The 57,671-nt window shown below is 41.2% G+C and carries 59 protein-coding genes and 3 pseudogenes (2 of these 62 cut by a window edge); 11 read left to right on the forward strand and 51 right to left on the reverse strand.

Going from position 1 to position 57,671, the window contains the following annotated elements; translation table 11 throughout:
* The 5 genes in view from PP182_RS09135 to PP182_RS09155 are tightly spaced (at most 10 nt apart) and all read left to right on the forward strand, a layout consistent with a single transcriptional unit that may run on beyond the window.
* On the forward strand, positions 1-26 hold the end of the coding sequence (locus tag PP182_RS09135) for a hypothetical protein (RefSeq protein ID WP_272650952.1). Its footprint begins 601 nt before the window's first position; only the last 26 of its 627 coding nucleotides appear in the window; the start codon falls outside the window, past its left edge; the stop codon is at positions 24-26.
* A gap of 1 nt (position 27) precedes the next feature.
* Positions 28-1,056 carry a conjugative transposon protein TraM gene (gene traM, locus PP182_RS09140; RefSeq protein ID WP_272650953.1) on the forward strand — a complete coding sequence of 343 codons (1,029 nt, stop codon included), beginning with the start codon at positions 28-30 and terminating at the stop codon, positions 1,054-1,056.
* Positions 1,053-2,036 (forward strand): DUF4138 domain-containing protein, encoded by a 984-nt coding sequence (locus PP182_RS09145; RefSeq protein WP_272650954.1) that lies wholly within the window; start codon positions 1,053-1,055, stop codon positions 2,034-2,036. The genes traM and PP182_RS09145 overlap by 4 nt, the downstream gene beginning before the upstream one ends.
* On the forward strand, positions 2,033-2,584 hold the full coding sequence (locus PP182_RS09150) for a conjugal transfer protein TraO (RefSeq protein ID WP_272650955.1): 552 nt from the start codon (positions 2,033-2,035) through the stop codon (positions 2,582-2,584). Before PP182_RS09145 ends, PP182_RS09150 begins: the two co-directional genes overlap by 4 nt.
* 10 nt (positions 2,585-2,594) lie before the next feature.
* On the forward strand, positions 2,595-5,951 hold the full coding sequence (locus PP182_RS09155) for a TraQ conjugal transfer family protein (RefSeq protein WP_272650956.1): 3,357 nt from the start codon (positions 2,595-2,597) through the stop codon (positions 5,949-5,951).
* Positions 5,952-5,975: 24 nt separating this feature from the next.
* Here the strand turns inward: PP182_RS09155 and PP182_RS09160 are convergent, their stop codons facing one another.
* Complete coding sequence (locus PP182_RS09160) at positions 5,976-6,425, reverse strand: hypothetical protein (protein ID WP_272650957.1); 450 nt, start codon at positions 6,423-6,425, stop codon at positions 5,976-5,978.
* Positions 6,426-6,909: 484 nt separating this feature from the next.
* Here PP182_RS09160 and PP182_RS09165 point away from each other — a divergent pair, with 484 nt between their 5' ends.
* The 5 genes from PP182_RS09165 to arsB all read left to right on the forward strand — a co-directional run bounded on the left by PP182_RS09165 (position 6,910) and on the right by arsB (position 11,169).
* On the forward strand, positions 6,910-8,361 hold the full coding sequence (locus tag PP182_RS09165) for an outer membrane protein assembly factor BamB family protein (RefSeq protein ID WP_272650958.1): 1,452 nt from the start codon (positions 6,910-6,912) through the stop codon (positions 8,359-8,361).
* A 236-nt stretch (positions 8,362-8,597) separates the two neighbouring features.
* Positions 8,598-8,930, forward strand: coding sequence for an ArsR/SmtB family transcription factor (locus PP182_RS09170; RefSeq protein ID WP_272650959.1), 333 nt, complete (start codon positions 8,598-8,600; stop codon positions 8,928-8,930).
* A 58-nt stretch (positions 8,931-8,988) separates the two neighbouring features.
* Positions 8,989-9,456 (forward strand): DUF6428 family protein, encoded by a 468-nt coding sequence (locus PP182_RS09175; protein WP_272650960.1) that lies wholly within the window; start codon positions 8,989-8,991, stop codon positions 9,454-9,456.
* 24 nt (positions 9,457-9,480) lie between these two features.
* Positions 9,481-10,113, forward strand: coding sequence for a protein-tyrosine-phosphatase (locus PP182_RS09180; RefSeq protein ID WP_272650961.1), 633 nt, complete (start codon positions 9,481-9,483; stop codon positions 10,111-10,113).
* Positions 10,114-10,116: 3 nt separating this feature from the next.
* A complete protein-coding gene (gene arsB, locus PP182_RS09185; RefSeq protein ID WP_272650962.1) occupies positions 10,117-11,169 on the forward strand; it encodes an ACR3 family arsenite efflux transporter in 1,053 nt (350 codons plus the stop codon).
* 98 nt (positions 11,170-11,267) lie between these two features.
* Here arsB and PP182_RS09190 read toward each other — a convergent pair whose 3' ends face one another.
* The 12 genes and pseudogenes from PP182_RS09190 to PP182_RS09250 all read right to left on the reverse strand — a co-directional run.
* Entirely contained in the window at positions 11,268-13,232 is a 1,965-nt protein-coding gene (locus tag PP182_RS09190) for a heavy metal translocating P-type ATPase (RefSeq protein WP_272650963.1), read from the reverse strand.
* A complete protein-coding gene (locus PP182_RS09195) occupies positions 13,233-13,589 on the reverse strand; it encodes an STAS/SEC14 domain-containing protein (RefSeq protein ID WP_272650964.1) in 357 nt (118 codons plus the stop codon).
* Between the two features lie 62 nt (positions 13,590-13,651).
* Entirely contained in the window at positions 13,652-14,068 is a 417-nt protein-coding gene (locus tag PP182_RS09200; RefSeq protein ID WP_272650965.1) for a Fur family transcriptional regulator, read from the reverse strand.
* The gene (locus PP182_RS09205) at positions 14,065-14,703 is read right to left on the reverse strand and encodes a cation diffusion facilitator family transporter (RefSeq protein ID WP_272650966.1); all 639 of its coding nucleotides are present in this window, start codon (positions 14,701-14,703) and stop codon (positions 14,065-14,067) included. Before PP182_RS09205 ends, PP182_RS09200 begins: the two co-directional genes overlap by 4 nt.
* Positions 14,704-14,706: 3 nt before the next feature.
* The gene (locus PP182_RS09210) at positions 14,707-15,903 is read right to left on the reverse strand and encodes an efflux RND transporter periplasmic adaptor subunit (RefSeq protein WP_272650967.1); all 1,197 of its coding nucleotides are present in this window, start codon (positions 15,901-15,903) and stop codon (positions 14,707-14,709) included.
* A gap of 3 nt (positions 15,904-15,906) precedes the next feature.
* On the reverse strand, positions 15,907-20,268 hold the full coding sequence (locus tag PP182_RS09215) for a CusA/CzcA family heavy metal efflux RND transporter (RefSeq protein WP_272650968.1): 4,362 nt from the start codon (positions 20,266-20,268) through the stop codon (positions 15,907-15,909).
* 123 nt (positions 20,269-20,391) lie between these two features.
* Entirely contained in the window at positions 20,392-20,700 is a 309-nt protein-coding gene (locus PP182_RS21035) for a DUF6660 family protein (protein WP_330097985.1), read from the reverse strand.
* Between the two features lie 114 nt (positions 20,701-20,814).
* Positions 20,815-22,086 carry a PQQ-dependent sugar dehydrogenase gene (locus PP182_RS09230; RefSeq protein WP_272650971.1) on the reverse strand — a complete coding sequence of 424 codons (1,272 nt, stop codon included), beginning with the start codon at positions 22,084-22,086 and terminating at the stop codon, positions 20,815-20,817.
* Positions 22,087-22,154: 68 nt separating this feature from the next.
* Entirely contained in the window at positions 22,155-22,718 is a 564-nt protein-coding gene (locus tag PP182_RS09235; RefSeq protein WP_272650972.1) for a DUF305 domain-containing protein, read from the reverse strand.
* A 174-nt stretch (positions 22,719-22,892) separates the two neighbouring features.
* Positions 22,893-23,108 (reverse strand): heavy-metal-associated domain-containing protein, encoded by a 216-nt coding sequence (locus PP182_RS09240; protein ID WP_272650973.1) that lies wholly within the window; start codon positions 23,106-23,108, stop codon positions 22,893-22,895.
* A 169-nt stretch (positions 23,109-23,277) separates the two neighbouring features.
* Positions 23,278-23,544 carry a four-helix bundle copper-binding protein gene (locus tag PP182_RS09245; RefSeq protein WP_330097986.1) on the reverse strand — a complete coding sequence of 89 codons (267 nt, stop codon included), beginning with the start codon at positions 23,542-23,544 and terminating at the stop codon, positions 23,278-23,280.
* 622 nt (positions 23,545-24,166) lie between these two features.
* Positions 24,167-24,493: pseudogene (locus PP182_RS09250) on the reverse strand (heavy metal translocating P-type ATPase); the annotation flags it as partial.
* 119 nt (positions 24,494-24,612) lie between these two features.
* On the opposite strand from PP182_RS09250, the gene PP182_RS09255 reads away from it, so the two are divergent.
* Positions 24,613-25,929 (forward strand): PQQ-dependent sugar dehydrogenase, encoded by a 1,317-nt coding sequence (locus PP182_RS09255; RefSeq protein ID WP_272650975.1) that lies wholly within the window; start codon positions 24,613-24,615, stop codon positions 25,927-25,929.
* Positions 25,930-26,082: 153 nt separating this feature from the next.
* On the opposite strand, the gene PP182_RS09260 is transcribed toward PP182_RS09255, so the two are convergent.
* From PP182_RS09260 to PP182_RS09445, 38 genes and pseudogenes are all read right to left on the reverse strand, one after another.
* On the reverse strand, positions 26,083-26,757 hold the full coding sequence (locus PP182_RS09260) for a flavodoxin reductase (protein ID WP_272650976.1): 675 nt from the start codon (positions 26,755-26,757) through the stop codon (positions 26,083-26,085).
* Between the two features lie 266 nt (positions 26,758-27,023).
* Positions 27,024-27,185, reverse strand: a pseudogene (locus tag PP182_RS09265) (zinc-dependent peptidase); the annotation flags it as partial.
* 106 nt (positions 27,186-27,291) lie between these two features.
* Complete coding sequence (locus PP182_RS09270; protein WP_272650977.1) at positions 27,292-29,583, reverse strand: multicopper oxidase family protein; 2,292 nt, start codon at positions 29,581-29,583, stop codon at positions 27,292-27,294.
* A gap of 30 nt (positions 29,584-29,613) precedes the next feature.
* Positions 29,614-29,784 (reverse strand): hypothetical protein, encoded by a 171-nt coding sequence (locus PP182_RS09275; protein ID WP_272651290.1) that lies wholly within the window; start codon positions 29,782-29,784, stop codon positions 29,614-29,616.
* 27 nt (positions 29,785-29,811) lie between these two features.
* Positions 29,812-29,946 (reverse strand): annotated as a pseudogene (locus PP182_RS09280) (hypothetical protein); the annotation flags it as partial.
* 656 nt (positions 29,947-30,602) lie between these two features.
* On the reverse strand, positions 30,603-30,977 hold the full coding sequence (locus tag PP182_RS09285; protein ID WP_272650978.1) for a hypothetical protein: 375 nt from the start codon (positions 30,975-30,977) through the stop codon (positions 30,603-30,605).
* 209 nt (positions 30,978-31,186) lie between these two features.
* On the reverse strand, positions 31,187-31,942 hold the full coding sequence (locus tag PP182_RS09290; protein ID WP_419197727.1) for a zinc-dependent peptidase: 756 nt from the start codon (positions 31,940-31,942) through the stop codon (positions 31,187-31,189).
* Between the two features lie 74 nt (positions 31,943-32,016).
* Entirely contained in the window at positions 32,017-32,229 is a 213-nt protein-coding gene (locus PP182_RS09295) for a heavy-metal-associated domain-containing protein (protein ID WP_272650980.1), read from the reverse strand.
* Between the two features lie 20 nt (positions 32,230-32,249).
* On the reverse strand, positions 32,250-34,508 hold the full coding sequence (locus tag PP182_RS09300) for a heavy metal translocating P-type ATPase (RefSeq protein WP_272650981.1): 2,259 nt from the start codon (positions 34,506-34,508) through the stop codon (positions 32,250-32,252).
* A 165-nt stretch (positions 34,509-34,673) separates the two neighbouring features.
* A complete protein-coding gene (gene merTP / locus PP182_RS09305) occupies positions 34,674-35,270 on the reverse strand; it encodes a mercuric transport protein MerTP (protein ID WP_272650982.1) in 597 nt (198 codons plus the stop codon).
* Positions 35,271-35,287: 17 nt separating this feature from the next.
* On the reverse strand, positions 35,288-35,557 hold the full coding sequence (locus PP182_RS09310) for a thioredoxin family protein (RefSeq protein ID WP_272650983.1): 270 nt from the start codon (positions 35,555-35,557) through the stop codon (positions 35,288-35,290).
* A 69-nt stretch (positions 35,558-35,626) separates the two neighbouring features.
* Entirely contained in the window at positions 35,627-36,013 is a 387-nt protein-coding gene (locus tag PP182_RS09315) for a metal-sensing transcriptional repressor (protein WP_272650984.1), read from the reverse strand.
* Positions 36,014-36,031: 18 nt separating this feature from the next.
* Positions 36,032-36,253 (reverse strand): GDCCVxC domain-containing (seleno)protein, encoded by a 222-nt coding sequence (locus PP182_RS09320; protein WP_272650985.1) that lies wholly within the window; start codon positions 36,251-36,253, stop codon positions 36,032-36,034.
* Positions 36,250-36,852 carry a mercuric transport protein MerTP gene (gene merTP / locus PP182_RS09325; protein WP_027066245.1) on the reverse strand — a complete coding sequence of 201 codons (603 nt, stop codon included), beginning with the start codon at positions 36,850-36,852 and terminating at the stop codon, positions 36,250-36,252. Before merTP (PP182_RS09325) ends, PP182_RS09320 begins: the two co-directional genes overlap by 4 nt.
* The gene (locus tag PP182_RS09330) at positions 36,849-37,223 is read right to left on the reverse strand and encodes an ArsR/SmtB family transcription factor (protein ID WP_027066244.1); all 375 of its coding nucleotides are present in this window, start codon (positions 37,221-37,223) and stop codon (positions 36,849-36,851) included. Before PP182_RS09330 ends, merTP (PP182_RS09325) begins: the two co-directional genes overlap by 4 nt.
* Before the next feature lie 144 nt (positions 37,224-37,367).
* Entirely contained in the window at positions 37,368-38,015 is a 648-nt protein-coding gene (locus tag PP182_RS09335) for a class I SAM-dependent methyltransferase (protein WP_272650986.1), read from the reverse strand.
* A gap of 82 nt (positions 38,016-38,097) precedes the next feature.
* Positions 38,098-38,664 carry a helix-turn-helix domain-containing protein gene (locus PP182_RS09340; RefSeq protein WP_272650987.1) on the reverse strand — a complete coding sequence of 189 codons (567 nt, stop codon included), beginning with the start codon at positions 38,662-38,664 and terminating at the stop codon, positions 38,098-38,100.
* A gap of 245 nt (positions 38,665-38,909) precedes the next feature.
* A complete protein-coding gene (locus PP182_RS09345) occupies positions 38,910-40,721 on the reverse strand; it encodes an efflux RND transporter periplasmic adaptor subunit (RefSeq protein ID WP_272650988.1) in 1,812 nt (603 codons plus the stop codon).
* 57 nt (positions 40,722-40,778) lie between these two features.
* Positions 40,779-41,504 (reverse strand): PepSY domain-containing protein, encoded by a 726-nt coding sequence (locus PP182_RS09350; protein ID WP_272650989.1) that lies wholly within the window; start codon positions 41,502-41,504, stop codon positions 40,779-40,781.
* Position 41,505: 1 nt separating this feature from the next.
* Positions 41,506-42,090, reverse strand: coding sequence for a DUF2911 domain-containing protein (locus tag PP182_RS09355; protein ID WP_272650990.1), 585 nt, complete (start codon positions 42,088-42,090; stop codon positions 41,506-41,508).
* A 23-nt stretch (positions 42,091-42,113) separates the two neighbouring features.
* Positions 42,114-42,872 (reverse strand): heavy metal translocating P-type ATPase, encoded by a 759-nt coding sequence (locus tag PP182_RS09360; RefSeq protein ID WP_027066237.1) that lies wholly within the window; start codon positions 42,870-42,872, stop codon positions 42,114-42,116.
* A gap of 2 nt (positions 42,873-42,874) precedes the next feature.
* Positions 42,875-44,101 carry a permease gene (locus PP182_RS09365; RefSeq protein WP_027066236.1) on the reverse strand — a complete coding sequence of 409 codons (1,227 nt, stop codon included), beginning with the start codon at positions 44,099-44,101 and terminating at the stop codon, positions 42,875-42,877.
* A gap of 10 nt (positions 44,102-44,111) precedes the next feature.
* On the reverse strand, positions 44,112-44,588 hold the full coding sequence (locus PP182_RS09370; RefSeq protein WP_047418847.1) for a YybH family protein: 477 nt from the start codon (positions 44,586-44,588) through the stop codon (positions 44,112-44,114).
* Positions 44,589-44,606: 18 nt separating this feature from the next.
* Positions 44,607-45,155 carry an ion channel gene (locus tag PP182_RS09375; protein ID WP_272650991.1) on the reverse strand — a complete coding sequence of 183 codons (549 nt, stop codon included), beginning with the start codon at positions 45,153-45,155 and terminating at the stop codon, positions 44,607-44,609.
* Positions 45,152-46,657: an FMN-binding glutamate synthase family protein gene (locus PP182_RS09380; RefSeq protein WP_272650992.1), complete on the reverse strand. Its 1,506-nt coding sequence runs from the start codon at positions 46,655-46,657 to the stop codon at positions 45,152-45,154. The genes PP182_RS09375 and PP182_RS09380 overlap by 4 nt, the downstream gene beginning before the upstream one ends.
* Before the next feature lie 22 nt (positions 46,658-46,679).
* A complete protein-coding gene (locus PP182_RS09385; RefSeq protein WP_272650993.1) occupies positions 46,680-47,327 on the reverse strand; it encodes a DUF2231 domain-containing protein in 648 nt (215 codons plus the stop codon).
* A 311-nt stretch (positions 47,328-47,638) separates the two neighbouring features.
* Positions 47,639-48,178, reverse strand: coding sequence for a hypothetical protein (locus PP182_RS09390; protein WP_272650994.1), 540 nt, complete (start codon positions 48,176-48,178; stop codon positions 47,639-47,641).
* 145 nt (positions 48,179-48,323) lie between these two features.
* Positions 48,324-48,842, reverse strand: coding sequence for a DUF3347 domain-containing protein (locus PP182_RS09395; protein WP_272650995.1), 519 nt, complete (start codon positions 48,840-48,842; stop codon positions 48,324-48,326).
* A gap of 22 nt (positions 48,843-48,864) precedes the next feature.
* Positions 48,865-49,317 carry a heme-binding domain-containing protein gene (locus PP182_RS09400; RefSeq protein ID WP_272650996.1) on the reverse strand — a complete coding sequence of 151 codons (453 nt, stop codon included), beginning with the start codon at positions 49,315-49,317 and terminating at the stop codon, positions 48,865-48,867.
* Positions 49,318-49,947 (reverse strand): DUF3347 domain-containing protein, encoded by a 630-nt coding sequence (locus PP182_RS09405; protein WP_272650997.1) that lies wholly within the window; start codon positions 49,945-49,947, stop codon positions 49,318-49,320.
* Between the two features lie 22 nt (positions 49,948-49,969).
* Entirely contained in the window at positions 49,970-50,440 is a 471-nt protein-coding gene (locus PP182_RS09410; protein ID WP_192462312.1) for a DUF302 domain-containing protein, read from the reverse strand.
* Between the two features lie 10 nt (positions 50,441-50,450).
* Complete coding sequence (locus PP182_RS09415; RefSeq protein WP_192462479.1) at positions 50,451-50,837, reverse strand: DUF302 domain-containing protein; 387 nt, start codon at positions 50,835-50,837, stop codon at positions 50,451-50,453.
* A 4-nt stretch (positions 50,838-50,841) separates the two neighbouring features.
* Entirely contained in the window at positions 50,842-51,033 is a 192-nt protein-coding gene (locus PP182_RS09420) for an SHOCT domain-containing protein (RefSeq protein WP_192462313.1), read from the reverse strand.
* Between the two features lie 67 nt (positions 51,034-51,100).
* On the reverse strand, positions 51,101-51,652 hold the full coding sequence (locus tag PP182_RS09425) for a hypothetical protein (protein WP_272650998.1): 552 nt from the start codon (positions 51,650-51,652) through the stop codon (positions 51,101-51,103).
* Positions 51,653-51,685: 33 nt separating this feature from the next.
* Complete coding sequence (locus PP182_RS09430) at positions 51,686-52,993, reverse strand: APC family permease (RefSeq protein ID WP_272650999.1); 1,308 nt, start codon at positions 52,991-52,993, stop codon at positions 51,686-51,688.
* Positions 52,994-52,996: 3 nt separating this feature from the next.
* Positions 52,997-55,420: a multicopper oxidase domain-containing protein gene (locus PP182_RS09435; protein WP_272651000.1), complete on the reverse strand. Its 2,424-nt coding sequence runs from the start codon at positions 55,418-55,420 to the stop codon at positions 52,997-52,999.
* A 76-nt stretch (positions 55,421-55,496) separates the two neighbouring features.
* On the reverse strand, positions 55,497-56,714 hold the full coding sequence (locus tag PP182_RS09440) for a TolC family protein (RefSeq protein ID WP_272651001.1): 1,218 nt from the start codon (positions 56,712-56,714) through the stop codon (positions 55,497-55,499).
* Positions 56,711-57,671: the end of an efflux RND transporter permease subunit gene (locus PP182_RS09445; protein WP_272651002.1), read on the reverse strand. Its footprint extends 2,807 nt past the window's final position; only the last 961 of its 3,768 coding nucleotides appear in the window; its start codon lies off the right edge, out of view — the gene reads right to left on this strand; the stop codon is at positions 56,711-56,713. Before PP182_RS09445 ends, PP182_RS09440 begins: the two co-directional genes overlap by 4 nt.

Here is a 57,671-nt window from a genome sequence, read left to right on the forward strand (position 1 = left end):
ACAATTCCGACTTGGAGCGCATGTAGTATGAAATTAAAAGAACAAATACAAGTTGTGAAGAGATGGGTGGTCAGAAACCAAAAGGTTGCTATGGCTTTACCTATCATTCTGATAATGACCAGTTTTTTTGTCATCGAAAATCTAAAGGATTTTAAGATGGGCGGTAATGACGCGGCAAACCTGAACGGGTTCAATACCGAATTGCCGGGCGAGACACCTACTTTGGATTCCGAAACCGCAGGCCGACAATGGAAGCTCAAGGATTCCTTGGAAAAGGAAGAAGTAGAAAATGCCGAAGCTGCCACTAACATGAAGGATTTGGAAAATTCCGAAAATGACTCTCTTCAGCGGATTTTAAAACAACTGGAAGGGCTGTCCATGAAGTCTAGTACCAAGGAAACCGCCAAAGCGGAAATCCCGGAAACCAGAAAAAACATGGTTAGGGAAAAGCAAACCGAAATAACGGCGAATGAGAAAAAAAAGCAGTTCGCGGAGGAACGGTTGGCCTATCGTGAAAAGCTACTAGAGGGTAAGGAAAAAATGATCGGCGATTCTCAAAACACACATAAGAATTTGTCCCCCGTACCAGTTTTGGATGCTAAACAGTCAATCTCATATAGAGCTACCGTATATGGCGACCAATTTATATTGCCCAATGAGAATGTCCGATTACTGCTCATGGAGGATATCGTTATAGGGAAGAAAAGGTTCAAGAAGAATACGTTTGTATACGCCATGGCCTCGATTAAGGAGAACAGGGTTTATCTGGACATCGACAATATCGAACATCATCCGGTAAGTCTATTGGTCAAAGATTTCAACGATGGCCGGGAAGGCATCTATAGCACACGTGCAGGGGAACTGTGGCGGGAATATAAGGCGAATGCAAGCAGTAATTTATTGACCAATGCTACCGATGAGCTGACCAACGGTTCTCCCGATTTAGTGACCGATATAGCAAGAGGATTGGGTTCCTTCCTTAGAAAGAAAAAATTACGGGAGAAAGAGAAGATTCTTTTGATGGACGATTACGAACTTTTATTGGTAACGCAATGAGAATAAAAACCTTCATATCATTATTTGTATTATTCGGTGCGCTTTTTGGAAATGCGCAGACGGACACTATTCCTGTTTCCAGGGATTATAAGACAATACTCGTCCTGCCCGGAATTTTCGATTTCTCCATCAACGGGAAAGAACTCAATTTCATCGAATCCTTCCCTGTCAAAAATGCGTCCGACAATGCAAAACGTATCGTCCTGCTAAGTTACAATGACGTGGCACCCGATACCGAAGATCATACCAATTACACGGTGTATACTAGGGATGGTCTTGCTTATGATTTTATCTTAAGACTGGTTGAAGTTCCTGTTAAGAAAAGGTGGCCGATTACCAAATCTATGTCCGAAAACCTGGAAGCGTTCTCCAAGCTAAAAGATAGTACCAATATCTCAACTTCAGTAGCTACGCCAAAACCTCCAATGGAGCGTACCGATATCGCTACAAGGACAAAAGAAGAAGAATTAGGGGTCTCGCCAAATGAAGAAACGACCGAAGAACCTTTGCCGCTCACTAGGGAACTCTATGTGCTCGACCGCATGGAATACGTTCGTCGGCGATGTTACTATAATCAGTTCAACAAAGGCAAGGTCATTCGCTATTTCGCCAAATATGATGATGTGTTCTTATGGCTTGAAAATGTCTTTTATGAAAACAACGAAATATACCTACAGTTCCGTTTGGAGAACAAAGCGCACATGCCCTACGATGTGAATTTTCTCAAATTCCGTATCGCTTCCAATTATAGGAACAGTCCGAACAATATTGACAAAAAACACGAGCCCTTGTTCCGGTATAAGGTTCCTAAAAGGGTAGAAGGGAATTCCGAAAACTACTTTATGGTGGTCTTCGATAAGTTCACATTGGATCGGAAGAAAGTACTTATGGTCAATGTGGACGAGGATAAAGGCAATAGGAACCTATCCCTGGATATCGACCATAGCGTTATCAATAACCCGTTAGCTTTTAAGTTATGAGAAATGTTCGTTTTTGTATAGCGATGGCATTATTGTTATCGGCTTCATTCTGCTTTGGCCAACTGAGGGGTAATCTTGCCTCATCGGTCGGTTTGAGTGGTGGCTATGTCGAAGATGGTTACGGCATCATGGGTACCTTCAATTTCCATCCCGACAGGTACCAGTATTTTCAGATAAGCGTATTGGCGGCCATTGCAGAAGATAAAGGAAGTCAGGATATCCCCTACAATATTTTTACCATACAACCTGGAATCTATTACCGGGTATTCGTGGCACCGCGAAAGAGAAATTTCAGCTTGTTTCTAGGCGGGGGCGGACTCTTCGGATACGAGGTCATCAACAATGGCAGTAATGAACTTCCAAGCGGAGCTTTGATAAACGCCAAAAGTCAATTCGTCTATGGCCTCTATGTCGGGGCGGAAGCGGAAGTAGGTATCAGCAATGATTTTTCCCTGCTCATAAAAGCGAACGAATACTACCATATCAATTCCGATGTTGGGAATTTTTATCCGTATGCCGGAGTCGGCCTACGTTATTTTTTGTTCTAAAAACGATTGTATGAAAATGAATGCCCCACAACGGATATTCGCGGTAACAACGCTATGTTTAGCTCTGATATTGGCATGTAGTAAGGACTTTGAGGATATCGTACAAGATTCCTTCGACTTTACGTTTGAAGGCACCAACGAAGAAAATGGATTCGTATTCGAAGCGACTAAAACGGATTTCATATTGGAACCCGAACGGATGGTTTCCAACGTTTCCTATTTCATGAAATACGATAATATTGACGGAAAAGGATATTACATAGGAACCGAAAACGATACGGTCCATGCGAACGATACCATATCGGTCAAAAATTTCAATCTTTCATACCGTTATATGCCCATTGATACAGGAATGCATAAGATAAAAGTCTTGGCTTGGGATTCCAATAAAATTGAAAAGGAGCTTGAGCTGATATACAATGTCAAGTATGCAAGTTTTAGCTTTTTACTGGGCAAGGGTACCGATGATTTCCTCATCAATAGCCCAAATCCAGTCAATGTGACTTTATTGAGGGATAGGAACACCGCTAATCCCGACCGAGAATCGTCAGAAGAGTTTGAGATTACCTACCAACTGGAAGATGGTTCGGGTAAACTTCTTCTGGGGGATACCGAATACGATGCCGGAAAACCTTTTATGTTACCTAAAGGCGTTACGGAATTTAGCTACCGACCGGAAACCTTGGGAGAACATAAATTGACAATGACCGCAAAGGCTCCCGATGGTGCCACATTGACCAATGAAATGTTATTGACGATAGAAAATATTGACTTTACTTTTAGGGCCACGGCGGCTTCCTCGCAGGTCGAGCTAGAAACCAATTTGGCCATCAATATCGACTTGCAGACCCAAGAAGAAGAAAGTGAGGTTACTTTCGACATAAGCCATTCCTTCTCGTCGGATAGCCAAGGTGCGGGAACCGTTCGGGATCAGAATGGTGGGGTAATGGACCCCGGTACTTTTCGTAAAATCAATCCGGGCAACTACAATTTTACTTTCGAGGACGATGAATTGGGACAGCGTAAAATCTATTTCGACCTCCGCGATAGCAATGGTCAGATAAAAAGGGATAGTGTTGAAATCGAAGTGGCCAATATTCCGTTCACGTTCAGTGGAAACTCGGAAAGTAACCAAGTTTTTGTAAATCAGCGGACACAGCTTAATTTCAACATCAAATCGAACGGCAACACATCCAACATCGATTACTTCCTGACCTATGATTTGGAGGAAGGAAATGGAACGATTACAGGGGTCGGCGGAAATACGATTCAGAACAATACGGACTATCCGGTCGATCTGGGCAATTTCCCGTTGTTCTATACGCCCGAAACCCTGGGCCCGCATCGGATCAGCTTTCTCGTTACCGACAATTATGGGCAGGCCGTCGGGCCTGTCGAAATCGACTTGGAGGCCAATCAGCTAGAACTGGAATTTAACGCCTCCGCCAATAGCAATGAAGTATTGGTTGGGCAACGGGGCACCGTTTCATTGAGCCTTATCGAAAAAGGGGATTATAATGGAGTTTCCTATGAACTGAATTATTTTATTTCCGGCGGTAATGCCGGACTATACAATGGAAATTCTCAAATTTCTCCTAGTCAATATTTTACCATAAGTCCAGGAAGTTTTGCTTATGATTTTATAGCCCAAGAATCAGGAACTTATGAAATTACCTTTTTGCTTCGAGATAGTAATGGACAGATTTTAGAAGAAAAAGTAACGTTGGTCGTTGCGAACAATGATTTTGCTATCAGTATGACCCCATCGATGGCAACGGAGTTTTCCAATATCCCGGTTGGGATTATTGTGGATATTGATGAAGTACCCGAAGGGGCAAACGATAGTTACACTGCCTTCTTTTCTTCGAGCCAGAACGGTTCGCTATCAGTTAATGGTGTTACTTACGGGCCTGGGGAAGAATTCCCATTGGGTGCAGGAGTCAATAATCTTACCTATACCGGACTTGAACCTGGCCAGCACAATATCATTCTTAGCGTGGAATCCGGTTCGGATGTTACGCGAACGGCCAACACCACCATAACGTATGACCAAGTGGACTTTACCTTTACGGCGGGAGCCCAAAAATCGGATATAACGGTTGGGGAAACCACCGGACTCAATTTTAATATTTCGGAAAGTGTGGGGTCTTCGAATTACACCATGCGCTTTAGCATGAACGGGAACGCACTCATCAGGGACAATAACGGTATTGAAGTGAGCCCCGGGAACAGTTACGATGTCAATACCGGCAACTTTAACTGGACGCTGGAGGGAACCAATGAAAGTAATGTTCGATTGGCTTTCACGGTTCGAAACGATACGGGATTGGAGAAAACAGTGGATATTACGGTAAACGTGGCGGCCAAGGATTACACCTTCACAGCATCAGGGACATTGCAGCAGGCCTATACCGGAGAACAGGTGGATATTAACTTCAATATTTCCGAAATCGGAATCGGTGGGGATGGCTATGAGATGTATTTTTCGGCAAACGGTAACAATGGTTCTTTTGAATACGGAGGCACTAGCTACTCCGCTGGCGAAAGTTTTGAGGTACCTGTGGGGGCATTCTCTGGAAAGTATGTCGGAACGACCGAAGGCAACCACAACATCACTTTTACAGTGCGCTCTTCATCCGATGTAGAGAAAAAAGCCAGTATGAATATCCAGTTCGATAAATACGAAGAGTTCTTTGATTTCAATATAAGCCAATCCTCCGAAGACAAATATGAGGGGCAGCAATTTGAATTGACCTCCGTAACGAATGCAACAACCGGTCATGATGTACGGGTAACTTATGAAATGACATTTACGTTTACGGGGACAAGTGCAGGCTATATTTATTATAAAAGCAGAATTTACAGGGAAGGAGACATAATTCCATTGGATTATGGTTCAACTCCCATGCGATTTTTTCCAGAGACCGATGAAAACTTTACCATCAATTTTCGGGTCGAGAATTCTACGGGCATTTCCCAAACGTTGAGTGAATCTATTATAATGTTCAAAAAGCCAACGGTAGCGGCCAAAGGAGAAAAGCGAAATATAAGCTGCGGTGGCCTGAATGGATGTGATTATCAAATAAGAATATTTACATGTTTCAATGCAAATTGCTCAGAGGCCTATAATGGCGCAACCATTCAACAGGTTGAAATACGGATTTATAACCGATTCGACCAAAGATGGGACACCAAACTTTTCAACTATAACGATGCTCAAGGTACTGGCGCTGATCGCATATTTTTAATGGAAGAAGAGCCGAGTGAGGGCAAATTACGATATCAAGACCAACCCTATGAGGTTAGAGTAATGGATACCAACGGTCAATGGAGCGATAAAACTACCGGAAACATTATCAGGGTTTAAGAACGCAAGGTTAGACTTTGGCCGTCAGCTTTTTTTAAAGGCTATGGTAACGATAACATCTTCATTGCCCAAATTGTCATTTGTCTCAACGACTAATTTGGTTTTAGAAAGCTCTTGAATACGCATTTCGTTTCGAATTTCGAATTGAATAATCGTGTTATTTATAAGCTCATAAGTATCTTCTTCAATGGTGGAGAAAGGGTCTTGCTCATCACATGCCAGTCCATTTTCATTGATAGAATAGGCACCACTTCCCACCGTTCCCATTTCAGTAAAAAAGGTAAGGTTGTCCTTGATACATTGCCTAATTTCTTGGGTGTTGAAAAGATCGATGTTAACGGTTCCGTCTCCGTTGATGTCAACGGCTCTATCGGTCATAATCGATTGATATTCCCATTGTCCCAAGAGGGCTTGGCTCCTGTCTGACTCCGCTACGCTATCATCATCGCTACTACATGAAAAAAATAGTAGCATTGGGAATACAAGAAAGACTAAAACATTTGGTTTCATTGGAAGTGCCTTGGATTAGTACAAATATATTAATGAGGATTACATATTTTAAACAAAAAATTCCAAAATTAATTGTGCGGCGGCAAGATAAATGCAAAACAGGCGATTTTTTTCGCCTGCTTTGGATTTATGTGCGGTTCCGAGGGTGTTCAAAAATCTGGAACTGAAAGACCCCGAGTGCGAACCGGCGTAGCGGTTCGCTCGGGAAGTCTTGAAGTGGAAGATTTTTGAACTTCCGCAGGAACATGGCAAACAAAGCCAATGCACCAGAACTAATGGTGCACACTTTTGATTCCTTTTCATTGTAAACGCGCATACTAAAATTCCTCCATTAGGCTCAATTTTTTTAAAGTTAAAAAAAAGATGATTTGCACTAAACTCCATTTCGTCATCAAACTAACTTATCAATCACGATTAAAAATAAATGGTAACGTAAAGCCTTTAAGTCATGGAAAATAAACGCATCCGCATTCAGCTTCTATCTCTACATGCAAAACTAACATTACCTTCATTGTTACTTTTCTTGTTCTTACCTTCGGCTAATTCCCAATCTACGAGTAAGGGAAATGACGGGCACAAAATGATACAAAATCTTCATGCTACCAATGCTTCGCCCATAAATAGCAAATCGATTGAAAACATGGACCATAACTGGCACTACGCGACCGAACATCCGGTAAGTCATGCCCCATTGGTCAAAGACGATGCGGTCTATTTTGGGGATTGGGGAGGCACGATATACAAAGTGGATGCGGAAAAGGGAAATTTAATTTGGGAAAAAAATATAGAAAATCCCATGACAGAATGGTCTTGGTACGGTTTTGCAGGAACCGGCACACTTGGTGACGGTAAGGTATTCGAGGCGAGTGTAGAGGGAAATGCCTTCGCACTCGACCAAAATTCGGGCGAACTGCTTTGGCAGACCGAGTTCACTGATGATCCCGAAGCAGGTAATCTTAGCGTACTGCTCTATCATGATGGTTTGGTATATATCGGTGTTTCTTCTGTCGAGGAAATGCTGGACTCCCCATCGTTTACCCCGAATCTTCAGGGAAAGGTAATCGCCTTGGATGCAAAGACTGGGGACAAGGTATGGGAAAGATTTCTGGTGGAACCTCCCCAAAATGGCGTACCGATGTGGACGTCATTTGCCCTCGATACTGAAAGCAACACCCTTTATTTTGCCACAGGGAACAATTATACTGGCGAGGAGGCCTCAAAGATGTCGGATTCAATGGTTGCGGTAGATTCCAAAACCGGAGATGTCAAATGGTTCTATCAAGTGACCCCTCATGATATATGGACACATCATGAAAAGAAAGGTCCGGATTATGATTTTTCCGGTGGCGCACAATTGTTTACCGCAGAAATTGATGGGGAAATGAGAAAACTAGTTGGAGCCGGTCAAAAAAGTGGCGTATATACAGTATGGGATGCAAAGACGGGTGACAAGGTTTGGGAATCCGCTATTGGATACGGAGGTGTAAAAGGAGGTATGCACAGCGAAGCTTCCATTGCAGACGGAACTGTGTATGTCTGGAGCAACAATAATTATGCGCATAAGCCACCAACCGACACGCCTCTAACCGTTAAAGCGTTGGATGTAGCCACGGGAGAGTTAAAATGGGTAGCAACCGAATCGCAACCGGCATCACTTGTTACGGGATACTTGGCAAATGATGTCTATATCGTCGGGTCTGTCGAAGGAACTATTCAGGCCTACAACGCCAAAGACGGAAAAAAGATATGGTCGCACAAAAATCCCGCCCCAATAATTTCTTGGCTAATTGTAGATGATGACTCGCTCTTTTTGGGCGGTGGCGTTCCTAAAATGTTCGGGGAATGGGCTGGTTCTAACAAAAAAGGACATGGCCTATATGCCTATTCGCTGAATCCATAGAGTTCCAAATTAGATGCCTTTCAAATTTTAGATTGAAAGTTTAGAATTTTTTAAGCTGTCGGTTTTTATGACAAATCCTCCATCTTAATTAGATGTTTGTACTTACAAGCATTTGACCGAGCAGAGAACCAGCGAATATACTAGGAATTAAATTTTTTGCAATTTAATGCGATAAAATAATTTGGACTATTTACCTATTAATCGTAATATTGCAATAAAATAATAAAGATTAAAAAATGGGATTAACCAAAACCGAAATATTCACAGACCAACAGAACCAGATTTCGGTCTTTGCGAAAGCGTTTGGACATCCTGCGAGAGTCGCCATACTGCAATATCTTTTTAAAATCGACACTTGTTTCTGTGGCGATTTAGTAAAGGAAATAGGCTTGGCTCAACCCACAATTTCCCAACATCTAAAAGAACTTAAATATTTGGGGCTTATTAAGGGAACCGTCGAGGGAACGAGCGTTTGCTATTGTATCGACAAGGAGAATTGGGCAGCGATGAAGGAAGTAATGGGAGATTTCCTTGACCAAGACCTTCCCGAGAACGAAGAATGTTGCTAAAAAATTTGTGATAATTAATCGTTTTATTGCAATAAACAAATAATTATAAATCATCCATATGAAGCTATCAGAAATCAAGGAAAGACTTTCAGGTCTTGATACCATAGGATTTGAACTTCCCAATGGCGAAATGGTGCCCAGCCATTATCACGTAACGGAAGTGGGCAAAATAAACAAGTCGTTCATCGATTGTGGCGGGACGATACGAAATGAAGAAGTCGTCAATTTTCAATTATGGGAGGCTGATGATTACGACCACAGGCTACATCCCGAAAAATTGGTACATATTATCGAACTTTCGGAAAGCGTCCTTGGGTTGCCCGATGCGGAAATCGAGGTGGAATACCAAGGAGAGACCATCGGAAAGTTCGGTCTGGACTTCAATGGCACAAATTTCCTACTCGTTTCCAAGCAGACCGATTGTCTTGCAAGAGACAAATGCGGTATCCCTGTCGAAAAACAAAAAATCAAATTGTCCGAACTATCCGAAGAACCGTGCTGCGCATCGGATGGAAATTGTTACTAACCCCTAGTATAGAACCCAAACAAAATGATAACAACGCAATCAACCGTATTTTCGGAAATTGAAAAGACGATTAAAAATCTAGATTCCAAAACCATTTCCAAGGAGCGAAAAGCTATTTTAAAATCGCTAACGGATTTTATCCGGTCAAAAGCTTCAAAGAACCAAGAAATTCGAATCAACTTTATCTGCACCCATAATTCACGTAGAAGTCATTTGTCCCAAGTTTGGGCGCAGACCATAGCGAACTACTTCAACGTAAAAAATGTGTTCTGTTATTCGGGCGGTACCGAAGCCACGGCCTTGTTTCCCAAAGTTGCGGAAACTCTGGAAAATTCCGGATTTCTGGTCAATGCTATTTCAAAGGGTAAGAATCCCATCTATAGCATTAAATATGCGGACAACGAACATCCCATCATCGGGTTTTCGAAAAAACTGGACGATGATTTCAACCCAAAATCCAGATTTGTGGCCATTATGACCTGTGATTCGGCCAATGAAGCCTGTCCGTTTGTTCCCGGAGCGGAAAAACGTATTCCCATTACTTTCGAAGACCCAAAGGCATTTGACGGTACACCACAACAAGCGGAAAAATACAAGGAAAGAAATCTGCAGATCGCAACTGAACTGTTTTACGTTTTCTCTCAAATAAACCTATAAAAAATGGCATCGAAAAAATTAAGCTTTCTCGATAGAAACCTGACACTGTGGATATTCGTGGCAATGGCCATTGGGGTCGGGCTTGGGTATTTCATCCCTACTTTTCCCGATTTCATAAACTCGTTCAGTAGCGGCTCGACCAATATTCCCATTGCTATCGGTTTGATATTGATGATGTACCCACCATTGGCCAAGGTCAACTATGCCCTCTTGCCCAAGGTGTTCAGAAATACGAAAATCCTTTCCATATCCCTTGTCCTGAATTGGATAATCGGCCCCGTTCTGATGTTCGTTCTGGCGATTACATTCCTGCGCGATTATCCCGAATATATGGTCGGACTGATTCTAATTGGTCTGGCACGTTGTATAGCCATGGTCTTGGTCTGGAACGACCTTGCAGAAGGCAGTAGCGAATATGGAGCTGGCCTTGTTGCGCTCAACAGTATTTTTCAAGTGTTCGCATACAGTTTTTATGCGTGGATCTTTATTACGGTGCTGCCACCCTATTTTGGATTTGAAAGTGCCATTGTAGATATTTCGATTGGTACCATAGCGGAAAGCGTGGCTATTTATTTAGGTATTCCGTTCGTAATGGGAATATTAAGCAGATTATTTTTAGTAAAACTAAAAGGCGAAGAATGGTACACAAGAAAATTTATCCCAAAAATCTCGCCCATAACCTTGATTGCACTCTTGTTTACGATCATAATAATGTTCTCGCTCAAAGGCGAACTGATTGTAGAAATCCCGATGGACGTTCTGATTATTGCAGTTCCTTTGCTCATCTATTTTACCCTAATGTTTATCATCGGCTTTTTCTTTACCAAAGCAACTGGTGCTGAATATGATAAAACAGCATCCGTTGCCTTTACGGCGGCAGGGAACAATTTTGAATTGGCCATCGCGGTCGCCATTGCGGTGTTCGGCCTTAATTCCGGTCAGGCTTTTGCCGGGGTAATTGGTCCGTTGGTGGAAGTACCGGCCCTGATACTTCTGGTCCGTGTTTCATTTTGGCTGCGTAAAAAATACTATGGCCCACAAACTGTACAAAACTAAATAGTCAATAAAACGAATGTTCTTACGATATCCCAAAGCTAGCTTAATTGGTCCTTTAAGGACTGTCTAGCGAGGAGGAGAATATAGCCTAATTGTGTTTAGTCCCACTTCATCCGTTGCAACCGAACCGCATTGAAAATAGCCAAAAGCGCCACACCCACATCGGCAAAAACCGCTTCCCACATTGTCGCAAGTCCACCTGCACCGAGAATTAGTACAATGACCTTGACACCGAAAGCAAGACCGATATTTTGCCATACGATACTCCGCGTTGAACGTCCAATTTTAATCGCCCTTGCAATCTTGCTCGGTTGGTCGGTCTGGATGATCACATCCGCCGTTTCAATGGCCACGTCACTGCCCAGACCGCCCATTGCGATACCCACGCCACTTGCTGCCAATACGGGTGCATCGTTGATGCCGTCGCCTATAAAAGCCACTTTCGTATCGGGTTGTTTCTTGAGTTCTTCGACTTCGTTCAGTTTATCTTCTGGTAACAATCCGCCTTTGGCCCAATCAATGTTCAACTCTTTAGAGACTTGCTGCGTAATGGAATCTTTGTCGCCAGAAAGCATTATGATTTTTGTAATTCCCGCATCCCTAATTTGTTTTATGGCCTGGTGCGCATCTTCTTTGAGTTCATCTGCAATGGTAACATAGCCTGCAAATTTTCCTTCAATGGCGACCATTACGATAGATTCCACGATACCGTCCGTTTCCGTGGGCACCTCTATGTTGTTCGAGGTCATCAATGCTTTGTTGCCTACCAACACCGTCTTTCCGTTGACCGTTCCCTTTAATCCCTTTCCGGCAACTTCCGAAACATCGTTCGCCTCATAATCCGACCCGTCCGCTTTATATTCCAGTATCGCCTTTGCAATGGGATGGGTGGATTGTTCTTCCATCGCCATCAGGTACTTCATAAACTCGGTTTCCTCAAATGTGATGGACTTGATTTCCTTGATTTTGAAAACCCCTTTGGTTACTGTTCCCGTTTTGTCCATTACGACCGTGTTCACTTTGGTCATGGCATCTAAAAAAGATGCTCCCTTGAATAGAATACCGTTGCGCGATGCTGCGCCCAAACCACCGAAATAGCCTAGAGGAATGGAAATGACCAATGCACAGGGACAGGAAATCACAAGGAATATCAGGGCTCGGTACAACCAATCCCGAAAGACGTAATCATCCACAAAAAAGTAAGGCAGGAACGTTAAGCCGATAGCGAGGAACACAACGATAGGTGTATAAATCCTTGCGAACTTCCTTATAAATAATTCAGTTTTAGATTTTCTGGCGGTCGCATTCTGAACCATATCGAGAATCCGAGCAATCGAACTGTCCTTAAATTCCTTGGTCGTCTCGATTTCAATTACACCGTCAAGATTGATGCTTCCGGCAAAAACGGTATCGCCCTTGGCAATGGTATCGGGTTTACTTTCGCCCGTCAAGGCCGCGGTATTGAAAGAACCCTTTTCAGAAAGTAGCATACCATCGAGCGGTACTTTCTCGCCCACACGCACCTGAATTTTCTCGCCTATCCGGACGGTCTCGGGATCTACGGGAACAAAATCGCCATCACGATATACCAATGCCTCGTTCGGACGGACATCAAGTAACGCTTTGATGTTTCCTTTTGCCCGGTTGACCGCTGCATTTTGGAAGAGTTCGCCCACGGCATAGAAAAGCATTACGGCCACACCTTCAGGATATTCCCTGATGGCGAACGCCCCCAGGGTTGCGATGGACATCAGGAAGAACTCGGTAAAGAAATCGCCGTTCTTTATACTGTTCCAACCTTCCTTGATCACGGGAAATCCAACAGGAATATAGGCCACCGTGTACCATACGATCCTAATCCACCCTTTGAAAAAAGGGAAGGCGTCAAAGTAATCAATGGCAATCCCTGCTATCAGCATCACAAAACTGAAAATAGCAGGCAAATAGGTGCTAAAATTTGATGCTTTTTCGGGACTTCCATGGTTGTGCCGGTCATCGTGTGTATGTTCTCCCTGATGTTTTTTGGGGTCTATATCCCGCAAGTTTACTTTTTTCTTTTTCATCTATTGTCCAATCCAAGTTTTTGCCTGTTCCTTATCTTTTAAATCGAAGTATTTCACTTCCGAACTTGTGAAGAAATCGGTGGCCTTGGCAGCCCATTCCTGCCATTTTTTTTCGCCAACAAAAGCCATTTTCCCGTAGTCTGAAATATGGGCGGAATCGACTTTCAAATCGGCCCAAAGTCCTTCCAGCTCGTAACCATGAAAATCTTCCATTTCAAAATAGAAATCGACCTTTTTGCCCTTGTCGACAATATCGTGGATAAGGGGATGTATTTTTTCTACGTCGTTCTTTGAAATCTTACCGCTGATTTTTGCTGAAATCAAATTGTCTTTTTTTGTATTCAGTATCTGTACCATTGTTTTAAATTTTAAGGTTTTGCTTTTAAATTAACCATTGTAGCGATGCAACGGAAGTGCATTTATTGTCCACTACACTTTTCGCAAATACCTTTGATGACCAAATTTGCATCTTCCGCTATAAACCCTTCCGGCAAATTTATATGAGGGATTTTATGTTCGGTCAGGCACACCGTTTCATCACAGTTCGCGCAATGAAAATGCAAATGCAGATCTTGGTCAAGTTCGCAGTTGCAACCAGGTTCACAGAGCGCATATTTGTGTATGCCCGTACCGTCATCTATTTGATGGACAACACCTTTTTCCTCAAAGGTTTTTAGGGTGCGGTAGAGCGTAGTCCTGTCGGATTTCGCAAAAGCGTTCTCGATATCCGTTAGGGCGACCGCAATTTCCTTTTCGGCCATATATTTATAGATCAGTATGCGCATAGCCGTAGGGCGTACACTTTTGCTTTCCAATGTTTTTTCAATTTCTTTCATTTCCTATCGATGTTGTTTTTGATTCTTTGTGCCTTGGAAAAAGCTTCCCATCCCTCTTTTGCCGCGTAGGGTACTATCAATAATGCTGCAACCGGGTCGGCCCACCACCAGCCCAGCCATTTCACGAGCAATAAACCTATTAGGACTACTACGGTTTGATACAGACAGATAAAAGTGTCCTTGGCATCTGCTAGCAGCGCGGGGCTATCCAGTTTATGCCCGTATTTTCTTTTATAATAGATCAAAATGGGGTTCACTGCCAAGGATATTATCAGTATTACAATACCTACCGTTGACCAAGATGCTGTTTCTTTACTTATTAGCTTTGATATGGAATCATAGGATATGAATACGCAGATGAGCGCAAAGGATATTGCGATTACGTATAGGGTTATCATTTTTCTTCGCTCTACACGCCTTTCGTCCAAACCCTTGATTTCGCCGTGCAATCGCCAGCCCAAAGTCCCTGCGCTTATGACTTCGATAGTGCTGTCCAATCCCCAGCCTATCAAAGCCGAGCTGTTTGCGGTAAATCCTGCAATGAGCGACACGACCACTTCGATAATGTCATAGATAACATTCCATATCTGAAGGGTTCTTGCCTCTTTTAAGTTCTGTTTTCGTCCAGTATCCATAGTTTAATCATCGTGTTCGTTCTCCCCTTTTTTCATTTCCGCCATAAGGTAATAGGCATTGTTGAATGCGAATTTTGTGTCGGGTGTTACGGATTCCAACAAATCAATGGCCACCCAATCCCCATTGTTTGTGCCGGGTACTATTTCCAAGGGTTTGAAATGCCATGCCCCATCTACCTTTTCCGCAGTAAAAACAAAGGATTTTTCGCCATCCTTGGCAATCGCACTTTCCGGCAACGCCATGGTTCGGGTATTGTCTATTTCGATACGCCCCTTGATGTACATACCGGGAATCAGGTCGCCCTCCTTGTTCTCTATCTCGGCGTGAACGTGTATCGCCTTGGGATCTTGTTCAAAAGTCTTGCTGACCGAATAGATTTCGGCGGTCAGTTCCCTTCCGGGAACGGACTGCACATTGAACCGTACCGTTTGGCCTTCCCTGACCTTATCCACATCCTTTTCAAAGACCATCAAATCGGCATGGACATGGTGCGTATTGACGATTTGGAAAAGGTCGGTCTGCGGTTCTACGTACTGCCCCGTTTTTACTTCTACGCTCTGCACGAAGCCCTCAATGGGACTTTGCAAACTTATCCGCTGATAAATCGTACCGTCTCGCACTCCGGAAGTATTGATGTTGAACTGTTTTAACTGGGCTTCAAGTCCGTTGACCATGGCCTTGGAAGCCTGATAATCCGCCTCGGCCTTCTGGAAGTTCATCCCCGAACCGACCCCGGCCTCATAAAGCCTTTTTTGGCGATTGTATTCCTTTTGCAAAAACTGGCTATTGCTGTACGCATTCAGGTAATCGGTCTGCTTCTGGATGATATTGGGATGTGATAGGTAGGCCACTGTTTGGCCTTTGTTGACTTTATCGCCCTCGATGACCTCGATGGAAACCACGTTTGCACCCACTACGGAAGTAATGGTCGCTTCGTTCTGTGGCGGTACTTCCAACTGCCCATTGGCCTCTATATAGCCGCTCATGTTTCTTTGTGCCAACGTATCGATCCTCATCTGCAACGCATCGTATTGTTTTTCCGTCAGCATAACTTCCTCGCCTTCGTTTTCCCCGCGCCGCATTGCCGTTTCGGAATGTTGGCCCTCTGGGACGTTTTTTTCTTTGGAATCCCCACAGGCCGAAAGGCCCAAGAGCAATCCCATCGAGACCAGTACTGTATGTTTTACTATATTTTTCATCGTTTATAAGGTATAATATTGAAGTTCGAATACGGATTTCAAGTAATTGTCAAGTGCTTCCAAAGCGTCCATTTCGGTCTGTATGGCATCCCGGATGATCTGGGTAAAAGCGGCATAGTCCACCGCACCTTCCGTATAGGCGAAAAGCGCACCTTTTCGCTGTTCCTTGGCGAGCGGAATGGCCTCGTCCCGATAGAACCGCCAAGAGCTTCGCCATTTTTGATAGGCGCGTAATGCCTGTGCGTACTCGGATCGCAGTTGTTGTTCTTTGAAAGCGGTATTGGTTTCGGCAATTTCCATTTCGAGTTTCGCCGCCTTTTTACGCCCTCGTTCGGGACCCGAGAACAGCGGAACCGATACACCTGCCTGATAGGTGTAAAAGCCGCTATCGCCATTTACCTTTTGAAGTCCGCCCTGAAGGTTAAGTTTGGGCAACAGATCGGCACGTGCGGCATTTAGCTCCGCTTCGGTTTCCGATAGGCGCATTTGCGAGAGCATCAGCCCTGGATGTTCCTGCAACTGAAAATCTGTTCCCAAGACCGTAAGTCCGCTTTCGTTCAATTCGTTGGGAACGGTATAGGCCGTTTCAGAGACCAACCACAGGTTCAGGCGTTGCAGGGCAATTGCAAAATCGCTCTCCGCCTGTCGCAGTTTATTGTGAATCTGCAAGGCCTGATTTTTGGCCGAAGCGAATTCCAATCGCGATATGGCCTCTACTTCCAGATTGAGTTCAATGGCGGTCGAGAACCTTTGGTAGATAGAATCCAGTTCCTTGTACAATAGGAGTTTTTGTTTTGCCTGAAAGGTTTCCGACCAGGCTTTTTTCACTTCCCGTTCCACTTGTAGTTCGGACAGGCCATAGGCCGCTTCCGCAAGCTGTACCCGCTGTTTTTGCAAGCGTTTTTTTGCACCGATGCCGAACAGGTCGATATTCTGCTGGCCTACACCTACGGTGGTATAAATGCCCTGACCATCGTTTATCTCCTCCCCGCCGGTAAAAACTTGGGTCTTGCCAAAATCGTATGCGTTCGCTTTCAGGGCGGTCTGTTTATCGATTTCAAGACGGTTGGTCTTCAGCAACGGAAAATTCTCCTTGGAAATGGCCACGGCCTGTTCCAAAGTAACGCTCGGCAATGAATCCTGTTGAATTTCCTGTGCGCCCATCATGCCCGAAGTAAACAATAAGCACACGACCGCGGTAGCCGCAATCCATTTTTTCTTGACCTTAAACGTTGTCGAACGCTTCTCCACCCATTGGTAGAATATGGGAAGGATGAACAGGGTCAATAAAGTGGATGTAATCAGGCCACCTATGACCACCGTTGCCAAGGGTCTTTGGACTTCCGCCCCGGCCGATGCGGAAATGGCCATGGGAAGGAAACCTAAAATATCGGTAAAGGCCGTTAACATTATGGGGCGTATCCTGCGTTTTGTACCTTCCGTGATACGGTCTTTAAGGTTGGTCACACCTTCTTCCTTCAGCTCATTGAGTCCGCTGATCATGACGAGGCCGTTAAGCACTGCCACCCCAAAGAGCACGATAAAACCGACCCCTGCGGAAATGCTAAAGGGCATATCGCGGAGCCATAGGGCAAAAACCCCGCCTATGGTCGCCATTGGGATGGCGAGATAGATCATGAATGTCTGGGGAAGGGATTTAAGCGCAAAATAGATAAGGATAAAAATAAGTAGCAACGCTATGGGAACGACCGTCTGCAGTTTTTTGCTGGCACGTTCCAAATTTTCAAAAGCCCCGCCATAGCGAATGAAGTAGCCGGATGGAAGCTCAAGTTGCGCATCCAGCTTTTGCTTGATTTCATTGACCAGCGATTCTACGTCACGCCCCCTGACGTTCACGCCTACATACGTCCTTCGGTTGGTGTTGTCGCGGCTTATCTGCATCGGCCCCGGTCGGTATTCGATGTTGGCGAGTTCACGTAGGGGAATTTGGCTGCCATTGGGCAGATTGATGAACAGGTTGCGCACATCGTCTATATCCCTGCGGTTGGCCTCGGTCAGTCTGACCACCATATCGAAGCGTTTTTCGCCTTCAAAAATGACACCTGCGCTTCTTCCCGCAAAGGCCGTTTGCACTGCATTGTTCAGTTGGCTGATGCTGACCCCGTACTGCGCAATCTTGCTACGGTCATATAGAATGGTCATTTGGGGCAGTCCGGTCGTAGCTTCGGCCCGCATATCGCCTATGCCGGGCGTGCCTGCGATGATCTTGGTAACTTCCTCGGCTTTCGCGGCAAGCATATCGATATCCTCTCCATAGATTTTTATGGCCACGTCCTCGCGGATACCTTCCAAAAGTTCATTGAAACGCATCTCGATGGGCTGCGTAAACTCATAGTTCACTCCCGGAACGATACTCACGGCTTCCTTCATTTTCTCGATGAGTTCGTCTTTGGACCCGGCACTTGTCCATTCATCCTTTGGTTTTAGTATCACGAAGACATCCGCGAAATCAAAGGGCATGGGGTCGGTGGGTACTTCGGCCACGCCGATACGGCTTACTATCTTCTCCACTTCGGGAAACTCGGCCTTTACGATACGTTCGATTTTCGTGGTGGTCTCGATGGTTTCCGTTAGGGAACTTCCCGGTTGAAGGATTGCGTGAAAGGCGATGTCGCCCTCATCCAATTGGGGGATGAACTCGCCCCCCATACGGGTAAACGTAAAAACGGCCAGCGCAAAAATCCCCAAAGCAACCGCTACGACGATTTTACTTTTATGAAGCGATTTCATTAACAATGGTTCGTATTTGCGTTCTATCCAATGCACGAACCTATCGCCGTAGGATGCCTTATCGGATTTCGGTGCCTTGATGAACAAGGCGGACATCATCGGAACGTAGGTCAAACAGAGTACCATAGCCCCTAACATTGCAAAGATGAACGTTAATGCCATCGGCTGGAACATTTTGCCCTCGACCCCTTCTAGGGCGAGGATGGGAAGGAAAACGATCAGTATGATGAGTTGCCCGAAAAATGCGGCGTTCATCATTTTTTTGGATGCGTTGGCCGCTATTCCATCCTTTTCTTCCCTCGGGATATCCAGCGCGCTATTCCCGTTTTCCGCTTTCTTTTTCCTTGCGTAACCGTACATCATGAAAACGGTGCTTTCGACAATAATGACCGCCCCATCCACGATGATACCGAAGTCGATGGCCCCCAGACTCATCAGGTTTGCCCATACATCAAAAACGTTCATCAGGATAAAAGCGAACAACAGGGACAGCGGAATCGTAGATGCCACGATAAGCCCTCCGCGCCAATTGCCCAATAGGAACACCAAAACAAAAATCACGATAAGGGCACCTTCGATAAGGTTGTTCCTGACCGTTCCGGTCGTTTTGGCAATAAGTTTGCTTCTGTCGAGCAAAGGTTCGATACGAACTCCCTCCGGAAGGGATTTTTGTATTTGTTCCATTCTGCCTTTGACATTTTCAATAACATCATTAGAGTTGGCACCTTTGAGCATCATGACCAATCCGCCGACTACCTCGCCCTGCCCGTCTTGGGTCAATGCACCATAGCGCACCGCAGCACCATATTGAACGGTGGCCACATCTTTGATGGTAATGGGTACACCGTTGCTGTTCTTAATGACGATTTTTTTGATGTCATCGAGGTTGCGGGCCAGTCCTTCGCCACGGATGAAATTGGCTTTGCGGTTCTTCTCTATGTAAGCACCGCCCGTATTCTGGTTGTTCAATTCAAGGGCTTCGAAAACATCGCCGATGGTAAGGTTGATCGCCTTAAGTTCATTGGGGTCGATGGCCACTTCGAACTGTTTTATCTTGCCACCGATGGCATTAATCTCTACCACCCCCGGCACCATTGCCATCTGGCGTTGTACGATCCAATCCTGCATAGTCCGAAGATCCGTGATGGAATATTTTTCCTTAAAATCAGGCTCTACCTTTAGGGTATATTGATAGATTTCCCCCAAGCCCGTGGTAATGGGACCCATAGATGGTTGTCCAAGACCTTCGGGAATCTGCTCACGCACTTCGGTCAGCTTTTCGGAAACCAATTGCCTAGGTAGGTAAGTGCCCATATCATCATCGAAAACGATGGTAACTACCGAAAGCCCAAAACGCGAAATGGAACGGATTTCCTTGACATTGGGAAGATTGCTCATCGCGATCTCTACGGGATAGGTCACGAACTGCTCGATATCCTCGGTTCCCAAATTGGGCGATTGTGTGATGACCTGCACCTGATTGTTGGTTATGTCCGGCACGGCATCGATGGGTACTTGGGTCATGCTCCATATGCCCGCACCTACAAGGGCAAGCGTGAGCAGACCGATAATGAATTTGTTATTGATCGAGAAATCAATGATTTTGTTGATCATGGATAAGGGTATTAATTCAGTTATAATTTGCGTCAGGTGTATCGCCAAAATGCTACACGCGACATTGACATATCCCAAAAAGGAATACATCAAAACAGGATATAGCTATCCTATAAAACTGAATTATGCCCGTGGTGGCTGTAAAAGGGAAAGTGAAATATCCTTGCCCAAACTGTCGAAATGGGCAAAATTAACTAGCGAAATAACAGGCTGGATGGGTTCAAAAATCGCCAAACGGAAATCGATGGTGTGCGAATGACAGCAGTGGCATTGGCAGAAAGGGGAACACAGTTCGCAATCTTGGCCGTGCTCGCCATCGTAGTCCATTACAGTAACGACCTGTGTGCCATCTTCAACAGCACTGGCATCGCTACAAGGCACAAAATTGAGTGCCAGAAAGTAGATGGATAATATGATTGCCAAAAATTTCACGATGCAAAGATAAAAGAATTATAGTGCAACTGTGTTGCAAAGGAGTCATGGAAAAAGGGCAACGTTCGTAACACCGCTCTTAATTTAGAATATTAGACATTAAATGTAAAAACTTTAGTCATTAGCGCTTATCCGCCAAATCGTATGCGTTTTATCATCGGTTACCAATAATGAGCCATCTTGAGTGACTATGGCACCTACCGGCCTACCGTATACTTCGTCCTCTTGGGGATCGACGATAAAACCGGTCAGAAAATCCTCTTCGGGCCCGGATGGCTTTCCGTTTTCAAAGGGGATATAGATGATCCGATATCCCGATAGTTTCTTTTTGTTCCAAGAGCCATGTTGCACGACAAACGCCCCACCGTTATATTTTTCCGGGAAACTATTTCCGTCATAAAAGACCAATCCTAAGGAAGCGGTGTGCGATTTTAGGGCATAATCGGGAATCAAGGCTTCGCCCCTTCTCGTGGGTTGTTCGATTTTAACTCTCGGATCTTGATGTCCGAAGTAGGTATAGGGCCATCCGTAAAAACCATCTTCTTGAACGCTGGTCAGATAGTCGGGTACCAGAAAGTTGCCTAATCCGTCGCGCTCGTTGACCACCGTCCATAGAACTTTTGTTTCGGGTTCCCAGTCCATCCCAACGGGATTTCGAAGACCAGAAGCAAATACTTCCAATTCGGAACCATCGATATTGCAGCGTAAAATGTTAGCCTTCAGCAATTCTTTTTCTATACCTTTCTCAGCAATATTGCTCCCACTTCCCACAGCCATATAGATTTTAGATTCGTCTCCGTTCGTTATGATGTTTCGGGTCCAATGTTGATTGACTTTTCCGGCTGGTAGCGTTGCTATTTTTTCTCCTTTGGCTGCAATGCTCAGTTGTCCTTCTTTATACTTATATCGCATCAATGCATCGGTATTCGCCACATAAAAAGAATCTCCAATAAGCAGCATACCGAAAGGTTGGTTTAAGCCATCGTGAAGAAAGGTTTCCCGGACATCGGGCATTCCATCGTTATCGGTATCGCGGAGCAGGGTAATCAGGTCGGCACTGTTTGACAGGTTCTTTGATTTACCGGCACCGATAAGCCATGCCCCTATCTGCTTGAAAACTCCGTAATTGGAATTGCTCTGGGCCACGAGAATATCGCCGTTGGGAAGCTCGTACAACCAACGTGGGTTTTCAAAGCCATCGGCGTATTTGGTAACGGTAAAACCTTCCGGTGCTTTGGGCGTCCTTCCGTTTTCCCAGCCTAGAACATTTGAAAAGTTCGAAACGGATTTCGTAGCGAACGGTTCTGGAAGTGAATCTATCGCTTTATCCTGTCCCAAGCCGTAGGCGGATATAATAAGGCTAAAAAATACTGCTAAAGTTCTCATAATGTTCGAATTTGATTGTTGATAGTCAAATCAAAATCAACCTTCCTTGTTTTCCAAGACTAATCTTGCTACTCAGTTAGGTTTCGTGTTTCTTCGTCTAGCTTTCCTTCAAATTTTGGCAATGGCCTGTTTTTCTGTTCCTCTTCCGTTTCTACTACACCATTTTCATTGATATCGTTTATCAGCCATTCCATTTCCATAATTTCCCTACGTTGTGCCTTTATAATTTCATCGGCGAGTTTCCTTACGCGGATATCCTCAATTTGAGACCGCTCACTTGTCAAAATGGCGATGGAATGGTGTGGGATCATACCTTCCATATAGTCAACGCCAGTCACGGTTACCTGACTTCTAACCAAACCAATACCACTGGCAATCAATACGATTCCCAACCCGATTATCGCTATGTTCACTCCCCGATTTTTGTACATACCCAGCATAAACAGAAGCATTATAATGATCATGGAGCCGGCCATGATTAGAGTCATAAAAAACCTTGTTTCACTAAACCAAAAGTGATCAATAATTTGGTAAGAATTTGTGTACATTAAAAAGAACATTGCCACCATTGCAGTAGCGATCATTCCGAAAAATTTACTATAGTTGTTGACGCTTTCTTGTTTGTTTTCCATCTTTTTAGATTTTATAAATTAATAGTTTTGATTGTTATTGTTTAAAATTAAATTCTTGTAAGAGTGCTATCCTCTATACAGGCTGAATATTTATGGATGCTCAGGCCTGTGAGGACGATTTGATCTTATGTTTTAATTACCCAAAGTTCATATAACTGTTATGAGTATTTAACGCTAACCGACTTTCTGTGGCTTTATCGAATACTGGCTATTTTGCAGCGCCTCTTGTAAGTTTTCTAACGGCACCTCATATTGGGACTCTACGGTTGCTTCCGCATCTTCCAAATCGACCGACACATCGGCGACACCTGTTACGTTCAAAAGTGATTTTTCTACATGGCCGCGACATCCGTTGCAGCTCATCCCTTCTATTGAATATGTCTTTTTCATTTTCTTGGAATTTGATCTGTTACTTTTCTATTACTTCTTGAACCCAACCGCCGTCGATCATCTTTTCCCCCGACCGATGGATTTTTGATTTCCGGAATGTTCGACACCATAGCCGTCTTCAAAATTTTCTGCGAAGTATTTGGCCGTTTTACTTCCATGGGTAGCGTATCTAAAGATAATTTTCTTTCTGCTGTATATGTGAGTTTTCATATTTCACTAACACATCCTTGCAGGCAGCCGCACATTTTTTACAGGCTTCCGCGCATTCCACACAATAATGATATTCGTGTTTTTCACATTCCGTGGCACATGACGTACAGAGCCTATGGCAATACTTTAGCAGGTCGCCAACGTCTTTGTAGGTCGTGGCCAGTATCTTTGCGGTCGTATTACAAATTTCGGCGCATACGAGATTGGCGCGAATGCAGTCTACCATAGCGGCGACGTCATCTTCATCTAAGCAGGCATCGGCACAACGATTACACTGAACAACACAATTATTCAAGGTTTTTATTAATGTCATTGAATTATCCATGATTGTTTTTAAGATTTATCCGCTTTTTGGCCTTACCTATTAAAAAAGACAGCTTTCCCAAAGTTCTACTAAAAATATCATTCGAAACCGTATAGGGTTGCCGTAAAAGATTTCATTTTTAATTCTATTAGAAAACCAGTTAAGAGATATTAAAATGGTTCTGCTGTGGAGGTCAAAATCAAATTCGATGTTTGAACTATTCTGTGGGGGAGGTAAAAAGTTGGGGATATTTTTTTATAAAGCTTTGGGCAAATAACTGCTCTTCATAAGATTATCAAAAAAATAGAAACCACAATGGCCGCCCTCTTCGAGGAAGACCTTTGTGGTTTCAATAATTGAAAAGCTTTTATCTAACCAGGTCCAATATTTTAAAAATTATCAGCAACAACATCAATCCCAAAAACCTTCGACCGCATCGCCCAGGTCATAGACTTCTACGCCCTTAATCCGTTTTAAAAGGATGCTGCTCGCCGCCGCGCTCCGATATCCGCTCGAACAGTGAACCACCGGATTAGGTTGTAGTTCACTTCCACTTCATACGCTGCAACCTAACCGCATTCAATATAGCTAATAATGCTACGCCTACATCTGCAAAAACCGCTTCCCACATCGTTGCCAAACCACCAGCTCATAAAATCAACACAATGACTTAAACACCAAATGCTATAATGATATTCTGCCATACAATTTCTCGAGTAGAACGACTTATTTTAAAGGCTTTGACCACTTTGGAAGGTTGGTCGGTTTGGATGATTACGTCTGCGGTTTCTATAGCCACATCGCTTCCCAAACCACCTATTGCAATACCAACATTACTTGCGGCTAAAACAGGTGCATCATTAATACCATCAATTACTAAATTTTTATTTTATCGGATAAAATTTTGAATTGATTCGGTTAACGTTTTCCTCATAAAACATCTTTTTTTGATAGTAAAAGAATAGTACTCACCTCTAAAAAAATGTAATTATGAAAAGTAAACTACTTTGCACAATACTGTTCCTTGGATCTTTTCTTTATAGCTTCTCTCAAGAATCCGTAGGACTCGAATTAGTAGCCGATAACTTTGTCTCTCCTGTAGCCCTTGTCGAATCACCTGATGATTCTGGAAGGTATTTTATTGTGGACCAGGTGGGAGTCATAAACATTTACTCGCCCAAAAGCGGTGTTCTCCCTACTCCTTTTTTGAACTTGAAGGATAAAATAGTCTCCCTAAAGGACGAACATGAAGAACGTGGGGTTTTGGGACTGGCCTTCCATCCAGATTACCGGGACAATGGAAAGTTCTTTGTTTACTATAGTGCTCCATTGAGCGATGATGGACCTGAAAACTGGGACCATACCAGCCATATTTCCGAATTTCGTGTGTCTCAGAATAACCCCAATCAAGCCGACAGGTCTTCGGAGCGAATAATTCTGAAAGTGCATCAGCCACAGGACAACCATAATGCCGGTAATATTGCTTTTGGGCCCGATGATTATCTGTACATAGCTCTAGGGGACGGCGGGGGCGCAAACGATATTGACAGAGGCCATGTGCCTGATTGGTATGGCGAAAACGCTGGTGGTAATGGCCAAGATGTAGAACAGAATCTTCTAGGAAGCATTTTACGTATTGATGTGGATGATGAATTTTCCACCTATGGAATTCCTGAGGATAATCCCTTTATTGACAAAGCTAGCATGGATGAGATTTATGCTTACGGCCTACGGAACCCTTTTAGATTTTCCTTTGATCTTAAAGGGGAGAATGAACTAATTGCTGGAGATGCTGGACAAGTTTCTTGGGAAGAAGTAAGTGTAATTACTAAAGGCGGCAACTATGGTTGGAACGTAAAGGAAGGAACCCATTGCTTTAACGCCTATAATAACGATAAGAGTAAAGGAGAATGCCCCGACGCGGATAAAATGGGTCAGCCCCTAATTGATCCCGTGATTGAGTTTAAACAAGGAGGAACTGATCAAGGTGGAAAAGGCCTTGTTGTAATAGGCGGACATGTTTATAGAGGAGATATGATTCCCACACTGGAAGGCAATTATATATTTGGTACTTGGACCCAACACCATGGCAAGCCTGCAGGAGCAATTTTTGTATCGGATAGGCAGCAATCGGATTCCGGAATGTGGAATTTTGAGGAACTAAAATTAAATCAAGAAAAGGGACTCGGTCATTTTCTTTTGGCATTTGGCCAGAACAACGAGGGTGAAGTATTTGTTCTTACCACCGACGAGCCTGGTCCTGTAGGTAATACCGGAAAGGTTTATCAGTTGGTAAAAGGTGAATGATAAATGAACGTGACTGAGACCTGTTCTCGAAAAAAGTCCGTCCAGCGAAGATTATATTTTGATTGACATCGTAACTCCAAACGTTGCAGGATTTCCCAAATCAATACAGCTTAATAGCAGAAGAAAGCTTATACCGAACCACTGTATTAAAAATCAATCATAATCTTCAATTACGATTTTTTCGGCAGCAACCCCTAAACTTTTTAAATCCTCAGTAACACTCTCCGTCATTTCGGGTGGGCCGCAAACATAGAAATACTGTGAAAAATCTTTTATAATAGACTTCAAAAAATCCCTGTCTATATGGCCCGTGGGATACTTTTGCGTTTCTTCTTCAGAAAGGATGTTCATAAACCTTTTTCCAAGTAACGTTTCAAATTCTTGCTCAAGAAAAATATCCTTTTCTGTTTTATTGGCAAAAATCAAGGAATTATAATCCATTTCGTTTTGAAATCCCAATGACTTGAAAATCGCAATAAATGGCGTTACTCCGGCACCTCCAGCCAAAAACACCCCCTTACCCTTGAACTGGATAGCCCCGAAGACATCTCCCAGAATCAGTTCGGCCCCTTCTTCCAGTTTAGAAAGTTTTTTGGTAACCCCATTAAGTGAGGGATAGACTTTAATCGTAAACTGCAAATCTTTCTCTCTTGGTAAATTAGTAAACGTGAAAGGTCTTTTTTCGTTCTTACAACCTTCCAAGTTGATTGCTATTTCTGTGGCCTGCCATGGTTCAAAATCATAATTTTCTGGTTTTTCCGTTACCACTTCCAGAACATTGTAATTTATGAACTCTATGGATTTGATTTTAACAATGTGCTTTTTCATTTACTCCTATTTTCAAATTTGTATTTCTTGACAAAGGCTTCTTTTGCACAACTTTCAATAGCCATTATCTTTTAATCGGAAAAAAGGTTTTGAAAAAAAATCATATTAATTTTTTCCATCTTATTCTTGACGCATATGGGACTTTCAGCCATACAGTCTTCACAACTATCGAAGAGAGTACAGGGGGTCAACTATTTTTAAAATCAAATGGATTAACAGTTTACAGGAATACATACGCATTGGAGGATATCCTATTTTTGCCCACGTCAATTATACATAGGCTTCTGCCGGAAACATTCGACTAACATTTGGTACAAATCAGGATGTTTCTTTTTAAGCAAATCTGGACGCTCAAAAAAGTATTCCAAAGCTACCGCAAAGAATTTAGCTTGATTTGTACCTCCATATTTTCGGATATCAGAATAATTGATAAACGTTTACCCTAAATTTAAGAACTTTTAACGAGTGTTGCATTCTGTGAATTTTAGAGTTAGGATTTAACTTCTTTAATTGGTTTCTATACGATTGATTTTATTAATAATTTAAATTAAGACCAACCCCAAAACCCATATCGCTGTCGTAATGAGTGGTAATCCCCAAATTACGTGTTGTGATATAACGCAAACCTGCCATATATTCCTTATCTGTATTCCACATCAGGTTCATACGCAACCTTTGGGTTATGGGTATATCATTGCGCTCAAATTGTATTCTGACGTTACCGTCCGTAAATATTTCTGCTTGTGCCATTACCAACATCGGTAGGGTGTAATTGACCCCTACACTCAATAAAGAGCGTTTATCCTTGGTGTTTTTTTGACCGAACAAATTTTCCTCAACCTCATTATGTCCCAATTTTCTATAGCGCCAGTCAAACCCAACAAACGGCATAAGCCACTGCATTTTTCCAATATATCTTCCTATGTGTGTTTCTGTTTCATAACCGTGCATATCATTGTAGCCCAAACGCCATTCGGTGCCAAAACTCCATCGTGTACTTTGAGCCATCAGCAATCCATCATTTCCGTTGGTCGCAAAATCGTTTTCTACCATCAGATGGAAATCCCGATCGTCACCTTTTAATTTTCTTAACGCCAATTCAGGGTTTGGTATCAAAGGATTTGGCTCTTGGTTTTCATAACTGAAAACCCTGCCCATACCGCTCATCATATGGTACAATATGTGGCAGTGAAAAAACCAGTCGCCTTCTACATTGGCCTCAAACTCGATAACATCGGTTTCCATAGGCATAATATCCACTACATTTTTTAGAGGTGCATACTCGCCTTGGCTGTTGAGCAACCTAAGGTCGTGGCCGTGCAGGTGCATCGGGTGTCGCATCATTGAATTGTTATACAGGGTAATCCTTACTTTCTCCCCTTTTTTTATTAATATTTTATCGCTTTCTGAAATAACCTTATTGTCCAAGCTCCAAACATAACGGTTCATATTGCCGGTTAACGTAAAGTGCAGTTCCTTTATGGGTGCATCCTGTGGAAGTTTTGTTACCGTAGGCGATTTCAACATAGCGTAGTTGAGGGTCGTAATGTTTGCAAGTTCGTTGCTCTTGTACATAGCTTCGCTCATCTTCATTCCATCCATATCCTGTTTTCCATCGATTTTGTGGCCATTAGGATCTTCGCCATCCATTTCCATTTTCTTGTCTTTTCCGTTATCCTCAGGACCGGTTATTTCAGGATACATCACCACGTTCATATCCATTTGCTGCATACTCATACTCATTCCCATTTGGTCCAGATCGCCGTTCATCTTCATCATTTCGTTCATCATTTCCATACCTTCAAAATATTTCAGTTTTGGAAGCCGTTCCGTAAGTTGTTTGATGCCCTCTCCAAGATATATGGAAGCCGATTTTGTACGGTCTTCCGGTGTTACTAAAAATTCAAAGGCAGTATTGTCCGCAGGAATGGTAACAACCACATCATAGGTTTCTGATACAGCAATAAGCATTCTATCAACATCCACAGGTTCCACATCATTACCGTCGTTGGCCACCACGGTTATTTTACCACCGGCGTAGGTAAGCCAAAAATAACTGGAAGCACCGCCATTTGAAACGCGCAGCCGTACTTTATCGCCAGCTTTTAAGCCCTTGAGGGATGTATCTTCATTTTCACTTTTGCCATTGATGAGGAATTTGTCATAATACACATCGCTCACGTCCATTGCAAGCATCCGTTTCCATTCATTATGAAGTTTTGTTTTAAAGTGCCCCTTTTTAATAGCCTCGGCATAACTCTGTGTAGTCCCTTTTTTTATGGCAAACCAGTCGGATGCGTTATGGAGCATACGGTGCACATTTTCTGGTTTCAAGTCCGTCCATTCGCTCAATACTATGGGAATGGTGGGCAGGTCGTCAATGCCTTTTCTGAAGGTCTTATCGTCCGGTCTCTTGTTCAAAATCATAGAACCATACATACCAATCTGTTCCTGAAGCCCAAAATGGCTGTGGTACCAATGGGTCCCGTGCTGTATGATTGGGAAGGTATATTTATGGACGGTGTGCGGCGGAATGGGCATTTGGGTAAGGTAAGGTACGCCATCTTCCTTATTGGGCAAAAACAGACCGTGCCAATGCAGGGCTGTTTCTTCATCCAACTCATTGTGCACATAAATTTCGGCAATGTCGCCTTCTGTGAACGTTAGCGTTGGCATTGGTATTTGTCCGTTCACTGCGATGGCACGTTTTTCCTTACCCGTAAAATTTACGATGGTATCACGAACATATAGTTCGTAGCGCACTATATTTTGTGCCTTTATGGAAAGCGTTCCGAGAAACAGGATTATTATAATAATTTTTTTCATTTTGGTATCAAAAATCAAATTTTATTGAATTCAATTTTTATTGTCAATAGTTTCCACAGTAGAGCCACAGCTTAACATTTGAGAACCATAATAGGGATTTTTAACGGTCTTGTCCTTGCTCAACCAATTGGCATCCTGCATTGGGCAGTATTGGTAATAAAGGGTCTCATTGGTATCGTAAAAAGAAGTTATATCGTGCATATATTTTGACAGAACCTTGAATGTTTCCCGTTGCTTGCCAATATCCTTGGTTGCTGCAATGCTTTTGGCGGCTTCCATTAAAGATGGCATTACCTTGGTTACAGCGGTTTGCCCTTCCGCCGTCAACGCTTCTGTTTTCAAGTTTTTCAATATAGTCAACAATTCCGCAGATTTTCCATTCGCTATCGTGGCATTGGTTTTTTACCAGGGCATCTTTTATAGCAAGATAATTATTGAACACGGCTTCCATTGGATTTGTTTCCGTCATTTCGGGCATTGTCATCTCCGAATGTTCCTTACCAGATGGCATCGCCATTTCCTGCATTGGTTCATTCGTTTCCATCTCCATTTTGGTATGGTCCATAGCAATTGCGGGCTGCTTTTGCTGACTATCGTACTTGCAACATTCGGCAAGTTGTGCATACCCAGCATTCGGTGCCAGATATTCGTCGTTGTCATAACCTGCCAACGCGATGCGTTTTAATATTTCGTCCCGATTTGTTTTTTCGGAATCAAAGGTTATTTTGGCCATTTTACTGTCCTTGTTCCAAGTAACGCTGGCCACATTTGTGAGGTTTCCCGCATTTTCGATAGCAGATTTGCACGTATAGCAGTTACCGGGAATTTTTACAGTTTCCGTTTTTGGGTTTTTAATTTGGGCGAAGCCGAAAGTTGTTGATAGCACCACTGATAGCACTATCAATATGTTGAATATTGATTTCATACATGAAAGATTTAAATTATTTGATACGTTTGAATTTTGAAAACAAGGATATAGTTTTCAATCTCACACAGCTTTGGCTGTGAAGGTAGGTGTACTAACTTAATTTTGGTGGAGACCAAATCTGGAAATAGACTGGTTTTGGCTCTTGTTTTGCATAGTTCCAAAGATTTTTGAAAGCAGCCATAGCAACAGGATTTGATGCTTCTGAAGTTGAAGAATAATTTATTGGTAAAATTGTGGTTGATGGGCAATGGCAGGTAATACTTCCACAAGTTCCATCGCAATCCTTTTCTTTCTTGTCTTGGCTTTTATGACCCTTGCAACAATCGCTCTTTGAGTGTTCTGCACTATCTGCACAACTGATTTTTTCAGATGGGTGGGAAAGGGCAATATGTGCCCATACGCTCGTTGGCACTAAAAAAATACCAAGGGTAATTACCATTATCACTATTTGAATCTTTTTTCCCATTTTGAATAACGCAGCGAATGTAGTGAAAAAAGGAATCCGTTTTACAGCTCGGTCTTCTGTAGAATTAAATCTGTGCTTTTATTATGAATGTCTGTCCAACTTCATCAGTTACACTTTCGGAGCTTAATATTTTCGGAAAAGCTTCTCGTACTAAAGAACGATAGAATTAATGAATGTGCTCCTCTTCATTCTGTTCTCATAAATCCATTTTATGGTCTCACATCTTTAGGCACATCAGTCATTTTTTGATTAAAACATTTAACCAACATCCCGTATAGCTCAGGATGCTTCTTTTTAAGCAAGTCCGGACGCTCAAAAAAGTATTCCGAGGCGACAGCAAAGAATTCGGCCTCATTGGTTCCTCCATATTTTCGGATATCCGACTGATTGTCGTTTATAGCTTCCATTTCCTTATGAATCAGTTTCAGCCAAGGAATCGCATATTGATGCTTTATCAAACGTTCGGGGACTCCGTCGGTTACATCGTCTATTTTATCTATAAGGTGTACAAATTCGTGAATCCCCGTATTGTTTTTATCACTGGTATTGTTAAAACCATGGTATAACGCTTTTTTGGAAAGTATCATCTGTTTCTCGAACCTCCCATTGCCGACAATTCCACCAATATTTCGCGATTGTCCTTTACTATTAAACTCCAAATCTTCATTGAAATGATCAGGGTACAATAGTATTCCGCTTAGATTGGTGTAATGCCACTCCTCGAACCCAAAAACTGGAATCACGGCACTTGTGGCAATCAATATTTTATCGAGTTCCTGTAATTCCAACTGTACTCCGTCAATATAGACTTCACTTAAAAATTGCATCATCCTTTGCTGAAAAACCACCTGTTTTTCTCCGGATAGGTTCTGATAAAAGAGCACATTTGCCATCAGCAAAGGATGCCAATGTTTGGGAAAGGGCTTGACCTTTTTCCTTCCTATCCTTGAAATGAGATAAAACATGAATAGAAGAATAAGTCCGAAAATAACGCTGTACATCATAATTGAACGAGCCGTTTATGAAATTTTGGTTCCTATTAGTATACACTTTCAGCCTTAAATCCTACTTTTTGCAAAGTTGATTTTACGTCTTCTTCGGTTGCACCATCGCTTTCAATGGTTAGGATTTTATCAGGATTAGCGGTATCTACTTCCCAACTTTCTACACCTTCTTGTTTGTTTAAAAAAGGGGTTACTTTCGATACACACCCACCACAATTGATATTTGTTTTAAATTTTAAAGTTTTCATAGTATTGAATTTATTTATTATTAAAGTTTTACTCGTTTAAGTCTTAAGCTATTTGCAACAACGGATACACTACTGAATGCCATTGCTGCACCTGCAATCATCGGGTCTAATAAAAATCCATTTACGGGATAAAGAACCCCTGCTGCGATTGGAATACCAATGATGTTGTAAATGAATGCCCAAAATAAGTTCTGACGTATGCCCAAAACAGTTCTTTTTGATAGCTCCAATGCTTTTGGGATGGATTGTAAATCTGACGTTATCAAGGTCATTTTCGCTACATCCATTGCTATATCCGAACCTTTACCCATTGCAATACTCACATTGGCTTGCGCCAAAGCGTGCGAATCGTTGATACCATCGCCTACCATTGCGACTATCTTTCCATCTGCCTGTAATTTTTCAACAAAAGCTGCTTTGTCCGAAGGCATTACTTCGCCCTGGTAATTTGAAATCCCCACCTGATTTGCCACGGCGGAAGCCGTTTTATTGTTATCTCCCGTGAGCATATACACCTCGATGTCTCTTTCTTGAAGCGTAACTATGGCTTTTTTTGAAGTTTCTTTAATCTTGTCCGCTATGGCGAGTATCGCGAGCACTTGATTTTCGCCACCAAAGAATATGACCGTTTTTGCCTTCTCTTCGAGACTTTCTGCCGTTTGCATTAAAGTAGCGTCAATTTGAATATTCTTTTCGACCATTAGTTTATGGTTGCCCACATAATATTTTGAACCATTCTCTGATTGCGCCTTTACTCCTTTTCCTGTAATGCTTTCGAAGGAAGTAATTTCTGCTTGTTCAATGTTTTCCCCTTTCAGATGATTGACTACCGCTTCTGCCAAAGGATGTTCTGATTGTGCTTCGATAGCCAAGAGAATTTCCTTGTATTGCTTTTGATTTTTAAGCTTATCCTTCCAAAGTATGTCGGTGACCAATGGTTTTCCTTCTGTAATCGTACCCGTTTTATCAAGGATTACTGCATTCACTTTATGGCCGAGCTCTAAACTTTCGGCATCCTTTATCAAAATATTATTTTCAGCTCCCTTGCCGATACCCACCATTATGGCGGTAGGCGTTGCCAAGCCCAAGGCACAGGGACAAGCGATAACCAATACGGCTACCGAGGTCAATAAGGCTTGTGAAAAGGCATTATCGCCCCCCACTGACATCCAGACTATGAAAGTTACAATGGAAATACCCAATACCACAGGAACAAAAATACCGGCAATCTTATCGACCAGTTTTTGAACGGGTGCCTTACTCCCTTGCGCTTGCCGAACCATTTTAATGATTTGGGAAAGCAGGGTTTCTCCACCTACTTTTTCAGCGGTAAATTGAAAGCTTCCTTTTTGATTAACGGTACCGGCAAAGACCTTTTCCCCTTGGGATTTCTGAACTGGAACAGGTTCTCCCGTAATCATACTTTCATCAACATACGAGCTTCCCTTGGAAACTTCGCCATCCACAGGAATCTTTTCTCCGGGACGTACCAAAATGGTCTGACCAACCTGTACGGATGCAATAGGGATTTCCTTCTCTTCCCCATTCTCAATAATTTTAAGGGTTTTTGGCTGAAGCCCCATCAGCTTTTTAATGGCCGAAGACGTATTTGATTTTGCTTTTTCTTCCAATAGTTTCCCCAAGGAAATAAAAGTGATAATCACGGTAGCCGCTTCGTAATACACGTGAGGTTCGATACCACGACTCAACCAAAATTCAGGAATAAAAGTATTGAACACACTAAACAGAAAAGCGATTCCGGTGCTTAAAGCTACCAATGTATCCATATTTGCTTTTCCGTGTTTGGCCTGTTTGAAGGCATTGATGAAAAAGCTACGCCCGAACCAAAAAAGAATGGGAAAGGCCAATACCAAAGAAATCCATTTGCCAGGTTCCCATTGCATATAGAACATTCCCAGCACAAAAATGGGTAGCGTAAGGATAGCTGACCAGATAGTACGGCTTTTTATGTCCTGATAGTGCTTTTGCTGAAGTTCTTGCTGTACTTCCGAAGGGTCTTCGGCATCTATTATAATATCATAACCGACCTCACGAAGCGCGTTTTGAAGTTGATTTGGACTCAACTCCTTGTCATATTCCACAAGAACGGAACTATTGGCAAAATTAACACTTGCATCAAACACACCTTCTGTGTGTTTTAATACAGATTCAACACTCGCTGCACAAGAGGCACAGGTCATTCCCGTAACAGGAAATGATTCCTTTACTCCTTTTTTAGTATTCTTTTCTTTGGTTTCAAATATGTTGATTGTCTCCATAAACCCATTCTTATTTGTATGTTACAAATTTCAGGATTAAAAGACTTTAATGTGTTACGTAATATGCTGAATGATTTGTAGAATTTGCTCTTCACAAATTATTACTAACCTATTGGATAAGTCGTTTTCAATTTATCTTTTATCACCGCAATGGATACGTGTCTATCAATCTCTACTATTTGTAATCAAATACCCTTTTGATTGAATGACCTTTTTTATCTCATCGACATTCGTTTTAGTGGTATCAAATTCTATAATTGAAGTTCCTCTTTCGAAAGACGTAGTTACATTTGTAACCCCATTAATTTTGTTTACAGAATGATTGATATTTTCTTCACAACCAGAGCATACCATCCCTTCAATATTCAACTTTACAGTTTGAATATGTGTATTGTTTGTTGCAACAATTCCTTTTGTGGCCATTGGGTGAAATATTTGTGGATAATAAGAAACCAATGTCATCACAACAACAAACACAGTAACTAACCACAAATAGAATTTCGACTTAAAAAATGATGGTTTATCAGTTTCACAGTTGTCACAATCGTCCACCTTCTTTTTTTTATAAACCTGATAAAAAGCCAATCCCAATGACAAAAATGCTATGGCCAATAGATAAGGTTTCAATGCAATAAGCCAAGAAAAATAGACAGAACTCCCACTAATACCAACTACACTTGTAAGTAGCAAAGGGCCCCAGCAGCATAGTTTGAGGGAAACTGCTGAAAATACAGCAGTCCCCATAGATGCTTTTTTGTTCAATTTAGTAATTGCCATACCTAACAGCTTCCTATGCCTGCATTTACCAAATCATCTCTTGTGATTTTGATGTTGGTGCAGCAATTCAATAGTTTTCCGTTAACAGCAATGGCAGGAACTCTTGTAACCCCATATTTCTTCATTTTTGAAACACAGATTTTACTTTCGCATTGCTCAGACAGATTATGAAGTGTGATTTCGCAGTCCTTTCCTGCTGTTTCTTTTACTAATTGCACCACAGGCTCGCATACTGGGCAACCTGCTGTAAAAATCTCGATTTGTCGTTTCATCTTATTTTAAGTTTAAATTAATAATGGAACAAAGATGAGAACGTGAGGTAGGGGGTCACCAAACTTTTTTTAGTCTTTTTTTTCGTTGTAGTTTTTTAATCTGGTTTCAATGGTTTGGATTTCTTTTAAGTGATTGGTCAAATCGGATAATTCCAAGTTAGGGAATTCACTTTTTAAATATTCAATTTTATCTTCGTTGCCACAATTTCCTGGGCAAGAGTCCACGGCCTTTACTATTCCAATAGCAAGTGCTTTTCTGTAAACCTCATCCAACAGTAAGTAATGTGCTTTTTGAATGCCTTTATCAATAGATTTGAACTGTATGTTTATTTGTTCGGGGTCTTTTCCCGCATCAAGCATTTTAACAATGCCGTTTAATTGACCGCTCAAAGTTTTTAATCTGGATTTAATATCCAAGATTAAATCAGTAGGTAATTTGTGTTGTTCCGTTTTCATAATTTGAATATTATATTGTTAACAACAACTTGCATCATTACAACTTTTATTTTCTTGAATTGGCGGGCAGGCCACAGTACCGTAAGAACAGAATACGCAACAATCTCCCTCGTTTGGTCTTAATACTTCTTTACAATTCTCGCACTCGTAAAAGAATTGACAAGCGTTCGTCGGCATTTCTTCTTCTTTTTTGTGTCCACATTTCGGACAAGTAATTTCTGATTTTAATATAGTTTTCATTCTATTTCTTTTTTGCCAGTCACTTTATAACCTGTAGAATTAATTGCCTTTTCAATAGCTACTTTAGAGGTTTTAGACTTATCAAACTCTACGACGGTACTTCCCTTTTCATACGAAGGGGTTACATTTATAATACCGTCCAATTCATTTACAGCGTGTTTTATGCTTTCTTCACAGCCAGAACAAGTCATTCCTTGAACATTAAAGTTTGCGATTTGAATATCTGATTGGTTTACAATGACCACTTCTTTTTTATTATCCGGATAAAAAATGGATGAATAATATGGAAATGCCAGCATTATAATTGCAAATGCTGTTACTATTCCCAAAAAGGTTTTTGACTGTATAAATTTTGGTTTCTCGTCCGTATCGCATTCACAATCGATTTCCTTTTGAGGTTTTAGTTTTTGATACCAAGCAAAGCCGAGCACTAAAATTGTCAACCCGATTAGATAAGGTCTAAAAGGTTCAATCCAAGAAAATGTTGAGGCAATTCCACTTGTTCCGGCGATTAAGGCCAAAACAGGTGTAATACAACATAATGAAGCCGTAATAGCAGCAAGTAAACCTGCACCAATTAATTTGTTCTCACGTTTCATATCGTTTCTAAAACTTTGTTTTTATCAAGTATTTCAAAAAACGGATTTAACAATGTTGAATATTCAGGGGTTAGTGAGTAAAAAATCGTTTGGGCATCTCTTTCGGTTTGCAATAAATTTCTGTCTTTCATTTTTCTCAAATGTTGAGAGATGGCAGAAATGTTCATTCCGAGAATGTCGCTTAAATCACAAACGCAGAGCTTTTTTTCCTCAAAAAGTAAATAGAGAATTTTCAGTCTCACGTTATTTCCAACCAATGAAAGTCCATTTGCTAAGTAATCAAATGTTTCGTTTAATTCTGAAACTGTTTCTTTACAACGGTTTATCTGTTCAATATCCGCCTGTTGTCTTATACAAGAATTATTTTCCATAAAGCAAAGTTACAATTATTTCTTATTTAAGCAAATGCTAAAATATAAATGTGAAATGATAGATAAATTTTAGCCATTATGTTTCTTTTGTTTTGATTTGTGTTTTTGTGAAAACTTAAACTGCTAAAATGTGCATCTGTTCTTTTAGCTTGTGGGTGAAGGTATTGCTGGCTTTACAGTTAATTGTCTTTTAAAACTACAAAACAGAAAATTCTGTATGGTGTTGAATGGTGTTGTGTGGTCCTCTGTTACACAGTGAATTTTGTCAAATCCTTTTTTTAATTCCGATGTTAATTCCTCTTCATTGTATTGTTTTATTTCAAGTCCGCTACATTTTTTTGGTCCATTTTGTGAAAAGGTTCCTATTATTAAATAACCACGTACAAATTTTGACGCTATCTTAATATATTTTTTAATCTGGTCATCCGTTGTAAGAAAATGAAAAGTTGCCCTGTCGTGCCAAACATCGAAAGATGTGTCAGGTTCAAATTCGATAATGTCGCTTACAATCCAATTTACTTTACTCGCCTTTTCTCCCAGTCTTTTTTTAGCTTTCGCAATTGCTTTTTCTGAAATATCAAGTACAGTAATGTTCTTATATTCTTCTTCAAGTAAATAGTCGACCAGTTTACTGTCGCCACCACCAATGTCTATAATTCTTGCATCTTTATTTAGTTTGAACGAACGTATAAACTCCAGTGAAGTTTTTGGTATTTCTTGCGTCCAACTTACCTGGTCTGGATTTTTAGTTTCGTAAACTGTTTCCCAATGTTTCTTTCTGTCAAATTTCATTTTGATATCTTAATTCAGTTTATTGGTAAATCATTATATTATCTATTGATTTAAAATGTCCCATTAAAAGTGGTAAATAACCTTAAATCTCATCCAAAGATTTTCGGTTCTTATTAACAGATTTCTTAAACTGTGTAGGTGTCATTCCGGTTACTTTTTTAAACTGATTGCTTAAGTATGCAACGCTACTATAATGAAGTTTAAAAGCTATCTCACTCAAGGTTAATTCATCGTAAACTATAAGTTCTTTAACACGTTCAATTTTCTGGTTTATGATGTACTGCTCAAACGTAATACTTTCTACCGACGAAAAAAGTGAACTTAAATATTTGTAGTCCAAGTTAAGTTCGCCTGTAACAATATCTGCCCATTTGAAATCGGTCTCTTGATTGGAATGATGGATTTTATCTACAACCAATGTTTTCATTTGTTCAATAAATTGACTTTTACGGTCGTCAATCAAACTAAAACCTGCATTTTGTAGCTTTTTTTGCAAAGATTTTTTTTCGAATTTGTTGAGCATCGAAACCAATTCTACTTCTCCTAACTTGACAGCTTTGTAATCAATGTTCAACCCTACCAAAATTTGGGAAACTGCCGATATACATCTCGGACAGACCATATTTTTTATGTGGATGGTATTATTCATAGGTTGAACAAATGCCTAATAAAATCTAAATTTAGATATATGATTAGTATTACAACAGCAATAAATAATCCTATCATCGCTGAAATTCCGATTACCTTATCTTTTTTTGTAATCGGATTTTTCTGCTTATATGTATTTTTCTTGTTTTTTCTTCTATTTCTTCTACTTTCACTCATCATCTTTCTTCTCTTTAAAAATATCAATGTCTGAAGAATCCTCTTTTTACCAATTAACTCTAAACCTGATTATTTTAATGTATCCCTAACCTCGCCGCAGGTTAACATTGCTTCACCATAATATGGGTTTCGGACTTCTTCCTCTAAACTTATCCAGTACGCTCCCTTGTTGTTGTCTGCCATTGGACAAAACTGGATATATACATCTTTATTGACCCCAAAGAGCTGTACACTACTAATCATATGTGCAGACAAATGCTTAAAATGCCCTCTTTGTTTTGAAATATCCGTATTACTTGAAATAGCGTTTGCCGAAGTATTTAATTCCTTCTGAATAGTCATCCAATGGTTATGTGCTTTTTCATCAGATAATAATTTCATATCCACTTTTTTCAAGGATTGGTTTATTTGTTTTCCTGCCTGTTGAGCGCCCTTGGCATCATCATTTACCAAAGCATCTTTTAAAAGGATATAATCATCAAAAACCTGTTTTAACTGATTCTGAAATTTGTTTGAAACTTCAATCCTTTCTTTCATTTGAGAATGGTTGGCTTCATTTGTATTTTCTACAGAATTATCTTCTTGCATTCCCAAATGCCCTTCGTGACCCGTCATTGTCTTGCCACCTTCTGCGTTCATCATCGATTTTTTTCCTTGCAATTGGGCTGCAGCATCCACTGTAAATGTCCCATTGGTCACTATTTCGTCGCCGCTTTCCAATCCGCTCAAAATGGTAAAGCTTTCTCCGTTGGTATTTCCCAGAGTGACCTCCCTCATTTCAAAAATCGGTTCGTTGGGGTTGGTCTTTACATAGACCACGGAACGTTCGCCCGTCCACATGACGGCAGTTGAAGGAACATTAATCACTTCATCGGATCTTTCGCTGGACATATCTATTCTGCCCTCAACGAACATACCAGGTTTTAATAGGTCTTCCGAATTGTTAAGCACTGCACGGACCATTACCGTTCTTGTAGCGGAGTTCAACAGTGGATCCACAAACGATACCTTCGCCGTAAATTCTTTATTCGGATATGCATTGGTGGTAAGCTTTATCTCTTGACCCGTCTTCAGGGATGCTATCTGGTTTTCGTAGGCATCGAATACTGCCCAGACGGAATTCAGGTTTGCTATTTTATAAAGGGGTTGGCCCTGCTTGACATAATCCCCTTCTTCTACCATTTTTTCGGTTACCGTTCCGGACACTGTGGCGTACACCGGAAAGTTTTCCTGAACCTGCCCCGACTCTTCAATGCTATTGATTTGTTTGTCAGAAAGCTTCCATAATTTTAGCTTGTTACGGACGGCCTTGTATAAGGCGGGCTGGGATTCTTTCATGGATGCCGCCGTAAGCAATTCTTGCTGTGCCGAAACAAGTTCGGGGGAATAGATTGTGGCAAGTAGCTTTCCTTTCCCTACGCTTTCCCCTGTATAGTTTACATACAGTTTTTCAATCCTGCCTGCAAAATAAGTAACCTGTACGGCGTTGGCCTCTTCGTTTTCCCTAATCTTCCCTGATAGTTTCAAGGAATTTCCATCCATACTGCCCTTACCGACCACAGAAGTACGTATGTTGGCTAAGGCCATGGCATTGTCGGTCATCTTGATTTCATTGGCACTAAGGCCTTCGGCCCCGGTCTCCGCAGGAATCAAATCCATTCCACAAATAGGGCAATCGCCAGGTTCGGGCTGCATAATCTGTGGGTGCATGGAGCAGGTCCACATTTGTTCGGCCGTTTCGCCAGAGTGGTCGTGCGTATCCGACATATCTGACAAGTCCTTTACCGCCATCTCATCCTCAGACGAACTGCTGAAAATAAGATATCCTGCTAACAGGCCAACAATAAGGGCCGTTCCAATATAAATGATGTTTTTGTTCATGATTTTAAGTATTAATGCTGTTTTATTGCTGTAGAATATTCAGTACAAATTGCTTGACTAATTTTTGTTTTCCTTTTTAGTATTACTTCGTCTTTTGATTTTTATGACCGAAGGCGATGATATATACCATAATAAAAACCCGCTTAAAACGGTTATTAGGCCTAAAAGCGAAAAGGCTCGGAGGACTATGGTATTAAAATCGTCCCTTCCTTGGTAATCCATGGTATGGGTCATCCATAGAAAGTCGAACCAACGCCAATCGCGATGGCGCAATGTTTGGAACGTACCGTCTTTGACAGACACATAGGCTTTTATATTTTCGGGTGTTTCATATGATATAGCATAGGCTGGAAGGGGTCTGTCTCGATATTCGCTATGGCTCCCCACTTCCTCGATTCGTTCTATGCTTTTGACTTTTAATTCAGGCAGCATATTTCTCCTCGCTACCTGAAGGGCATCCTGTTCCGATATTTCAGCTTTTAATGCACCTGTTTTTGCATTGACCAATTGACTGTGATTAACCCAATAATAAGGCTCTCCTGATATTTCTCTTAGTTCCAAAGAGGATATGGCTTTGGCTTTAATTTTTGTTGGACTGATCAAATCCGTATACGAAATTTTATCGACAGGATCCCGTCGAAATTGGTCGCCGTGTATCTCATCGATATCCGTCCAACTGAAATACATGCCGCTGATGGTCCACATTAAGAACTGAATTCCTAAAAAGAGACCTAGATAGCGATGTACCTTTCTTATCTTTAAAGCTGTTTGTCTTTTTACCATCTTATTTTACTTCAAAAGGAAATTCAATAGTGACTTTCTCCCAACTCATTTTAATAGTTCCTGATGTCTCGCTTGTTTTGTTGACTGTATATTCCAGATGTTCCTGAATATTTTCTGAAATCCTAGGAGTTGTCGAAAAGCGCAAAACATCATCCTTCTCATCATATTCATCCTTACCATGTTGGTCCCAGTTGCTATTAAAAATTACTGTCCATTCTTCTTGATTGGGAATTACAAAAAACCCATATTTTCCAGCTTTCAACATTTTTCCATCAATGGTTAAATCTTTGTTCATTTCTATCCAGGTCGCCATATGAGCTCCTGCCTGCCAGATAGCATCATAAGGAAGTAAACCACCAAAAACAATACGGTTCCGAACTCCTGGCGACGTATAATCAATATGAATGTGCGCATCGCCTACCATTGCCATTGTCTCGGTATGTGGACTTAATGACTTTTTCTTATCAGGTTCAGCAGTTTGAGAAATTGTTTCTACCTCTTTCGCCTCAAATTCTTTGGTCTCTTTAACTTCTTGCTTACAGGAAGCAACAAGGATAATACCGAGTACTACTATGATTTTTTTCATTTGTGATAGTTTTATTTTGTGTATTAAAGTATTCTTGTTAACATAACGACTGCCATCACAATCATAATGGTGTTTTCTATAAAGGTAGCTTCGGTCATAGGTAGTTTGAGTGCTGTACCCAGACAAGCGCATTGTATCGATTTTTTGTCCAGCAATATTTTGGTTACGCCCACGGTTGTAATCCCCAAAATGATTAGGGTTGCGATTAATGCGATGGGTATTTCAAAACGCATCAAGAACATCAATCCAAGAGCTGTTTCTATAAATGGATATACCCAAGCATAGGCTGGTACTATTTTGGCAAGTGGGTCATACATTCTAAAACTATCTGGAAAGCCTTTCAAGTCTAAAATTTTAAAGAAGCTAAAAACAATAAAGAACAACCCCATAAAGTCGAGCATCGCACTATTCCAATTTTCCCGTTGATAATTGAGTAACACCGTTGCGATAGCGATATAACCCAAAATAATGAGCAAAGGCTTCAACTGTTGTAGTTTTGATTTTTCAGTTTCCGCTTTCGAGAAAATGTTATCTTCATCGTTACCATTGCCAGTACTCGCAAAAACATTTTTCTCTGTTTTCTTTTCTGAAATGGTGTATTTTTCTGGAAGTGCTTTTTGAAATGTTGCGGTATCTATATGACCTTGCATTTGTATGATGGCTTCTTCCTTTTCAAGATTTACAGATACATTTGTGACACCGCTTACTTCCGAAAGCTTCTGCTCGACGCTGGTACGACAACCATTGCAGGTCATCCCTTGTATGTGGTAAGTGTGTTTCATAATTATGGTATAAAGAATTTTACAATCAGTCCACCTGCCAACCATATATAACAGATATAGGCTGCATATTTTAAAACACTCTCAAGCAATGGACTTTTCGGTGCCATTTCGCTCATTGAGTGCTCTACATCCTTTCTCTTGAAAAACCCTAAGTATATGAGATATCCTGAAATTGCGAGAAAAGCCATATTCAAATAGAAGGTATAGTCAATTTTGAAATGCTCTTTGTCCTGTATTTTAACTTGTGATGTGTCAGGCAACATACCCAACAAATCGAAAGAGTAATGCAGAGCCAAAGCTGTTCCTATTAATGCCGTAAACAGTAAGAATAAAATGAACAGCGACATTTTCCACCCATAATACTTGGCGTTAATACGAAGTACAGGAAAGACTACCAAATCACTAAAAATAAAAGCCATAACCCCTGCAAAACTCACGCCCTTTCCAAAAAGCAATGCCGCCAACGGAATATTACCCATTGAGCCAATAAAAGTCAAAAATGCGGCAATAGGTCCTACAACGATATGTTCCAATATTTCAAGAAAGGTAAAGTCTGTATTGCCCTGACCACTATTGATAAATAGTGTCTGGAAGAAAGAATCGGGAACGAAGGCTGCAACGATACCTGCAATGGTAAAGCCAACGGTAACGTCCTTCCATACCATCTGCCATTCCATCTTATATTTTTTGGCAACCCTTGCCCAACTATCTTCTTTCTTGATTTGTTTTTTCCAGTCTTTGGAATCATCCATTGAATCGTCATCTTCGTTCTCTAAATTCTTGCGCGCTTTTTCTATGAGCTTTTTAGGATTGATTATTCGTATCAAAATCCACGAAATAAGAATTAAAAGGATTCCACCTACATATTCGCCTACTACAAACTGCCATCCCAAAAATATGGAAATGATGATTCCAAGCTCAATTACCAGATTGGTCGATGCAAGAAGAAAGGCAATGGAAGACACAAAGCTTGCACCTTTTTTAAAGATAGATTTTGTGCCCGCTAAAGCCGAAAAACTACACGAGCTGCTTATAAAGCCGAAAAACGTGCCTAAGAGTACACTTTTACCTTCACTCTCGTTCATTGTTTTTTGCATCCTTTTTTCAGTCACAAAAATCTGTATCATACTACTGATGATATAGCCCAAAATGAAAGCCCAAAGTGCCATCCAGAAAAATCCAGTGGTCGTATAGGCTGCTTCGCCCCATTGTTTTAAGAATTCGCTCACAGTTTAAATTTTATTTTACATTTCTTGACGAAGAATGTGTTTTAATAATCTTCCATTTACCATCCATCTTTTTTAAGATTGACGTCGCTACTCCTTTTTTCTTTATTGTTCTACTTTCGCCTTTTTCATCTGGGTTGAGCACGATAGTGTAGATGTAGGTTTCGGTTGTAAATGCATAGGGCAAATCTACTTCCGCATCAATTTCATAATCTGAAAATTCAAATTTTTTGAAATGCCCCAACTCAGGTCCCAAATGGTGTTCTATATAGTGCGCATACGAGCCTTCTACACCACCAGATTCAAATACTTTGGAATCTTCGGTAAATAATTCAAAAGTACCTTCTGTCGTTAGGTTTTGAAGTGCATCCTTATATGTTTTCATTACTGTAAGCACAGCTTCTTTATCCGTATCTGCATCTTGACTGTACACTTGGCCTGTAGCCATTACAAGCAACATTAAGAGTGTTGTTAATTTTAGTTTTTTCATAATTTTTAGTTTTAAAGGTTATTTATTTACTCGGATTCTATTCACATTTGCAATACCAAAAACGAGTACAAAAAATCTAAGTGCCACCTCAAGTGCCACCAATGTCTTAGCTGTAACCGTTATTGGAACTATATCGCCGTAGCCCACAGATGAGAATGTAATTAGACTAAAATAGGACATATCGAAAAATGCCAACAGCCCATTACTTCCCGAACTATTATTTATCTTAAAATGAGCAGAATCAATAAAGTGTAATGCTGTATAATCTATGGCAAATGAAAGTACAATCAGAACAATTAAAAATCCGAATAACACTAAAACGTGGCTCAGCAAATGGCTCTGTCCGATAATTTTCATTAATTGATTAAAGGATAAGGCTATGATAAATCCTATCTTTAATAGCGTAAGGGCCAATAGTATAATCACAGCATAGATAGCATTAATATTAGGCAAGACATACAGCCCGATAGCTGTAGCAATAAGTACTACTAATAGTACGTACTTTGAACTATTGAAAAGTTGCCCATAAAAGGCAGCCGTAGTTTCTATGTCTTTTTCTTCGCTCATTCGGTTGAGGGTTTTATAAAAATTTCGTCATATGTCTTTTTCTCGGTTTCGTTTATTCGTCTAACAATGAACTTTCTAAGTATGCCCTTTCTATTTTCAATACCCATTGAACCTAATAATTCTTTAAGGGCTTTCATTGTGTTTTTATGGTAATTCGCCACTTTGGTTTTCTTGTCCTCTACAACGATGGAAGCAACCCGGGAAGGCACCATTGTGGTGATCCCCGTGGGGCAGGTGTCGAGGTTGCATTTTAAGGATTGTACACAGCCCAGGGCAAACATCATTCCTCTGGCACTATAACAGGTATCTGCGCCGAGTGCCAACATTCTGTAGATATCAAAAGCCGAAATGATTTTACCAGCTGCCATTACTTTTATCTCATCTCGCAACCCATACTTTTTAAGAATGCCGTTTGCGAAATGGACGGCTTCAATTATTGGCATACCTGCCCAATGTAGGGATTCCATATGGGCAGCACCAGAGCCACCTTCGGCACCGTCAATGGCAATGAAATCAGGATAGTTTTTCTTTTCAGCAAAAGCACGAACCATTCTTTCAAATTCATCTTTCTGTCCGATACAAAGCTTTATTCCTATGGGTTTTCCACTGGAAAGTTTTCTCAATTTTTCAATGAACAAAATCATTTCCTTGTCGTTTCCAAAGGCAGAATGGTGTGGTGGCGATAAAATTTCCGTTCCCTGCTCCACATCCCTGAATTCGGATATTTCCTTTGTGTTCTTCTTTGCCGGCAAAATTGCTCCAAAGCCAGGTTTGGCACCTTGCGATATTTTTATTTCAATCATTTTCACTACATCGTTGGTTGCGATGTCGGCGAATTTTTTGGCGTCAAAATTTCCTTCTGCATCACGACATCCAAAGTATCCCGTTCCAAACTGGTAGATAATATCTGCACCGTATTCTAGATGGTAAGGCGTAAAGCCACCTTCGCCGGTGTTTTGAGCAAAACCTGCTATTTTTGCACCACCGTTAAAAGCAAGGGTGGCATTTTTGCTTATGGAACCAAAACTCATTCCCGCAAGGTTGAGAATGCTAGCAGAGTAAGGTGTTGAGCAGTGGGAACTTCCTATAAGAACCCTGAAATCATCATTAACTTCTTTTGCAGGATAGGTGGAATGGGTAAACCATTCACGACCTACTTTATCATACGGAATTTGTGTTCCAAAAGGCTGACTTTTATTGGCGTCTGCGGCACGCTTATAGACGATTTCCTTTTGTATCCAAGTAAAGGGTTGTCCTTCCGTACGGTTGAGCAATAATGTTTCTTGGATAACGTGGCGCTGCTCCTCAAGAAAATTTGTGATTCTACCAAGCAAGGGATAGGTTCGCCTAATATTATTGGATTTTTGACAATAATCCAAAAGTCCTAAAATTAGGAAAGGAAGTATTACCAAGGCGAGCCACCATAGCAATGGATACAAGACGATTATGGCAACTAATGCCACAACCAAGATGATGCTCGTTATGATAAATCCTTTTCTCATTGCTCTTGTTTATAGTTCTTGTTTAATGTGAATGACCACCATTTTCCTCGTGACCTTCTTCGCTTTCGGTTCCGATATAATTTCCTTGTGGGCCAACTCCCTCTATATATACCAGCTGCGAACCAAAATGTCCTGCTTCGGAAACGGAATAGGCCGAAAAAGCCATTACTACAAAAACAGCTATTTCAAAACCACGCTTTAGTTTGACCCAAAACAGACTTACTATTTTCAAAATAGCTGCAAGGGCACTCGACCATAGTGTCCAATTGGCATATTTGTCGTGTTGTTCCAGTACACTTTTTGCCATTTCGGTAAGACCTTCTGTGTGCGGGTGCACAAATGTTCCAGCGACATACGCCCCAATAAACCCAGACCCTACCATTAATAGAATGACCCAATCCATTGTCCGGTTCAAGGTAAACAACTGTATCAATTGTAAAACCACCGCTAACAGCAATAGTACAATGGGAAAATGTACGACCATAGGGTGTAGGTTGGGAAACGCATCAAAATCTGCTTTTACGGAATCTGACTGGGCGACCGATGTTATGCCAACCGCTAATTCAGTTGCATAAAGGCTATTTCGTTCTTCATTTAAGGCAAGGGCTTTTGTCAAACTGCCCAAAAAGGCAAGGATCAAAATGATTGAAAAAAAATGTTTTGTTTTCATCTCTTACGGTTTTTAATTAATCCCCAATTAGTTGTAATGCTAAAGCCCAAAAAACTATGACGGCTATAATAGCATACATTATATAATTGAACCACTTATTTAATGGGTTCTTATTCGGCGCTTTCCGATTACCTGTATTACAACAATCTTTCATTTATTCATTCTTTGTGCCTGTCGAGGGAGGGGCAGTAAACACCAACCATTAACTAACTATTCCCTCCCTAACAGGACTTTTCCATATTGATAATCTGGGCGGACACAAAATTTGTTTCACAAACAATCTAAAAACACATTCCTGTCCAACCCAGATTTTACATTTCTAGATTTTTATCAGGCATAAACCGATTAATTCCCGAGAAAATTATGTAAGGCAACAATGCGAATTGTAGTAGCGGAGAAAGTCCAATTTCCACTAATGGCACCAAGGGCATTGCTTCTGCATAGCTCCAATCCCCATGCGCAATATGCCAAATTTCCCCAATAATTGCGCCAACACTTCCAATTAAAATCAAGGGTACTATTTTTTCATTATCTAAATCCATTATCCAATATATATTTCTATAGACCAGAGCAAACCCGAAAAAGAGTATAAGGACCATCAACATGTCGGCGACAGATGCCAAGGCGCAAAAGGAGATATGTTTCAAATCATACTTGAATCCTTCGTATAGTGGGCCTTGCGCCAGCTCCCATACAAAATTCAATGCAAAAGACGTTACTGCCACTGCAAACACAAACCTCCTATATTCCCCTCTGTCTTTTACCTGTTTCGCAAAATACAAATAGCCCAAAATGACCAAAGTCAACGCTATGGTGGGTACAACGAAAATGCCAAGGCTTAATTCTTCCATTTGTTTTCTACTTAGACTTCTTTTTTTTTAAGGCCATAAAGATTGGCGTTCAATTCTTTGGTCAACACCAATTGCATATTACCTGAAAGGGAAGGGGTTAACCAACTAACCAAACTAAATCGCCCCTTCCCATAACAGGCTTTTATTATTCGATTACCTCCGTCACTTTTCCGCAACTGAGCATTTGGGCGCCGTAATAAGGATTACGGATATCCTCAATTGACGATAACCAATAGGCGCCCCCGTTCAAGGCCATGGGACAAAAATCCTTATACAGTTTACCCGACGTTATTTTTCCTCTTAAAAGAGCTTCCATTTCAGTGCTCAGTTCTGAAAATGCTTTTCGCTGTACCTTTAAATTATCCGTAGCGGCTATCTTTTGTGATGCCGATAAAGCGGCATCGGCACCTTCAACTTTACCAAGTGCTTCGTTCAACATCTCCGCTCCCTTTTGGGCATCTCCCGGATTTGAACCGACCAGATCATTTTTTACATGCTCATAATGTTCGTAGGCATTGGCCACATTTTCATTGCTGAACTCAAGTGGGGTTTGCTTCATTTCCATTTTGCTATGGTCATGGTTCAACTTTATCTTTTCCTGTGCGTAAGAAAAAGTAAGGGTCAGTAACAGTAGGGCTGTAACCCCGTTTTTCAAATTCCTCATTGTTATCCTTTTTAAAATATTTTTATAGACTGTCCTTTAATTTTGATACCCAATCCAAAACGATTTTCTTTTCGTTGTCCGAAAGTCTTGCATCCCTATGGATGAGGGTGTATGATGTAAGGGGCATTTCATCATCCTCGATTTGACTTATAATGGATTTTAACTTGCTATTCTTTCTTCGTGATGAATAGGAATCCCATTCATTAAAATTCAATTCTTCCTTGCCATGCTCCACATGGTCTTCCAAGTACCACGCAACCGGTTGTACCTTGTTGTACCAAGGATAGTCGGTATTGTTGCTATGGCAGTCATAACAGGAGGTTTTGATGACGCTCTCGATATTTTTTGGCACCTCGTTAACGACCATAAAATCCGTTTTGGGTATCAAATCGCTTTGATTGCGTTCGGTGGGCATAAACTGGATGCCCACCAACGCAACCAGCAAAATCCATCCTGTGACCTTTACCGCCTTCACTTAATTGATCTGCTTTTGTACACTACCGCAGGTCATCATTTTACTGCCGTAATAAGGATTCTTAATTTCTTCAGTGGCACTTAACCATTGTGCTCCCTTATTATCGTTGTACATAGGACAATAGGCTTGGTAAAGTGTTCTTTCCGAACCTGCTATGGCCAAAAGGTCAATGACATCTTTGCTCAATATATCAAAGTGCTCACGTTGATGCCCGATGTCGCTTTTGGCGATATGTTCCGCATGTTCTGTGGCATCTTCAATAATGTCTGTTAACTCGGCCTGTTGTTCGTCTGAAAATTTGCTCGTGTCAAAATCCTTAAGACTACTTTCCAGCTTTTCCCCTGCCGTTGCTGCACCATCTTTATCATCTGATACAAGGGCGTTTTTGAGCGTAAGATAATCCGCGACGACTTCTGATGACATCATGGCCATTCCGCCCTGGTTCATATTATCTTGCTCCATTTGCGAATGGTCTTCCATGGTACCGTCCATGTGGCCGCTGTCATCCATTTGTTCGGTATTGTGGCCTTCTTGGTTTTCTTGCTCCTTATTCTTGTCTTTACAAGATGTGGCCATTAGGGCTATGATTGCCATGGCCAAAATTCCAGTTGCTAAATTTGTTCTTTTCATTTGTGATTTGATTTAAGATTTATTACAGTTTAAAATTTGTTCGTCCAATATTGTCAAGGACCTTCTTTAGATTTCCCTTCGTTTTTTTTGCTATTTCTTCGACATCCTTTTTAAGGGAAGAAGACCAGGTAACCGAAGTATCCTCCATTGAAACCTCTACCACCGATTCATCCTCTAACTCTTTAATGGTCACATTACAGGGAAACAAGATGCCCATTTGAATATCGTTGGCAATCAGGTCAGCGGCGGTATCTTGGTCACAGACCAAGAGAATAAGATGCTTGGGCATATCTTTCATTTTTGCGCCCAAATATTCCTTGACATCGAACTCGGACACGATATCAAGGCCCAACCTATCAAGTTGATTCTTCACATTTTTGACCGCTTCCCCAAAAGTGAGGTTATATCTTTCTGTGACACAATAGCGGGTATTCATGCTCTCGCTATAATCTTGAGTGGGAATTTCCTTTGTTTTGTCTTTGCCATTTTCCATCCTCTCGTTTTTAAAGTTTTTCGATCACATGCTCAAGCTTGGAAGTTATCTCATCGGCAACCTCGTTCAATTTTTCGTTTTCTACCGCTTGCATCGAGGCCATCGGGTTTACTGCGGCAACTTCTACCGTACCTTCCTCGATTTCCTGCACGATTACGTTACATGGCAGCATAGTGCCTATCTTATCTTCGGCTTCCAATGCCTTATGTGCATAAGGAGGGTTACAGGCACCCAGAATTTTATATTTTTTGAAATCGACGTCCAATTTCTTTTTCAAGGTCTCCTTCACATCGATTTCGGTCAGAATACCAAAACCTTCGTTTTTTAGTTCCTCGGTAACCTTTTCGATTACTTTGTCAAAGTCTTCGTTCAGCGTTTTATTGAAATAATACTTCATCATTTTAGTTTTTAGAGTTAATCGTTCGTTTTTGTTCTTCGTATTCATCTTTTGATATTTCGCCCTTTGCGAAACGGTTGTCTAGGATATCCATAGGATTTTCCTTGTTTTTAGAGCTTCGCGGACTTCCTCCTCTGAAAAGGAATATGGCCAATATCAAAATAATCGGTATCAGTATCCACCACCACATCATCATAACTATATCTTTTTAATTGTTAAATAAATTATTCTCATTGCCTATGAAGTTCTTGGATTTACTACCCTTAATTCTTCATTTTATCTTTCATTTTTTGCATCATTTCAGGATTTTTTTCCATCATCTTCTGCATCATTTCCTCCATCATGTCCGGATTCTCTTCCATCATTTTTTTCATTCTTTCCTTCATTTCTTTTTTCATCATTTCATTATTGTGCATTTTTTCCATCAATAGCTGTCGGCCCTTTTCGCTTTCCATCATTTTATCCAGCATTTTGGAATGCATCTTTTTTTTCATTTCAGGGTTCTTTTCCATCATTTGCTGCATATGGGCCTGCATTTTTTCCTTCATTTCCGGATTCTTGTCCATCATCATTTTCATATTTCCCGATTCCATCTGTTCCATATGGGTCTTCATCATTATCTTTTTGGCATCTTCATTCTTTCGTGCCTCACTGATGAAATTTGTGAACTGAACAGGGTTCGAGATAATCTCTTGGTAAATGGCATTCCTGTTTTCCTCGACCTGCATGGTCTCGGAAGCATTGAAAGTTGATTTGCAACTTATTACTGTTCCTAGTATTCCAATTACCATCAAAAGTTTTACTGTTGTTTTCATTTTATTATTTTTTAAAATGTATAAATCGTCTATCTATTTTTCTTTTTCTTCACTTTTATTTTTCAGGAACCATTTTTCACCTAAAAAAATCAATACCATCAGTATTGCAGCTACAATTACGACCAATAGGTCACTAGAAGCCTTTATCCATAAGAATGCGGCCAAAACAATACAATCCAATAATATTGCAGTATATAGAATAGAGACACGGGCGTTTATGTCTTTTCTCATATTTTTAAGTACGCCCCAATGAATTCCTATATCCATAATTAGATAGAAAATAGCACCTAATGATGCAATTCTTGTAAGGTCAAAAAGAATGGTCATTGTGAGTGCCAATACCACAGTATAAATGAGCATATGTTTTTGCAACTTACCTGGTAACCCAAAATGTTTATGGGGAATTAGATTCATCTGAGTTAGCATTGTAGTCATCCTTGACACTGCAAAAATGCTTGCCACCACTCCTGAGATAGTAGCTATGATTGCAATACCCACGGTGAACCACAATCCGTACTTTCCGAAAGCCGGCCTTGATGCCTCGGCCAAAGAATAGTCCTTAGCTTTGATTATCTCTTCAATAGTAAGATTAGAAGAAACAGCAAATGCAACAAGTAGATATACCACGGTACAGATAGCAAGTGATAGAATTATAGCACGTCCTACATTTTTATTGGGATTGGTGATTTCTTCACCACTATTTGTAATCGTAGTAAAGCCCTTATAAGCTAAGATTGAAAGGGCCAAGGCTCCTAAATAATTGGTAATAGGGTATTCCTTCAAACTCTCTGAAGGGACAACTTCAGAAAATGAAAATCCTGCCGCCCATAATCCACCAATAGCAAATATTGCTATCCCTCCAATTTTTAAGACTGCCATCGCAAAGGATGATTTACCGATAATAGTATTGCCAGAAATATTAATTAAAAAAGCAACGATTAATAGCAATACCCCAAGTATTGGTACCCAAACACTATTGTCATTAATATCAAATAACTGAAGCGTGTACGAACCAAATGTACGTGCTACCAAACTTTCATTGATGACCATTGAAAGTGCCATTAGCAACGCTCCTGAAGCTGTAACCGCACCTTTACCATATATCTTTTTTAGATAGGTAGCAATACCGCCAGCAGATGGATACGCATTGGAAAGTTTCACATACGTATATGCACTAAATCCTGAAATGATAGCACCTACAAGAAAAGCATACGGAAACCATTGCCCTGATAACTCAGCTACCTGTCCTAATAAGGCAAATATTCCTGCACCTATCATAACACCTGTACCAAGCGACACCGCTCCGGTTAAACTCAAACTATTTTTCTTGTATTGTGCCATTTCTTAAAATCTAACTAACAGACCGCCACCCCAGCCATAACGATTATTGTAATTTCCTTGTATGGAAAAGTTTCTGGAAACGATGTATGCCAGCCCTACCAGCCATTGGGTTTCACTTTCAAAAGATTTATTGTTTTCCAAATCATTGACCCAACCAAAATCCGCTCTGTACTCATATTCTCCTTCCAAAAAAATTCTTGGAAAAATCAATAGTTCTCTATCCAAACGTATTCTTGGGCGCAGTTGATGGTCCATACTCACATCTACATTAAATCTGTAAGGCGTAAAGTATTTAATCCCAACCAATCCAACGGTATTAAATGTATCGTAAGAATCTGGTGTAGAAGTTTCGGTATTTACCCCTGCATACAGGCGTACCCAATCATTGAGGTATCGATTGTAGTTCACTTCTATCTCGGCATTTTGGTTATAATCAAACTCGCCACGTAGTCCAAATTCATTTCGGATGTTGCTAGACATCAAAAAAAGCTCATTAAAGTTTGAACCTACACGCGCAGCTCCCCAAGAATAATAGTGGTCTGTCTCGTCAATTAGTTTTTGAACTGGATAATCCTTCATTCTTTCATCCCTTGGTGTATCATAACTAAATACGCGTGCCATACCGCCCATCATATGATATAATACGTGACAATGAAAGAACCAGTCACCATATTCTTCGTTATAAAATTCGATGACCACTTTTTGCATCGGTGGTACATTAACAGTATGTTTTAAGGGCGAGCGTTCCCCGTTTTCGTTGATTACCCTAAAGTAATGTCCGTGTAAATGCATTGGATGGTGCATCATAGTAAGGTTGTTCAAGGTAATTCTTGTGACCTCTCCACTTTTGATTTTTATTTTATCAGTTTCTGATAAGGGCACGCCGTTCATACTCCAAACATAGCGTTGCATATTTCCTGTCAGATTAAGCAAAATGTCATTAACAGGTAAATCTGCTTCATATGTGGTTTTTTCTCTTGCCTTTAAAAAATCATAGTTGAAATAGGTTTTACGGGTACTGTAATCGAAAACGGAACTGTCTTTTTGCATTTTGGACATATCGTGATTCATGTGGTCATTCATTTTGTCCATTGTTTTATTATGGTTCATTGGCATAGAATCCTTTTTCATTACCATCGTATTGTCCATATTCATATTGCCGTCGTTCATGGGCATTTTCTCATCCATCTTCATGTTCATATCCATTTGCTTTTTCATTGCACCATCTTTCATGGACATCTTATCGGGCATATCCATGTTCATCTGTTCATCTTTCATATCCATCTTCATTCCATATTTCTGCATCAAAAACTCTGGTGTTTTTTTCTTTTGATTTCCTACCATTGCGGGCGCGCCCATCTTCATATCCATTTTTGCCATTTGCTTCATCATTGCCACTTTGTCCGGTCTGTCAATCGGTTTTGCAGGATAAAGTATACCTTGCCCTAAACGCACGGTAGTATGTCCGGAACCATCTTGGGCTGTAGCAGTAATTTCTAATGTGCCTTCGGGGATGGTAACGATAACATCGTAGGTCTCCGCAATGCCGAAAAGAAATCGGCTTTTGGATATAGGTTCCACATCTATACCATCACTTGAGACAACCATTGGGCTGCCTCCTCCAAAATCCATCCAATAATAGGTAGATGCTGCGGCGTTAATAAAGCGAAGCCTTACTTTTTCACCGGGTTGAAAATTTGGGTACTCTGCTAGTTTTTTACCGTTGGACAAAAAAGCAGGATAATAGACGTCTGCAATATCGGCACCTTCCATTCTATCGCGCCAAAACTTAAATTGAGCTCCCAATGCACCTTCTTTTATGACTCTACTTAATGGCACTGCAGTACCTTTTTTAACTTGGTACCATTCGTTACCCCTTTTAAGGTTACGCAAAACGTTCATAGGTTTTTCATTGGTCCAGTCAGATAACACTACAACCAAATCTTTGTCATAATCCAATGTCTTTTCTTTTGGATGAATGACTATGGAACCATAAACTCCCTTTTGCTCCTGCAACATTGTATGGGAATGATACCAATACGTACCCGATTGGTTAATAGGAATTCTATACTGAAATGTCTTACCAGGTTCAATTGGTGGTGTAGTTAAATAGGGTACACCGTCATAGAAATTTGGAAGTATTAATCCGTGCCAATGCACTGAAGTTTCTTTGTCCATTTTATTGGTTACATTGATTATAGCAAGGTCTCCTTCATTAAATTCTAACGTAGGGCCAGGAATACTACCATTTATAGTCATTCCATTGGCCGTTACGCCTCCAAGGGTCATCTCCTTTTGTTCTAGGGTAAGGTTATACTCTTTTACGGGACGCCCTTCTTCATTTCTGTCTTCTCCGTTGGTTCCTACTTGAGCAATGCCTTCACATGAAATGAGAAGTACCAACAACACCGTAATTTTTCTGATCATGATTCTCTTTTTATTATTTATAATATCCTACTATATCAAATTCAATCAATACATATTGCCCTTATCGATATGGGTCTTAGCTCCTTAAATAATTAATAATGGCCGATTGCACATAGTAGCCCTTGATGGATTCGATTCGATTGATTTGAAACTTTAGCTGTAGCTCTTGAACATCGAGCACATCATTAAAATCAATGGTTCCCGTTTCGTAACTTTTAATAAGGATTTCCTCAGCATCGTTGGCTTTACCTATATTCCGCTGTTGCACATTAAAGCGTATCCTAAAAGCATCCCTTTGGTTGATCGCTTCGCTCAACAAGGTTTCCAGTTTGTTAGTTCTATCGGCTTTCTGGGCAGTGATTTCCTGTTGCCGTAGCTCATTCTGTTTTGAAATGGATTTGTACTTGTTGTTTAAAATGGGTATGGACAAGGAAACCATCGGCATTATGATATCCTTTCCATTATCGCTGAAGTCCATTGCGGGCCGTTCGGCAACAGGTATATAATCAAGTCCGAAACCAAGATTGGGCAATGCCTCCTTCTGGTTCAACAGCTCGGATTTTTCTACCGATTCGTACAACTTATCGTATTTAACAAGTTCGGGATGTAATTGAAGGTCATCTTCCACAAATACGGGGTCTACTTCGGGTACGGTAAAGCCGTCATACGCATCGACCTGTGTATTTTCATCCCTATTGAGTAGATTGTTGAACAGCGTTTGCTCCGCCTCATATTCTTCATTCAAGACCTCCTTGCTCTGTTCCAGTTCATTCTGACGTATCTGTAGCCTAAGCACATCTACAGCGGAGGCATTGCCCACTTCAACCGAGGTCAAGGCAAGTCGTTCATAGGTTTCCAGTAATTCGATATTTTCATCGAGCACCTTTTGTTTTGCCCTAATCGCATACAGGCGATAGTAGGACTGGGAAACGGCCAAGGTCAATTTTCGTTTAGCGATGACCAAATCTTCATATTGTGCATCTGCCATTGAATTGGCATAATTTTCCCGCGCGGTAATGGTACCGAACCAAGGGATCATCTGCTTGGCGGAAAACCTTGCCTTTTGAGCGCCCGTGCGAGTTTCCGGTTCACTGGCAAAGAATCCCGCACTAATTTCAGTATTGGGAAGCGTATTGACCTCATTGATTTTTTCTGAGGCGATATTGTAGCGCAGTTCATAGGCCTGAATTTCGGGATTGTTCAATTCGGCCTGCTCGATCAAGCTTTCCAACTCCTGTGCATTTACAGAAGCTATGGACATAATCCCTAAAAAGAGTTGTACGTATTTTTTCATTTCGACAATCGTTTTAATTGAAATTCAGCTTTCCAACTGTATAAAACAGGAACCACGAAAAGGGTAATCAGTGCGATAAGCATCCCACCAAAACTTGGGATCGCCATCGGTATCATAATGTCACTACCACGTCCTGTGGATGTGAGTACTGGTAACAAGGCCAGAATGGTGGTTGCCGTGGTCATCAAACAGGGACGGATACGCTTTTCGCCCGCTTCCACGACCGAATCCCGAACGGCGATTAGGGTATCCGGTTTGTTCCTATCGAAAGTCTGTGTCAGATAGGTCGCCATGACCACGCCGTCGTCGGTGGCAATACCGAACAAGGCAATGAACCCGACCCAAACGGCAACGCTAAGGTTTATGGTGTGCATCTGGAAGAGGTCGCGTAGGTTTTCGCCAAAGAAATTAAAGTTCAAAAACCAATCTTGACCATAAAACCATATCATCAAAAACCCTCCCGCAAATGCGACCGCTATACCTGTGAACACCATTAACGATGTACCAACGGAGCGAAATTGGAAATAGAGGATCAGGAAAATAATAGTCAATGCCAAGGGTACCACAACAGACAAAGTTTTTTCGGCCCGTAACTGGTTTTCATAGGTTCCCGTAAAGAGATAGTTGATTCCTTTGGGAACTACCAGTTCGCCGCTATCGATTTTTTCCTGAATCAGGGCCTGGGCGTTTTCGACTACTTCCACTTCCGCGAAACCGTCCAACTTATCGAAGAGTACATAACCCACCAAAAAAGTATCCTCACTTTTGATGACCTGAGGCCCCTGTTCGTAGTTAATGGTTACCAGCTCGCTCAAGGGAACGGGATTTCCTTTTTCGACAGGTACATAAATTTCCTTTAGGTCTTGTGGGTTTTCTCTAAGTTCCCTTGGGTACCTCACACGAACCCCATAACGTTCGCGACCCTCAACGGTCTGGGTCAGCACCATACCGCCAACG

It is taken from the genome of Maribacter sp. PR1, assembly GCF_028464145.1.
Taxonomy (GTDB): domain Bacteria; phylum Bacteroidota; class Bacteroidia; order Flavobacteriales; family Flavobacteriaceae; genus Maribacter.

Excerpts from the sequence above, each read along its gene's own strand:
- traM (WP_272650953.1), top strand. The coding sequence starts at position 28 with ATGAAATTAAAAGAACAAATACAAGTTGTGAAGAGATGGGTGGTCAGA.
- PP182_RS09145 (WP_272650954.1), top strand. The coding sequence starts at position 1,053 with ATGAGAATAAAAACCTTCATATCATTATTTGTATTATTCGGTGCGCTT.
- PP182_RS09150 (WP_272650955.1), top strand. The coding sequence starts at position 2,033 with ATGAGAAATGTTCGTTTTTGTATAGCGATGGCATTATTGTTATCGGCT.
- PP182_RS09155 (WP_272650956.1), top strand. The coding sequence starts at position 2,595 with ATGAAAATGAATGCCCCACAACGGATATTCGCGGTAACAACGCTATGT.
- PP182_RS09160 (WP_272650957.1), bottom strand. The coding sequence starts at position 6,425 with ATGCTACTATTTTTTTCATGTAGTAGCGATGATGATAGCGTAGCGGAG.
- PP182_RS09165 (WP_272650958.1), top strand. The coding sequence starts at position 6,910 with ATGGAAAATAAACGCATCCGCATTCAGCTTCTATCTCTACATGCAAAA.
- PP182_RS09170 (WP_272650959.1), top strand. The coding sequence starts at position 8,598 with ATGGGATTAACCAAAACCGAAATATTCACAGACCAACAGAACCAGATT.
- PP182_RS09175 (WP_272650960.1), top strand. The coding sequence starts at position 8,989 with ATGAAGCTATCAGAAATCAAGGAAAGACTTTCAGGTCTTGATACCATA.
- PP182_RS09180 (WP_272650961.1), top strand. The coding sequence starts at position 9,481 with ATGATAACAACGCAATCAACCGTATTTTCGGAAATTGAAAAGACGATT.
- arsB (WP_272650962.1), top strand. The coding sequence starts at position 10,117 with ATGGCATCGAAAAAATTAAGCTTTCTCGATAGAAACCTGACACTGTGG.
- PP182_RS09190 (WP_272650963.1), bottom strand. The coding sequence starts at position 13,232 with ATGAAAAAGAAAAAAGTAAACTTGCGGGATATAGACCCCAAAAAACAT.
- PP182_RS09195 (WP_272650964.1), bottom strand. The coding sequence starts at position 13,589 with ATGGTACAGATACTGAATACAAAAAAAGACAATTTGATTTCAGCAAAA.
- PP182_RS09200 (WP_272650965.1), bottom strand. The coding sequence starts at position 14,068 with ATGAAAGAAATTGAAAAAACATTGGAAAGCAAAAGTGTACGCCCTACG.
- PP182_RS09205 (WP_272650966.1), bottom strand. The coding sequence starts at position 14,703 with ATGGATACTGGACGAAAACAGAACTTAAAAGAGGCAAGAACCCTTCAG.
- PP182_RS09210 (WP_272650967.1), bottom strand. The coding sequence starts at position 15,903 with ATGAAAAATATAGTAAAACATACAGTACTGGTCTCGATGGGATTGCTC.
- PP182_RS09215 (WP_272650968.1), bottom strand. The coding sequence starts at position 20,268 with ATGATCAACAAAATCATTGATTTCTCGATCAATAACAAATTCATTATC.
- PP182_RS09230 (WP_272650971.1), bottom strand. The coding sequence starts at position 22,086 with ATGAGAACTTTAGCAGTATTTTTTAGCCTTATTATATCCGCCTACGGC.
- PP182_RS09235 (WP_272650972.1), bottom strand. The coding sequence starts at position 22,718 with ATGGAAAACAAACAAGAAAGCGTCAACAACTATAGTAAATTTTTCGGA.
- PP182_RS09240 (WP_272650973.1), bottom strand. The coding sequence starts at position 23,108 with ATGAAAAAGACATATTCAATAGAAGGGATGAGCTGCAACGGATGTCGC.
- PP182_RS09245 (WP_330097986.1), bottom strand. The coding sequence starts at position 23,544 with ATGGTAGACTGCATTCGCGCCAATCTCGTATGCGCCGAAATTTGTAAT.
- PP182_RS09255 (WP_272650975.1), top strand. The coding sequence starts at position 24,613 with ATGAAAAGTAAACTACTTTGCACAATACTGTTCCTTGGATCTTTTCTT.
- PP182_RS09260 (WP_272650976.1), bottom strand. The coding sequence starts at position 26,757 with ATGAAAAAGCACATTGTTAAAATCAAATCCATAGAGTTCATAAATTAC.
- PP182_RS09270 (WP_272650977.1), bottom strand. The coding sequence starts at position 29,583 with ATGAAAAAAATTATTATAATAATCCTGTTTCTCGGAACGCTTTCCATA.
- PP182_RS09275 (WP_272651290.1), bottom strand. The coding sequence starts at position 29,784 with ATGCACGATATAACTTCTTTTTACGATACCAATGAGACCCTTTATTAC.
- PP182_RS09285 (WP_272650978.1), bottom strand. The coding sequence starts at position 30,977 with ATGGGAAAAAAGATTCAAATAGTGATAATGGTAATTACCCTTGGTATT.
- PP182_RS09290 (WP_419197727.1), bottom strand. The coding sequence starts at position 31,942 with ATGTTTTATCTCATTTCAAGGATAGGAAGGAAAAAGGTCAAGCCCTTT.
- PP182_RS09295 (WP_272650980.1), bottom strand. The coding sequence starts at position 32,229 with ATGAAAACTTTAAAATTTAAAACAAATATCAATTGTGGTGGGTGTGTA.
- PP182_RS09300 (WP_272650981.1), bottom strand. The coding sequence starts at position 34,508 with ATGGAGACAATCAACATATTTGAAACCAAAGAAAAGAATACTAAAAAA.
- PP182_RS09310 (WP_272650983.1), bottom strand. The coding sequence starts at position 35,557 with ATGAAACGACAAATCGAGATTTTTACAGCAGGTTGCCCAGTATGCGAG.
- PP182_RS09315 (WP_272650984.1), bottom strand. The coding sequence starts at position 36,013 with ATGAAAACGGAACAACACAAATTACCTACTGATTTAATCTTGGATATT.
- PP182_RS09320 (WP_272650985.1), bottom strand. The coding sequence starts at position 36,253 with ATGAAAACTATATTAAAATCAGAAATTACTTGTCCGAAATGTGGACAC.
- merTP (WP_027066245.1), bottom strand. The coding sequence starts at position 36,852 with ATGAAACGTGAGAACAAATTAATTGGTGCAGGTTTACTTGCTGCTATT.
- PP182_RS09330 (WP_027066244.1), bottom strand. The coding sequence starts at position 37,223 with ATGGAAAATAATTCTTGTATAAGACAACAGGCGGATATTGAACAGATA.
- PP182_RS09335 (WP_272650986.1), bottom strand. The coding sequence starts at position 38,015 with ATGAAATTTGACAGAAAGAAACATTGGGAAACAGTTTACGAAACTAAA.
- PP182_RS09340 (WP_272650987.1), bottom strand. The coding sequence starts at position 38,664 with ATGAATAATACCATCCACATAAAAAATATGGTCTGTCCGAGATGTATA.
- PP182_RS09345 (WP_272650988.1), bottom strand. The coding sequence starts at position 40,721 with ATGAACAAAAACATCATTTATATTGGAACGGCCCTTATTGTTGGCCTG.
- PP182_RS09350 (WP_272650989.1), bottom strand. The coding sequence starts at position 41,504 with ATGGTAAAAAGACAAACAGCTTTAAAGATAAGAAAGGTACATCGCTAT.
- PP182_RS09355 (WP_272650990.1), bottom strand. The coding sequence starts at position 42,090 with ATGAAAAAAATCATAGTAGTACTCGGTATTATCCTTGTTGCTTCCTGT.
- PP182_RS09360 (WP_027066237.1), bottom strand. The coding sequence starts at position 42,872 with ATGAAACACACTTACCACATACAAGGGATGACCTGCAATGGTTGTCGT.
- PP182_RS09370 (WP_047418847.1), bottom strand. The coding sequence starts at position 44,588 with ATGAAAAAACTAAAATTAACAACACTCTTAATGTTGCTTGTAATGGCT.
- PP182_RS09375 (WP_272650991.1), bottom strand. The coding sequence starts at position 45,155 with ATGAGCGAAGAAAAAGACATAGAAACTACGGCTGCCTTTTATGGGCAA.
- PP182_RS09380 (WP_272650992.1), bottom strand. The coding sequence starts at position 46,657 with ATGAGAAAAGGATTTATCATAACGAGCATCATCTTGGTTGTGGCATTA.
- PP182_RS09385 (WP_272650993.1), bottom strand. The coding sequence starts at position 47,327 with ATGAAAACAAAACATTTTTTTTCAATCATTTTGATCCTTGCCTTTTTG.
- PP182_RS09390 (WP_272650994.1), bottom strand. The coding sequence starts at position 48,178 with ATGGAAGAATTAAGCCTTGGCATTTTCGTTGTACCCACCATAGCGTTG.
- PP182_RS09395 (WP_272650995.1), bottom strand. The coding sequence starts at position 48,842 with ATGAGGAATTTGAAAAACGGGGTTACAGCCCTACTGTTACTGACCCTT.
- PP182_RS09405 (WP_272650997.1), bottom strand. The coding sequence starts at position 49,947 with ATGAAAAGAACAAATTTAGCAACTGGAATTTTGGCCATGGCAATCATA.
- PP182_RS09410 (WP_192462312.1), bottom strand. The coding sequence starts at position 50,440 with ATGGAAAATGGCAAAGACAAAACAAAGGAAATTCCCACTCAAGATTAT.
- PP182_RS09415 (WP_192462479.1), bottom strand. The coding sequence starts at position 50,837 with ATGAAGTATTATTTCAATAAAACGCTGAACGAAGACTTTGACAAAGTA.
- PP182_RS09420 (WP_192462313.1), bottom strand. The coding sequence starts at position 51,033 with ATGATGATGTGGTGGTGGATACTGATACCGATTATTTTGATATTGGCC.
- PP182_RS09425 (WP_272650998.1), bottom strand. The coding sequence starts at position 51,652 with ATGAAAACAACAGTAAAACTTTTGATGGTAATTGGAATACTAGGAACA.
- PP182_RS09430 (WP_272650999.1), bottom strand. The coding sequence starts at position 52,993 with ATGGCACAATACAAGAAAAATAGTTTGAGTTTAACCGGAGCGGTGTCG.
- PP182_RS09435 (WP_272651000.1), bottom strand. The coding sequence starts at position 55,420 with ATGATCAGAAAAATTACGGTGTTGTTGGTACTTCTCATTTCATGTGAA.
- PP182_RS09440 (WP_272651001.1), bottom strand. The coding sequence starts at position 56,714 with ATGAAAAAATACGTACAACTCTTTTTAGGGATTATGTCCATAGCTTCT.